General features: G+C 61.4%; 45 protein-coding genes and 5 pseudogenes (1 of these 50 running past the window's edge). 30 read left to right on the top strand and 20 right to left on the bottom strand.

Features of this window, described 5'->3' with window-relative positions; genetic code table 11:
• Positions 1-449: 449 nt before the first annotated feature.
• Complete coding sequence (locus P9217_RS29270; RefSeq protein WP_063169258.1) at positions 450-1589, bottom strand: porin; 1140 nt, start codon at positions 1587-1589, stop codon at positions 450-452.
• Between the two features lie 681 nt (positions 1590-2270).
• Here P9217_RS29270 and P9217_RS29275 point away from each other — a divergent pair.
• Positions 2271-2627 (top strand): hypothetical protein, encoded by a 357-nt coding sequence (locus P9217_RS29275; protein ID WP_024505577.1) that lies wholly within the window; start codon positions 2271-2273, stop codon positions 2625-2627.
• A 464-nt stretch (positions 2628-3091) separates the two neighbouring features.
• Positions 3092-4418 (top strand): annotated as a pseudogene (gene hemN / locus P9217_RS29280) (oxygen-independent coproporphyrinogen III oxidase).
• A 234-nt stretch (positions 4419-4652) separates the two neighbouring features.
• On the opposite strand, the gene P9217_RS29285 reads toward hemN, so the two are convergent.
• The 10 genes from P9217_RS29285 to P9217_RS29330 form a co-directional block, all read right to left on the bottom strand.
• Positions 4653-6296: an MFS transporter gene (locus P9217_RS29285; RefSeq protein WP_063169257.1), complete on the bottom strand. Its 1644-nt coding sequence runs from the start codon at positions 6294-6296 to the stop codon at positions 4653-4655.
• A 173-nt stretch (positions 6297-6469) separates the two neighbouring features.
• Positions 6470-7453 carry a beta-ketoacyl-ACP synthase III gene (locus P9217_RS29290; protein WP_063169256.1) on the bottom strand — a complete coding sequence of 328 codons (984 nt, stop codon included), beginning with the start codon at positions 7451-7453 and terminating at the stop codon, positions 6470-6472.
• Entirely contained in the window at positions 7450-8715 is a 1266-nt protein-coding gene (locus tag P9217_RS29295; RefSeq protein WP_063169255.1) for an adenosylmethionine--8-amino-7-oxononanoate transaminase, read from the bottom strand. The genes P9217_RS29290 and P9217_RS29295 overlap by 4 nt, the downstream gene beginning before the upstream one ends.
• The gene (bioD, locus tag P9217_RS29300; protein WP_063169254.1) at positions 8715-9350 is read right to left on the bottom strand and encodes a dethiobiotin synthase; all 636 of its coding nucleotides are present in this window, start codon (positions 9348-9350) and stop codon (positions 8715-8717) included. Before bioD ends, P9217_RS29295 begins: the two co-directional genes overlap by 1 nt.
• The gene (locus tag P9217_RS29305) at positions 9347-10486 is read right to left on the bottom strand and encodes an 8-amino-7-oxononanoate synthase (RefSeq protein ID WP_024505572.1); all 1140 of its coding nucleotides are present in this window, start codon (positions 10484-10486) and stop codon (positions 9347-9349) included. Before P9217_RS29305 ends, bioD begins: the two co-directional genes overlap by 4 nt.
• The gene (gene bioB / locus P9217_RS29310) at positions 10483-11451 is read right to left on the bottom strand and encodes a biotin synthase BioB (RefSeq protein ID WP_224570943.1); all 969 of its coding nucleotides are present in this window, start codon (positions 11449-11451) and stop codon (positions 10483-10485) included. The genes P9217_RS29305 and bioB overlap by 4 nt, the downstream gene beginning before the upstream one ends.
• Positions 11452-11625: 174 nt before the next feature.
• Positions 11626-12507 (bottom strand): carboxylating nicotinate-nucleotide diphosphorylase, encoded by an 882-nt coding sequence (gene nadC, locus P9217_RS29315; protein ID WP_063169252.1) that lies wholly within the window; start codon positions 12505-12507, stop codon positions 11626-11628.
• Between the two features lies 1 nt (position 12508).
• The gene (locus P9217_RS29320; protein WP_063169251.1) at positions 12509-14050 is read right to left on the bottom strand and encodes an L-aspartate oxidase; all 1542 of its coding nucleotides are present in this window, start codon (positions 14048-14050) and stop codon (positions 12509-12511) included.
• On the bottom strand, positions 14047-15021 hold the full coding sequence (gene nadA / locus P9217_RS29325) for a quinolinate synthase NadA (protein ID WP_063169250.1): 975 nt from the start codon (positions 15019-15021) through the stop codon (positions 14047-14049). Before nadA ends, P9217_RS29320 begins: the two co-directional genes overlap by 4 nt.
• Positions 15022-15083: 62 nt before the next feature.
• On the bottom strand, positions 15084-16046 hold the full coding sequence (locus P9217_RS29330) for a membrane protein (protein ID WP_024505567.1): 963 nt from the start codon (positions 16044-16046) through the stop codon (positions 15084-15086).
• Positions 16047-16217: 171 nt separating this feature from the next.
• Between P9217_RS29330 and panB the strand changes: the two genes are divergently transcribed.
• The 4 genes from panB to P9217_RS29350 all read left to right on the top strand — a co-directional run bounded on the left by panB (position 16218) and on the right by P9217_RS29350 (position 19502).
• Complete coding sequence (panB, locus tag P9217_RS29335) at positions 16218-17054, top strand: 3-methyl-2-oxobutanoate hydroxymethyltransferase (RefSeq protein ID WP_063169249.1); 837 nt, start codon at positions 16218-16220, stop codon at positions 17052-17054.
• The gene (gene panC, locus P9217_RS29340) at positions 17051-17959 is read left to right on the top strand and encodes a pantoate--beta-alanine ligase (protein WP_063169248.1); all 909 of its coding nucleotides are present in this window, start codon (positions 17051-17053) and stop codon (positions 17957-17959) included. The genes panB and panC overlap by 4 nt, the downstream gene beginning before the upstream one ends.
• Before the next feature lie 98 nt (positions 17960-18057).
• Positions 18058-18777, top strand: coding sequence for a LuxR family transcriptional regulator (locus P9217_RS29345; RefSeq protein ID WP_063169247.1), 720 nt, complete (start codon positions 18058-18060; stop codon positions 18775-18777).
• A 92-nt stretch (positions 18778-18869) separates the two neighbouring features.
• Positions 18870-19502 carry an acyl-homoserine-lactone synthase gene (locus tag P9217_RS29350; protein ID WP_063169246.1) on the top strand — a complete coding sequence of 211 codons (633 nt, stop codon included), beginning with the start codon at positions 18870-18872 and terminating at the stop codon, positions 19500-19502.
• A 365-nt stretch (positions 19503-19867) separates the two neighbouring features.
• Here the strand turns inward: P9217_RS29350 and P9217_RS29355 are convergent, their stop codons facing one another.
• Complete coding sequence (locus tag P9217_RS29355) at positions 19868-20116, bottom strand: DUF6074 family protein (RefSeq protein WP_063169245.1); 249 nt, start codon at positions 20114-20116, stop codon at positions 19868-19870.
• A gap of 599 nt (positions 20117-20715) precedes the next feature.
• Here P9217_RS29355 and P9217_RS29360 point away from each other — a divergent pair.
• The 3 genes from P9217_RS29360 to P9217_RS29370 all read left to right on the top strand — a co-directional run bounded on the left by P9217_RS29360 (position 20716) and on the right by P9217_RS29370 (position 21733).
• On the top strand, positions 20716-21186 hold the full coding sequence (locus tag P9217_RS29360; RefSeq protein ID WP_224570941.1) for a hypothetical protein: 471 nt from the start codon (positions 20716-20718) through the stop codon (positions 21184-21186).
• The gene (locus tag P9217_RS29365) at positions 21179-21313 is read left to right on the top strand and encodes a hypothetical protein (protein ID WP_256754986.1); all 135 of its coding nucleotides are present in this window, start codon (positions 21179-21181) and stop codon (positions 21311-21313) included. Before P9217_RS29360 ends, P9217_RS29365 begins: the two co-directional genes overlap by 8 nt.
• A 174-nt stretch (positions 21314-21487) precedes the next feature.
• Complete coding sequence (locus P9217_RS29370; protein WP_063169243.1) at positions 21488-21733, top strand: hypothetical protein; 246 nt, start codon at positions 21488-21490, stop codon at positions 21731-21733.
• A 189-nt stretch (positions 21734-21922) separates the two neighbouring features.
• Here the strand turns inward: P9217_RS29370 and P9217_RS29375 are convergent, their stop codons facing one another.
• Complete coding sequence (locus P9217_RS29375; RefSeq protein ID WP_024505560.1) at positions 21923-22312, bottom strand: hypothetical protein; 390 nt, start codon at positions 22310-22312, stop codon at positions 21923-21925.
• Between the two features lie 706 nt (positions 22313-23018).
• Here P9217_RS29375 and P9217_RS29380 point away from each other — a divergent pair.
• The 3 genes from P9217_RS29380 to P9217_RS29390 all read left to right on the top strand — a co-directional run bounded on the left by P9217_RS29380 (position 23019) and on the right by P9217_RS29390 (position 26423).
• Positions 23019-24233, top strand: coding sequence for a cation:dicarboxylase symporter family transporter (locus P9217_RS29380; RefSeq protein WP_210326676.1), 1215 nt, complete (start codon positions 23019-23021; stop codon positions 24231-24233).
• A 171-nt stretch (positions 24234-24404) separates the two neighbouring features.
• Positions 24405-24689: a thioredoxin domain-containing protein gene (locus P9217_RS29385; protein WP_224570942.1), complete on the top strand. Its 285-nt coding sequence runs from the start codon at positions 24405-24407 to the stop codon at positions 24687-24689.
• Positions 24690-25421: 732 nt separating this feature from the next.
• Positions 25422-26423 carry a zincin-like metallopeptidase domain-containing protein gene (locus tag P9217_RS29390; protein WP_063169241.1) on the top strand — a complete coding sequence of 334 codons (1002 nt, stop codon included), beginning with the start codon at positions 25422-25424 and terminating at the stop codon, positions 26421-26423.
• A 157-nt stretch (positions 26424-26580) separates the two neighbouring features.
• Here the strand turns inward: P9217_RS29390 and groL are convergent, their stop codons facing one another.
• From groL to P9217_RS29405, 3 genes and pseudogenes are all read right to left on the bottom strand, one after another.
• A complete protein-coding gene (gene groL, locus P9217_RS29395) occupies positions 26581-28236 on the bottom strand; it encodes a chaperonin GroEL (RefSeq protein ID WP_063169240.1) in 1656 nt (551 codons plus the stop codon).
• 65 nt (positions 28237-28301) lie between these two features.
• Positions 28302-28595 (bottom strand): annotated as a pseudogene (gene groES / locus P9217_RS29400) (co-chaperone GroES); the annotation flags it as partial.
• Positions 28596-28657: 62 nt separating this feature from the next.
• Positions 28658-29005 carry a hypothetical protein gene (locus P9217_RS29405; protein WP_063169239.1) on the bottom strand — a complete coding sequence of 116 codons (348 nt, stop codon included), beginning with the start codon at positions 29003-29005 and terminating at the stop codon, positions 28658-28660.
• A 1010-nt stretch (positions 29006-30015) separates the two neighbouring features.
• On the opposite strand from P9217_RS29405, the gene P9217_RS29410 reads away from it, so the two are divergent.
• From P9217_RS29410 to P9217_RS29440, 7 genes are all read left to right on the top strand, one after another.
• Positions 30016-30339 carry a DUF736 domain-containing protein gene (locus tag P9217_RS29410; protein ID WP_024505644.1) on the top strand — a complete coding sequence of 108 codons (324 nt, stop codon included), beginning with the start codon at positions 30016-30018 and terminating at the stop codon, positions 30337-30339.
• A 181-nt stretch (positions 30340-30520) separates the two neighbouring features.
• Complete coding sequence (locus P9217_RS29415) at positions 30521-30790, top strand: helix-turn-helix domain-containing protein (protein ID WP_024505645.1); 270 nt, start codon at positions 30521-30523, stop codon at positions 30788-30790.
• Positions 30787-31335: a S26 family signal peptidase gene (locus P9217_RS29420; RefSeq protein WP_024505646.1), complete on the top strand. Its 549-nt coding sequence runs from the start codon at positions 30787-30789 to the stop codon at positions 31333-31335. The genes P9217_RS29415 and P9217_RS29420 overlap by 4 nt, the downstream gene beginning before the upstream one ends.
• Positions 31323-32006, top strand: a complete 684-nt coding sequence (locus tag P9217_RS29425) for a lytic transglycosylase domain-containing protein (RefSeq protein ID WP_024505647.1) — start codon at positions 31323-31325, stop codon at positions 32004-32006. Before P9217_RS29420 ends, P9217_RS29425 begins: the two co-directional genes overlap by 13 nt.
• Before the next feature lie 178 nt (positions 32007-32184).
• Entirely contained in the window at positions 32185-34155 is a 1971-nt protein-coding gene (gene rlxS / locus P9217_RS29430) for a relaxase/mobilization nuclease RlxS (protein ID WP_063169238.1), read from the top strand.
• A gap of 355 nt (positions 34156-34510) precedes the next feature.
• A complete protein-coding gene (locus P9217_RS29435) occupies positions 34511-35497 on the top strand; it encodes an ATP-binding protein (protein ID WP_024505649.1) in 987 nt (328 codons plus the stop codon).
• A 17-nt stretch (positions 35498-35514) separates the two neighbouring features.
• Positions 35515-37983 (top strand): S8 family peptidase, encoded by a 2469-nt coding sequence (locus P9217_RS29440; protein WP_063169237.1) that lies wholly within the window; start codon positions 35515-35517, stop codon positions 37981-37983.
• 206 nt (positions 37984-38189) lie between these two features.
• On the opposite strand, the gene P9217_RS29445 is transcribed toward P9217_RS29440, so the two are convergent.
• The 4 genes from P9217_RS29445 to P9217_RS29460 form a co-directional block, all read right to left on the bottom strand.
• Positions 38190-39749 carry an E2 ligase fold family C protein gene (locus P9217_RS29445; protein WP_024505651.1) on the bottom strand — a complete coding sequence of 520 codons (1560 nt, stop codon included), beginning with the start codon at positions 39747-39749 and terminating at the stop codon, positions 38190-38192.
• A 3-nt stretch (positions 39750-39752) separates the two neighbouring features.
• Positions 39753-40139, bottom strand: a complete 387-nt coding sequence (locus P9217_RS29450; RefSeq protein WP_236383243.1) for a Mov34/MPN/PAD-1 family protein — start codon at positions 40137-40139, stop codon at positions 39753-39755.
• Positions 40140-40237: 98 nt separating this feature from the next.
• Positions 40238-40855: a putative metal-binding protein gene (locus P9217_RS29455; protein WP_024505653.1), complete on the bottom strand. Its 618-nt coding sequence runs from the start codon at positions 40853-40855 to the stop codon at positions 40238-40240.
• Complete coding sequence (locus P9217_RS29460; protein WP_024505654.1) at positions 40848-41144, bottom strand: DUF2604 domain-containing protein; 297 nt, start codon at positions 41142-41144, stop codon at positions 40848-40850. Before P9217_RS29460 ends, P9217_RS29455 begins: the two co-directional genes overlap by 8 nt.
• 902 nt (positions 41145-42046) lie before the next feature.
• On the opposite strand from P9217_RS29460, the pseudogene P9217_RS29465 reads away from it, so the two are divergent.
• The 11 genes and pseudogenes from P9217_RS29465 to trbE form a co-directional block, all read left to right on the top strand.
• A pseudogene (locus tag P9217_RS29465) lies at positions 42047-42940 on the top strand (hypothetical protein); the annotation flags it as partial.
• Positions 42941-43028: 88 nt separating this feature from the next.
• Positions 43029-44073 (top strand): annotated as a pseudogene (gene fni, locus P9217_RS29470) (type 2 isopentenyl-diphosphate Delta-isomerase).
• An 86-nt stretch (positions 44074-44159) separates the two neighbouring features.
• Positions 44160-44391 (top strand): annotated as a pseudogene (locus tag P9217_RS29475) (IS5/IS1182 family transposase); the annotation flags it as partial.
• A gap of 667 nt (positions 44392-45058) precedes the next feature.
• A complete protein-coding gene (locus P9217_RS29480) occupies positions 45059-47365 on the top strand; it encodes a S9 family peptidase (RefSeq protein ID WP_063169235.1) in 2307 nt (768 codons plus the stop codon).
• Between the two features lie 833 nt (positions 47366-48198).
• Positions 48199-51663 (top strand): Ulp1 family isopeptidase, encoded by a 3465-nt coding sequence (locus P9217_RS29485; RefSeq protein ID WP_063169234.1) that lies wholly within the window; start codon positions 48199-48201, stop codon positions 51661-51663.
• A gap of 219 nt (positions 51664-51882) precedes the next feature.
• The gene (locus P9217_RS29490) at positions 51883-53907 is read left to right on the top strand and encodes a conjugal transfer protein TraG (protein WP_063169233.1); all 2025 of its coding nucleotides are present in this window, start codon (positions 51883-51885) and stop codon (positions 53905-53907) included.
• A gap of 116 nt (positions 53908-54023) precedes the next feature.
• On the top strand, positions 54024-54437 hold the full coding sequence (locus P9217_RS29495) for a CopG family transcriptional regulator (RefSeq protein WP_063170364.1): 414 nt from the start codon (positions 54024-54026) through the stop codon (positions 54435-54437).
• Positions 54434-55402 (top strand): P-type conjugative transfer ATPase TrbB, encoded by a 969-nt coding sequence (gene trbB, locus P9217_RS29500; protein WP_024502850.1) that lies wholly within the window; start codon positions 54434-54436, stop codon positions 55400-55402. The genes P9217_RS29495 and trbB overlap by 4 nt, the downstream gene beginning before the upstream one ends.
• 12 nt (positions 55403-55414) lie before the next feature.
• The gene (locus tag P9217_RS29505) at positions 55415-55723 is read left to right on the top strand and encodes a TrbC/VirB2 family protein (RefSeq protein ID WP_024502851.1); all 309 of its coding nucleotides are present in this window, start codon (positions 55415-55417) and stop codon (positions 55721-55723) included.
• Complete coding sequence (locus P9217_RS29510) at positions 55723-55995, top strand: VirB3 family type IV secretion system protein (RefSeq protein ID WP_024502852.1); 273 nt, start codon at positions 55723-55725, stop codon at positions 55993-55995. Before P9217_RS29505 ends, P9217_RS29510 begins: the two co-directional genes overlap by 1 nt.
• Positions 55989-57671 carry the 5' portion of a conjugal transfer protein TrbE gene (gene trbE / locus P9217_RS29515; RefSeq protein ID WP_063169232.1) on the top strand. Its footprint extends 768 nt past the window's final position, so the window shows 1683 of its 2451 coding nt (coding positions 1-1683); its start codon is at positions 55989-55991; the stop codon falls past the right edge of the window. The genes P9217_RS29510 and trbE overlap by 7 nt, the downstream gene beginning before the upstream one ends.

The following is a 57671-nucleotide window of genomic DNA, read 5'->3' on the forward strand; positions in this document are numbered from 1 at the left end:
GATGGATGCTGAAGCGTGGTAACTCCAGTCTCCTCGGTCCGGTCCGAATGGACAACCTCTCGAAAGCTCACACCTAGGATGGGTGCTGCCACGCGGCTCGGACTCAGCGTGCATTATCACGTAAATGTTGAGAGAATGAATGGCGCCGCGAAGGGCAATTCCAGCCGTCCAAAGCGACAGGCGTGTCGCGGCCTCGACATTGCAGTGGCGCTTACCTAACACGGCCTCACACTGCCCTCTAAACGGCCCCGAATTTGAACTGACGGCCCCTGGCCGGTTCATCGGGCAGGTCAAGGGCTAGGTGTAGTACACAGGGCTCATAACTTTCAGTTTCTAGTTGGTACGATGGGCCGTGGACGGTCGATGCAGACTTCAAGATGGCGAACGAAGCTCTCCATGCGTGCGTTGTCGAGGCAAGTGCCTTTGCCATGCTCGCGACTGGAGAGATTTCAAAATGAGCCTTGTAAGCGGAGAATGCCGCCGACGCTGTTCGGCTTGCTCGTGCCCTTGACGGCGGTAGGCTCGGCAGGGCCGAGGCCAGAGTTGCCGTAGTGGTCGTAATCGACCTCGGCTGTGACCGTGAAGCCGGGAACGACCATGTAGGCGACGTTTGCAGCCACACCAGCATCCTTGAGCTGATCACCCGAGACCTGAAGGTTGAACGAAGTTTTCTCGTCAAACTCGTAGGTGGCGCCCGCCCAGAAAGCCCACTGGCCGTTCCAGATTTTGTACGAGCCGCGCCCATGATTGGCAATTGCGCCGTTTGAGTCCTCGTTGAGACTGGCATTGGAACCGTAGCCGAAGAGTCCAAACAGCGACAGCTGGTTTGTGACAGCGACGTCGACGCGGATCTTGCCGGCAAAAGCTTCGTAATTGCTGTCATAAGCCGCGACGCCGATGATCGAGCCCCAGCCTTGCGTGTATTTCAAGCCGGCGACAACGTGCGGAATATAGCTGTCGATAGTACCGGCTGAGCCCGATCCTTGTTCGAGCGAAATCACAGTCGAAATGCCGTTGCCGGCGTCGAAGTGGTACTGAGCCACGTTGGTGTCGAAGCCGGCCGACGGAACGAGCATACTATCGAGAACGTTGCCAGCGTAGCTTGCAAACGTATCGAAGGCCGACCCCTCCTTGCCAACTCGCAGGCCTCCCAGCTCGACCCAGGCAGAAGCCAGTGCGAGGCCGCTGTTGAAATCATAGTTCTGAGGACTGTCATGCGAGTTAGCGCTGTTGCCAAAATTCACCTGGGTTTCGGTATAGGTCGTCAACGCGCCGAGCTCGGTCTGCTGGCCGGTCCAAGTTTTGAACGTGAAGCGTGTGCTGTTTCGCCAAGTGCCTTGGTCCTCGCCAGTTCTCACGTCCGAGGTTCTTGCGCTGTCATACGATCGGACGTCACCCAGGCCGATATCGTAACGGACATAGCCGCCGATGCGCAGGCAGGTCTCGGTGTTGGGAATATAGGAATATCCCGAGCCGAGGACGTCGCAGATCTTGATGTACTCGGCCGGTTCCCGCTCGGCGCCAGCTGCTCGACCGACGGAAATGGTCATCAGAGCAGTTAAGCCGAGAAGAGGACTCTTGATGTACATGTCTAGATCTCCATGAAGGAATAAAAAGGATAGAGGCGAAAGAGCAAGCTTTTCCTCTAAATTTTGTGCGTGTTGTCTCCAATATGTGGACGCCAAAGCGCTTGACACGAGAGGTGAGCCAGCGTAAAAGCCACATGTACTTATAATAGTGTTTTCTGCTAGGAGATTCATTATCGTTTACATGTGAAACACTCCGGTCGGACCGCTGCAGCTCTCCGAATAGAGCAGCAAGCGACATGCCAACCTGAAGCGTAGATGCGGCCGACACCAAAATCGGGCCGACGCGCCTTCGTCTCGCTGGAATCACTTTTTTTGAGGGTCACTGCGAAAAGAAATGTGCGACACGGTTCGCCATGTTCGATATGTGACAGTCTCGTTTAACAGCGACGGCTTCCCGTCTGACCGCAACGGAGGCCGCGCCATCCGCTACCGAGAAGGATCACTGCGCGTACGCTCCGCAAGGGCTGCGCCAGGAACAGAGGGCGTGCACGTCCGAGGCGTCGCATGGTGGCCGCAGCACCTTTTCGCCGCTGTAAGTTCGCCGTGCAGGTACATTGCGCGGCCGGAAGCGAGAGGGAGCGCACCCTGAAACGGCTGCCTACGGCTCGCCTCGAGTAATTGGCGATGAACAGTATTCTCGAGAACTTAGTCTCGACGGAAAGAGCAACGAAAGGAAGCCGCTTGGACGAGCACGATCCGAAGGAAGAACCGATCGAGACCATTTTCCGCAACGGCACAATCACTGCCGTGGGTATCCTGCTTGCCTTTTCCCTCGGCTTCCTCACTCATTGGGCCGCGAACCCCTTGCCATGGCAACTCTACGATCTGTTCGCCGTAGTGCCGATCCTGCTCGGCATCGCACTGCAGATGAGAGCGCTGTCCATGCTGCTCGACATGAGTTCCTTGCGGCGCCCCATCTACGAACGCGCCAATCGCATTTTCATGGTCGGCCTCATCCAGACCGCGTGTGGCGTCGGCATGGCCATCTTGGTCGATCTTTTCGGGATATCGGTAGGGGGCACGCTGCCCGGCGCTTGACGACAAGCCACACCGCTCTTCGCTCGAAGCGACGTCAAGCCGGGGAACCTTGTGCACCCCCTAGCGGCGTCCTCCTTTCATCAAATGAGCCGACGTCAGCTTTAGAGCGTCTCGGTGGCTAAAGCCGGTATGGTTTTTCGGCCGGCAGGGAAGGCCGCTGGCTGGACCTGGATGGCGTCTGAACGAGGCTTGACAGGTCCGTTGCGTCGGACATGAATTTCGCATTGCAAAGTTCTTCCGCAGACGCCTCAAGCACACTGCACTGGCGTCACGTACTCAGACGTTGAATGCGGCACCGCACCATCACCTCAGGCGCAACCATGGCACGCGCGCTCCCCGGCGTGGTTGACCCCATCCTGTCCAAACGAGACTGCGACATAAGCGGGACGCACTGACTTAGGTCAGAGACCAGGACGAGCGCGCAACGAAAGAATGATGGATGAGCGACGTGGGATGACAGCTCCTTGCACACCTCAATCCTGACAAAGTACCGGGACCCCCGGCCGCCTTGGTATACCATCTATCCGACTGTGCCAGACTTCTCTGCGGCAGTTGGTGCTGACGATTATGAGGAATGGCTGGGGGGCCTCCCGGCCGACGAATCGGTGTCGCTCTATTTCCACATTCCGTTTTGCCGATCCATGTGCTGGTATTGCGGCTTCCCTACCGCGGTCATCCGTCGCAACGGCCCGATCCTTAATTATTTAGCGGTGCTGCGTCAGGAGATCAGTTTGGTGTCGGAGCAAGTGCGGCAAGGGCTGCCGGTGAGCGATGTGCATTTCGGCGGCGGAACGCCTCACCTTATCGGGCCAGCCGAGCACTTGGCGCTGATGGAATTTCTACGCCGCCACTTCGCTTTCAGCAAAACTGCTGCGATCGCCGTGGAGATCGATCCCCGAACGTTCACACCGGAAATGGCCGAAGCCCTGGCAGCTAACGGTGTCAACCGCGCGAGCATCGGATGCAGAGCTTTGATCCCGATGTGCAAAGGCGATCAATCGGATCCAGAGTAAGGTGCAGACGGCCGCTGCAGTCCAAAATCTCCGCCGGCATGGCGTTGGCCATATCAACTTCGACCTCATCTTCGGTCTACCGAAACAGACTGTGCAGTCCTGCATCCAGACCGCGATGGCTGCGGTCGCCATGCGCCCCAACCGGCTTGCGGTGTTCGGATACGCGCATATTCCTTCCGTGATAAAGAATCAGCGCCTAATCGAGCAGGCAGGTCTACCGGACGGCGATCTTCGCGCCGAACAGGCTGCAACTGTCGCCGAGACACTGGTTGGCGCTGGCTACCGGGAGATCGGGCTCGATCATTTCGCTCCGCCGGACGACGAACTTGCGCTAGCGCCAGAAGACCGGGCGCCTACGGCGTAATTCGCTGGGATACTCGGCCGATACTTGCAAAACGTGATCGGCTTCGGCGCGTCGGCTATTGGCCGAGTCCGCGAGGGGTATGTTCAGAACGAAGTAACACGGGATTCTTACGCCCGGCACATCGCAAGTGGACGTCTGGCGACATCAAAGGGTCACCGTCTGACCGACGATGACCGGGTGCGCGCAGCGATCATCGAGCGACTGATGTGCGATTTGGAGGCCGACGTGCCGACCATCTGTGCCGCCCACGAAATCGAACCAGCTCGTTTTCTCGATTCAGTTGAGAGTTTGGTGACGCTGGCTGAGGAGGGGATCCTGGACGTCGAAAACGGCTTCATCCGCGTGCGGCCGGAGCACCGCTTTGTTGTTCGCGCCGTTGCTGCTGCATTCGATGCTTTTCTCGCGAATCGATGAGTTGAGGCCACGACGCCGAAAGGCATCAGACCTTGTTTGGCGCTCGTCGGCATGGGCTCTCGCAGAAGACTCCGCAAGCGTATGCAGGGGACTTCCACTTGACGCCGCGTTCACCATCATCTCGCCTGGGTGCGCGCGAAAGCGCACAACCCGGAGCACGCTGCTCTCGGTGTGAGGCTGTGCTCTGCAAAGCACCGGTGATCCACCCTGTCCCTGGACAGCAGCTTGATGGCGTCATCTTGGAGGACGAGAAAAGATTGTCGAGGTACGGGTACGAATTGCCTCGGTCGTCCGTTCAATCGAAAGCACTGTCTGCGGAGGCACCTCTCCTTCATGCAGTGACAGGAGATGCTGGGCGACTTCCTTATCTGCTGCGGTGAGTCGATGATTTAGGCGGAGAAAGTCCATCCAGGTGGGGGTGCGGAATGTCTCCGTCCAAAGTGACGGTGTTTGCAGATTTCGCTGGAGCGTCCAGTTTCGTGCACCGGCACGGCTCTGGACGTGTCGCCGCGTGCGCATGGAGCCCAGAAAGGCCTCGATATTTTCCTCCGATATCAAATACTCGACCTTGGCCACGATAGGGCCACTTCTGGGTTTCAGATCGAGAGCCACGTCCGGCGGATGAAAAACTGAACTTTCTTGATCGGTTTCTTCCCAGGGACGGACCGGCAACACGATCCCCGCTGCTGCAACCAGCAACAGAGCGCCTGCGGCGCCCTCCAATGCTGAGGTCAAGGAATAGTTTTGCGCGACAGAACCCCAGATCCAGCTGCCAGCAGCCATACCGCCTGCGCTCAAGGCGTAGTAAATGGAGAGCGTGCGGCCTACAACCCACCTTGGGCTTGCCAACTGCACCGACACGTCAATGCCCGTCCAGGTGATAAGCCAACCCGCTCCGCCGAGCGCCAGCGAAATGGCCGCCACAGGAAGCGACGATGTAAGGGCAAGGGAGAGGCAACAGACTGCACAAGCCACAGAGGCGAAGGCCACCAGCCTGTTTTGAGACGTGACCTTCCTCAAGAAGCCGTTGCCCATACCCGCGATGAAAGCACCCATGCCGAAGCCGGCCAATAAGATACCGTAGACAATTGGCCCACTCTTCAACTGATCCCGGACGACGAGGGGGAGCAACGCCAGAATGGAGATGCTTGCCAACCCGAAAAGAGCGGCTCGGGCGGTCGCTGCCCTGATCTCCAAAGACATCGCCGTAAAGCGCACTCCGTCATGAATTGCCGTCGTCATTCTCTCACGAGGGAGAGGCGAAGAGCGGACCTCCCATTTGGTGCGCCATATCGCGCTTATGGGCGCCAGATCACTCACCGCAGCCAAGGCGAAAGCGGCCAGCGGCCCAAAGACGGCCAGGATCACGCCCCCCAAGGCTGGACCAACGCTGCGCACAATGTTGTATCCGACGGACATAAGCGTCACTGCGGCCGGAATGTCGCGTTTGTGAAGGATATCGCCGACCGAAGCGTGCCAAGCCGGATCATTCAAGGCAAAGCCGCAGCCGGCCAGGAAACCTAACCCGAGAATCAGCCAAGGACTGACAAATCCCAGACCCACAGAAATCATCAGCGTCGTCGACGCCGATGCTATCAGGCAGTGTCCCGCAAACATCACCCACCGGCGGCTGAAGTTGTCGGCAATGGCTCCGGCGAAAACTGAGAGGAAGAACACCGGCAATGTGGATGCGGCCTGGACGAGTGCCACCATGAGGTCGGACGCTGAAATCGTTGCCATAAGCCAACTGATGGCGACCGTTTGCACTAGCCAACCGAGGCTGGAAATCTGGGTGGCCGCCCAAATTGAGCGAAACACCTTGTTTCGAAATGGGGCGAGCGTCTTTGAAACGGGCGGTTGGGGATTTTCGCTCTGCATGAGGTATTGCTGGCCTTCGATGAGCGCTGCGATTTGAGCAAGCGGGTCGATACTTAGACATCGCGGAGCACCGCACGGACCCCAGCTCTATGGAGCTTGCCGGCGACTATTTGCGTATTGAGCCATTCTCATAGTCTCATTCATGAGCAGTCCTGTGCGCAAGCATTGCTTTGCTAAATTCCCACCACAAGCGCGCCGCCGCTGAGACCCGCACCCGCTGCCGCCAAGAGGACTTTCTCGCCAGGCCGAAACGGCTGCGCCCGATGGGCCAGCGACAATGAGAGCGGGATCGTCGCGGCGGAAGAGTTGCCATATTCGGCGATCGTCTTGACGATCGAGTGATCAGCGATGCCGAGGTTCCTGCCGACCGCGTCGAAAATGCGCGCATTGGCCTGATGCGGCACGAAACGATCGAGGTCTTGCGGCCTCAGTCGGGCAGCAGTGAGCGCATCTCTCGAGCAGGCGGTCATCATCTCCACGGCCTTGCTGAATACTTCACGGCCGTCAGTGATCGTCATCCGTGTCTGCGCGAGGTCGAGGTCGGCATGGAACGGAGTGTTGCTTCCCCCGGCGGGAATCTGGATTAGCCCGTAGCGCGAGCCGTCGGAATCCACCGAAGCGCCGAGAATGCCTCGATCCGGGTCATCGCAAGGACTGATCACCATGGCGCCGGCGGCATCGGCAAACAGCACGGCGCTGGCGCGCTCGGCCAAATTGATGCGGTGGCTGAGGATGTTGGCGGCGATGACAAGGCTCGCTTTGCCGTGCAGGCGGGTGAACCCGTCGGCGAACATCAGCGCATAGATGAAGCCGGCGCAGGCGCCGGTCAGGTCGATCGCTCCGGCGCGGCCTAGCCCCAGCCGATGTGCGACCAGCGGCGCGCTTGGCGGCAGAAGGTGATCGGGCGTCGACGTGGCGAGCAAGAGTAGACCGACGTCGCCGCGGTCGATACCGGCATTGGTCAGCGCCATGTCGCCGGCAGAGGCGGCAAGGCCCGACAGCGTGTCTTCGTCTGTTGCCCAGAAGCGCGAGCGAATTCCGGTGCGCCGCTCGATCCAGCCGGGCTCAAGCCCGAGCCGGTCTTCGATTTCCGGGTTCTCGACCTTGCGCGTCGGCGCATGATGGCCGAAGCCGAGAACGCGCGACGATAGGTTCATGGCCGCGAGCCGAAGCGTTCGCCGGCCTCCTCTATCGCGTCATAGAGCCCGTCCAATTCGTCGCTGGTGATGCAATAGGGCGGCAGAAGATAGAGGACATTGCCGAGCGGGCGCACCAACAGGCCGCGCTCAAGGAAAAAAGCGCGCAGTTTTGGCCCGATCTCGGCCAGATAACCGGCTGAGCCGGTGCGTAGGTCGAGTGCCGCGATGGTGCCGGTTGTCCGGCAGTCGGTGAAATATGGATTGTCCCGGAAGCGTTGCAGCCCCGCGGCCTGCCTCGCGCTCAAGACCGCGATCCGCTCGGCCACCGGCTCGTCACGCCAGATCTCGACATTGGCAAGTGCTGCCGCGCAGGCGATCGGATTGGCGGTGTAGGAGCTCGAATGGAAAAACGTCTTCTTGCGATCCTCCGAAAAGTGAGCGTGGAAGATGGCATCGGTGGCGATCGTGGCGGCCAGCGGGATGGTACCACCGGTCAGACCTTTCGAGGTGCACAAGATGTCGGGCGAGACGGACGCCTGTTCGCAGGCAAACATGGTTCCGGTGCGCCCCCAGCCGGTCATCACTTCATCGGCGATCACGAGCGTGCCGGAGGCTTCGGCGATCCTCTTCAATTCGGCAAGAACCCAGGCCGGATACATCAGCATGCCGCCGGCGCCAAGCACCAGCGGCTCGACGATCAGCGCGGCTGCGCGCCGGTCGCGGCTAACGGCCTCGAACCGATCCAGCGTTTCCTGCTCGCGCCCGGCGGCCGGGAAGGGGATGGTGTCGACCTCGAACAGCAAAGGCTCATAGGCGGCGTTGAAGACGCCACGGGCGCCGACGCTCATCGTGCCGATGGTGTCGCCATGATAGCTGTGCTCCATGACGGCGATGCGCGAACGCGACGCGCCGATGTTACGGAAATAGCCGAGCGCCATCTTCAGCGCGACTTCGACTGAGGTCGAGCCACTGTCGGAATAGAACACCCGGTGGAGGCCGGCGGGTGCGATGCCTACAAGCGCCTCGGCCAGCCGTTCGGCCGGCTCGTGGGTGAAGCCCGCGAAGATGATCTGGTCGAGGCTCGAGGCGGTCGTCTCGATGGCCTTCATGATGCGGGGGTGGCGATGGCCATGGGTGACGACCCACCAGGAAGAAATCGCATCGAGGATGCGGAAGCCGTCGGCCTTGTGGAGATAGGCGCCTTCAGTCAGCACGATTTCAGGGAGCGAGGGCTCTAGCGCGTGCTGCGTGAACGGATGCCAGACTCGAGACTCCGCCATCAGTCGCCTCCGGCAATCATGGCCAGGTCGAAGCCGGAAATCATTGCATCTCTCAACGTTTCACCCGTCAGCGGACCGAGGTGCGGCAGCCTGCCCAGCTGCGGCACGCCGCCGAATTCCACGATTGTCCTTTGTGTATCGGCCACCTCTTCGCCAATGAAGGCAATGCCGATGAGCGGGATGGAGCGGGCTCTCAGGGCCTCGATCGACAACAGCGTATGATTGATGGTGCCAAGCGCGGTGCGGGCGCACAGTATGACCGGCAGCCGCCATTGTTCGAATATGTCAATGAACCTTGTCTGTCGATTGAGCGGCACCATCAGCCCGCCGGCGCCTTCGATGACGAGCGGTGTCGGCAGGACCGGAAATGAAAGATCGTCGGCCTCGATCGCGACGCCGTCGATTTCGGCTGATCGATGCGGCGACAGCGGCATCGTCAGTCGATAGACTTCGGGCAGCACGCGTCCGTCGGGCAAGCCGGAAAGCCGGGCGACGACCTCGCTGTCGGTCTCCTCGTTGAGGCCCGATTGCACCGGCTTCCAGTAGAAGCCGTCGAGCAGCCCGGCAAGTCCGGCCGAAAACACTGTCTTGCCAATTCCAGTGTCTGTTCCGGTGACGACGATGCGTTTGGTCATGCTGTGGCCAACACTCCGACGAGAGCCTCGACCATGGCGGAAATGTCGGCTTCGTCGACGTTGAGAGTCAGCGAAATGCGCAGGCGCGACGTACCCTCAGGCACTGTCGGCGGGCGAATGCCGCGTATGTCGAAGCCGCGTGCCTGCAGTCCTGCCGCCACCGCCATGGTGCGGCTGTTATCGCCGATCACAAGCGGCTGGATCTGCGAGCCGCTGGGCATCACGCCGCAGCGTTCGGCCAATTGCCGGCTCGCGAAAGCGACACGCTCGTGCAACTGAGCACGACGCATAGGCTCGTCAGACAGAATAGTCAGCGCCTCACGTGCCGCGACTGCCATCAGCGGCGATGGTGCGGTCGCATAGATGAATGGCCGGCACCGGTTGATAAGATAGTCGCACAGTGTTCGCGGTCCGGTAACGAGCGCGCCGGATGCGCCAAGCGCCTTGCCGCATGTGTGGAGCGTGACGATGTTGTCGCGGCCTTCATACGCGGCGGCCAGTCCCCGGCCGTCCGGTCCCCAGACGCCGGTGGCATGCGCTTCATCGACGACGATGAATGCCTGGTACCGATCAGCCAGCGCGACCAGGCTCTCCATCGGCGCACGGTCGCCATCCATGCTGTAAAGGCTTTCGAAGGCGATCCACACCCGCCCCATGCCGCCTTCGGCGCGCCAGCGGGTGATTGCGTCCTCGACAGCGTCGACGTCGTTGTGCGCGGCCAGCTTGAACTCAGCGCGCCCGGCCTGGGCACCCTCATGCATGCTGGCATGAGCGAGCTCGTCGAGGACCAGCAGGTCGCCTTTCTGCGGCAGGGCCGTCAGCAGAGCGAAGTTGGCGATATAGCCGCTGCCGAAGAACAGTGCACGCTCGGCTCCGAAAAATGCCGCTGCGTCCGCCTCCAGTTGCTCATGTTCCGGTGCATTGCCGCGCAACAGCCGCGATCCGGTGGCGCCCACTGGCGTGCCCCGCGCAATCGCCGTCGAAACCGCATCGCCCAGTCTTTTGGAGGCGGCAAGTCCGATATAGTCGTTCGACGAGAAGTCGAGCCCGGCGCGCGGTGCGAGCGTCCGCAACCGGTCCTTGCGCCCCAGTCCCCGCAAGGTTGCGTCATAGCGGGCAAGAATTGCCTCCTTCATTGCGTGGCGAGTTCCATAGGCTCAATGCCGAGGCGCCGGAACAGAAGGGTATCCTTGTCCTCGCCGGGATTTCCCGCCGTCAGCAGCGTGTCGCCGACAAAGATCGAATTGGCGCCGGCAAAGAAGCACAGCGCCTGCGTTTCGTCGCTCATCGCCGTCCTGCCGGCGGACAGCCTTACATAGGATTTCGGCATCATCACCCGCGCGAGCGCAACGATGCGGACGAAATCGATCGGATCGATGGCGTCGGCCGCGGCAAGCGGCGTGCCTTCGATGGGAATAAGCATGTTGATCGGCACGCTTTCCGGCGGCTCGGGCAGGTTCGCGAGCGTGACCAGCATGTCGATGCGATCGGTCTTTTCTTCTCCCATCCCGACAATGCCGCCGCAGCAGACTTTCATCCCAACCGCGCGCACGTGCCCAAGCGTTTTCAGCCGGTCGGCAAAAGTCCTGGTTGAAATAACCTCGCCATAGTAGCGCTCAGAGGTATCGATGTTGTGGTTATAGTAGTCGAGACCGGCCTGCTTCAGGCGAGCAGCTTGCTCAAGATCGAGCATGCCGAGCGTCATGCAGGTCTCCATGCCGAGGGCCTTGACGCCCTCAATCATGGCGACCACAACGTCCATGTCGCGCTCCTTGGGACTTCGCCACGCCGCGCCCATGCAATAGCGCGTTGCGCCGCCATCACGCGCCTTGGCCGCTTCGTCGATGACATGCTTGACGTCCACCAGCTTCGACGCCTTCACACCGGTTTCGTAATGCGCAGACTGGCTGCAATAGCCGCAATCTTCGGGGCACCCGCCGGTCTTGATGCTAAGGAGCCGCGACAGCTGCACTCGGTTTCGATCGAAGTTCTGGCGGTGGATCGTCTGAGCCAGGAACAGCAGATCGTTGAATGGCATGCCGTAGATGGCCTCGGCCTCTTTGCGGTTCCATCGCGGAGGCGTTCCGTCGACCGATTGCATGGTCTGGTTCACGTCGAACTCCGAGTTCATTCCAATCGTCATCGTCAAACCTTTGTTTGCTAGTCCGGTACGCCTTCTTGGCTTTGGGGCGCACTCGCTAAAGGCGAGCTGCGGCACGTCTTTCCAGCACCTCCTACGCCTGCCGAGCTGATGTTGCTCCTCACGCCGTAATCCTCAGTTCAAGTGCTTGCAGATGTTCTGGTGGTCCGGCATGTCCAGGCCGATGTCGAGGATCGGGGCGCTGTGCGTCAGCCAACCCATGGAGATGAGATCGACACCGGTCGCCGCAATCGCCGCCGCCGTTTTCGGCATCACCCGACCGGACGCCTCGGTGATCGTACGGCCATCCACTATAGAAACCGCGCGGGCAAGATCCTCGACCGACATATTGTCGAGCAGCACCGCGTCAACACCAATCGCGAGCGCTGCATCGAGCTGCTTCAGCGTGTCGACCTCGACCTCGACCTTCACCATATGCCCTGCTGCGGCGCGCGCCCGCTCTATTGCTGTGCGCATATCGCCGGCGATCGCGATGTGGTTGTCCTTTATGAGCACGCCGTCATCGAGGCCGAACCGGTGATTGGCACCGCCGCCGACGCGCACGGCGTATTTCTCCAATGCCCGCAGCCCGGGCGTCGTCTTTCGCGTCGATACAATCCTCGCCTTGTGACCGCGCACGGCCTCAACCATGGCCGCTGTGGCAGTGGCAATGCCGCTCAGCCGGCATAAGAAATTGAGGGCCGTGCGTTCGGCCGTGAGCAGGCCTCGTGCGGGTCCGGACAATCTTGCAATGGTTTCCCCGGCCCCAACCTCGCTGCCATCAGGGCGCCAGATCTGGATGTTGATCGCCGGTTCCACGAGAAGGAAGGCATACGAGACCAGATCGAGCCCGGCAACGACGCCCGCCTGCCTCGCTTTGAGCACCAACGTGGCAGTGCAATCATACGGGATAACCGCATCGGTGGTCAGGTCGCCGGATCTGCCCAGGTCTTCGAGGAGCGCAACGCGCACAATCGGTTCGATCAGGGTCGCGGGGAGGGGGGAGAATGAAGTCATATCAAGTGCTCCGTATGGTAGCCCGGCAATCGAGTGCGGCCGCGGCCCGCATTGCGCTGTGCAGTGTCAGCCGTGATGGGCGCACGTTGGCATCGTGGAGCGGGAAATCGGACCGACAGTGCGCGCCTCGACTCTCTTCCCGCCTCAGGGCCGCCGCGGCGATCATCAGTGAGACCAAAGCCGGACCAGAGGCAGCGACACTATTGGCTGCGATCGGCAGCAGGGTCGCCACCGCTTCGCGCATTGCCTCGCCGTCGCGGATGATACCCAGGGCGGCGGAGACAATCGGGCGGACCACGGAAGCGTCTGGTCGTGGAGGGACGAATGTGGAGCATCTGCGCGGTCGCCGGGTATACGACGTGCCGGCAACGCTTTCGGCAACCCAGCTCGCGGTGACCGCCGCTTCGGTGAGCGAGTTGCTGGCCAGGCGGTTGGCGCCGTGCAGGCCGGTACAGGCCACCTCACCGCAGGCCCACAATCCCTCGATGGAGCTGCGGCCGGCGCTGTCTACGGCGACGCCGCCCATGTGATAATGTGCCGCCGGGCGCACCGGGATCAGGTCGGTCGCTGGGTCGATTCCTGCGCTCCGGCACAATTCGGCGATGCCTGGAAAACGCTTGCCAAATCTCGGGCCGAGACTTTGCCGTGCGTCCAGGAATACGCGGCGTCCAACGGCAAGCTGGTGCCAAATGGCGCGCGCTACGACGTCGCGAGGCGCAAGTTCACCGCCAGGTGTGTCGGCGAGGAAGCGCTCTCCTCGCTCATCGATGAGCACCGCGCCTTCGCCACGCACGGCTTCGCTCACCAGCGGCATCGGCCGGCGCGGACCGTCGAGCGCAGTTGGATGGAACTGTATGAATTCCAAGTCGGCGAGTTCCGCCCCCGCCCATGCGGCGAGCGCCAGCCCGTGACCCCATGAGCCAGCGGGGTTTGTCGTGTCGCAAAACAGCCCGCCGACGCCGCCGGTCGCCAGCACCGCGCGACGCGTGGGCAGAGCGAGCGCGCCGGCTCGTCCTGCTGCGACCACGGCGATGACCGACCCGTCCTGCACGACCAGCCGGCGGACCTCCACATTTTCGATAATGGTGATCGAGGCTGTACGCCGAACCGCGGCGACGAGCGCGCGCACCAACTCGCGACCGGTGGCGTCGCCGGCTGCATGCACAATCCGCCGTCGCGAGTGTGCCGCCTCGAGCCCAAGTCGCAACGCGCGGTCAGGGTGCTGGTCGAAGTCGACGCCGAACCTTTGGATCGTCCTAATCGCTTCGGGTGCAGCTCGTACCACTCGCCGCACCGTGGCCTCATCGCAGAGTCCGTCGCCGGCAGCTATCGTGTCGCAAAGGTGAAAATCTGGGCCGTCGTCGCCCCCGAGACTTGCCGCAAGACCGCCCTGGGCAAGTTCACTGCAGGCTCCGGTTCCAAGCGGCGCGTTGGTCAAAAGCACGACCGGTTCCGGCGCCAGATGAAGCGCCGTCATCAGGCCGGCAATGCCGCCGCCGATGACGACCGGCGCCCCCGCGATTTCGCGAACCTCCAGACTCATAGGGAAAGCATGCGCTCGACCGCGCGGCGGGCGGGGCCGGCAATTTCGGGATCAATCCGGACCTCATGCCGGTTCTGCTCGAGTGCGGCGCGAATGTTGGCCAGGTTGATGCGCTTCATGTGCGGGCACAGATTGCATGGGCGAACGAACTCGACGTCGGGATGCGCGACCGCGACGTTGTCGCTCATCGAACATTCGGTCAGAAGGACGACACGCTTCGGTTTCTCACGCTCGACATAATCCGACATCGCCGCGGTCGAGCCGGAGAACTCCGCCTCCGCGACAACGTCTGGTGGGCATTCTGGATGGGCCAGCACGATGACGCCTGGATGGGCATCGCGCAGTTCCCGGATGTCTGCTGCGGTGAAGCGCTCATGCACCTCGCAATGGCCTTTCCAGGCGATGATCTCGACGTCTGTATCGGCTGCCACGTTCCTCGCCAGATATTCGTCCGGGAGCATCAGCACACGCGCCACGCCAAGCGATTCCACCACCGCCTTGGCGTTGCCGGACGTGCAGCAGATGTCGGACTCCGCTTTTACGGCGGCGGAAGTGTTGACGTAAGTAACAACGGGGACCCCCGGATACCGCAGCCGCATTAGCCGCACGTCGTTTGCCGTGATCGATTCGGCCAGCGAGCAGCCGGCGCGGAGATCCGGGATGAGCACGGTCTTGTTCGGATTGAGCAGTTTTGCCGTCTCGGCCATGAAATGAACGCCGGCAACCACGATGATGTCGGCGTCGACCGTCACCGCCTTGTGGGCCAACGCCAGGCTGTCGCCGACGATGTCTGCCACGCAATGAAAAATTTCGGGCGTCTGGTAATTGTGCGCCAGCACCACCGCATTGCGCTCACGCTTCAGCGCTAAGATGGCTTCAATATCGCCGGCGAACGCGGGCCATTCAACGGGTGGGATCACCCGCCGGACACGCTCATACAAGGACGCAGCCATAGGTAACGCCCCAGTCATTGGCGCCTCGATTATATTCGGTTTGACAATAAGGGAATATATCTACCTTGACTATAAGTATGTCAAGCCCGCGCCAGCGGTAATTTTGTCCCGGCGATAGCCCTGTCGTCGAGGACGGCATGCCGGAAGCGATAAAGCTTCGCCGGTCGGCCGCCCGTGTCGAGGGAGGTCTCCCCGGTCTCCTCAACAAGTTCCTGCTGCTCGACCAATCTCCGGAAGTTCGGCTTGTTGATCAGCCTGCCAGCCAAAGCTTCCACGGTTCGCTGCAGTTGCAGCAGCGTGAAGGAAGGCCGCATAAGCTCGAACACGACCGGCCGGTATTTGATCTTCGAACGCAGCCGCGCGATCCCGGTTGCCAGAATACGACGGTGGTCAGCGACCATTGGTTTGCCAGCCGCGGCCGCAATCGCGTCCCTGCCGCCACCGGCCTCCTCAATCAGAGCAGCTTCATAGAGCAACTCGTAGCGTTGGAGCGTGAGTTCCTCGTTCCAATGGCGGTCGTCGAAGCCGAAGGCTATCGCAGCGCGCTGCCGGCGCTCGCGTTGAGTGGTCGGCTCGCTGGCGCCGCCGGCCCACTCAATCAGGCGGGGCCGCAATCTATCGAGCAGCACAGGCGGCGTGCCGAAGCGGTGGTCCTCCCAGGGAAAATATTCGTACCAACTTTGCCAGCCGCACGCGGCCGAGTTCGTTGCCTGTTCCTTCCTGGTCAATGCGAGATAGCTGATTGAGATGACGCGCTGGTGGCGCTCAGTGCCGATGCGATCGCGATCGGCGAAGGTGTAGAGTTGCTCGATGTATCCAAGTGCATGGCCGGTCTGCTGCTCCACCCACCCCCTCAAACCCGACTGCAGTGATCGATGCTCAAGGGCAAAAGGTCCAGAAGGGAGGGTGTCCGCATGACCGACTGTGAGGACACAGGGCTCACTGTCGTTTACGGCGACCACGACGGCAGTCAGGTCCACTTTGGCTTCGTCAGCTTTGACGGCGGCTTTGCCTTTCTTGGTTCTTCTTGTCTGAGGATCCATGTTTGCGAAAGCGGGTTGGCCCAACGGAGCGCCTTAATCGATTGAATGTAACCTTGGAAGCCAGCACGTCAACACCGGAGTACTCAAGCGCTGTTTTTAGCTCTTCGCAGTCGCACAAAAATATGCCAAACGCGACACCCGCTGTTGGTAACGTAAGGGAAGGGGCCTCGGTTGAGCGCGGCTGGTGAGATAAAAGGGATGACTCCTCCAGATATTCGATCGCGAAAAGGCCAGACGCCACTTGTATGCTTGACGGCCTACACCACGCCGGTCGCGAGGCTGCTCGATCGCCACTGCGACATCGTTCTTGTCGGCGACAGCGTCGGCATGGTGCTGCACGGCCTGTCGTCGACGCTGGGGGTCACGCTCGACATGATGATCATGCACGGACAGGCCGTTCGCCGCGGCCTTGAACACGCGCTGATGGTCGTCGACCTGCCCTTCGGTTCCTACGAGGAAAGCCCAGAGCACGCTTTCGGCAACGCTGCGCGCGTGATGGGTGAGACCGGTTGTTCAGCGGTAAAGATCGAGGGCGGCGAGACCATCGCGGAAACCATCCGCTTCCTTACCGCGCGCGGCGTACCTGTCATGGCCCATGTGGGCCTGACGCCGCAGGCGGTAAACACGTTTGGAGGCTATCGTGTGCAGGGCCGGGGAGCCGATGCAGAGCGGATCAGGCGCGACGCCAGGGCGGTAACTGAAGCTGGCGCCTTCTCCTTGGTGCTGGAAAAGATACCGGAGCAGCTTGCACGGCAGATAACCGCCGATATCGACATACCCACCATCGGCATCGGTGCCTCGCCAGCTTGCGACGGCCAGATTCTGGTGAGCCACGATATGCTCGGGCTCTTCACCTCATTTCGGCCGAAGTTCGTCAAACGCTATGCCGAGCTCGGTGAGCAGGCTGAGGCGGCAATCGCCGCTTACGCCACCGATATGCGGAACCGGCACTTTCCGGCGGTCGAACATCTCTATGTCAACGCCTTGAAGGCCGGTGACTTCACATGAGCGTGCCGATCGCTCGAACCGTGAGCGAGCTGCGCGGCGTCGTTGCGCAATGGCGTCGCTCGGGTGCCACGATCGGTATTGTGCCGACCATGGGAGCCTTGCACGACGGGCATCTGAGCCTCGTGCGGAAGGCGCTCGAAAGGGCCGAGCGGGTGATCGTGACGCTGTTCGTAAACCCCAAGCAGTTCAACAGCCCCGCCGACCTGATTGCCTACCCTCGGACGGAAAGCGACGATGCTGCCAAGCTCGCTCTGCTGGGCACGCATCTGCTCTATGTGCCGGACACAGAGGAAATGTACCAGGTGGGCTTCGCCACGGCCGTTTCAGTGTCCGGCATCAGCGAATGCCTTTGCGGCGCATTCCGGCTCGGCCATTTCAATGGCGTGGCGACGGTCGTGGCCAAGCTCTTCCTGCAGGCCGGCGCTGACTTCGCCTTTTTTGGCGAAAAGGATTTTCAGCAACTTCAGCTTGTCAGGCGCTTGGTCCGGGATCTCGACATTCCGATCACTATTGTGCCCTGTCCGACAGTCCGCGAAGCCGATGGTCTTGCGCTATCGTCGCGTAACGTGCGGCTCTCCCCAGCCCAACGCGCCATTGCCCCAAAACTAGCATCGGTCCTGCTCGATACGGCCGAGCGGCTTGCACGCGGCTCCCCCATCCTGCCTACGCTTGATGAAGCGCGTGCAGCAATTCTGGCTGCCGGCTATCGCGAGCTCGAATACCTGGAGCTTCGCGGAGAAACAGACCTGCAATCGTTAGCAAGCCTTGACCGACCGGCACGCTTGCTTGCTGCGGCTTGGCTTGGCGACACGCGGCTCATCGATAACGTCGCAATATCACCCATCGGTAGTTGGTCAGGTGGGCGGAGCTCTCTCCAATCGGAAGCAGCACAGCAATTGCGGTGATGACGGCGGCGCGTCGTATGCCCTGCAGGGACAGGCCATCATTTAGAACCACGTCTCCGTCGGCTTCCAGCAACCTCCGCGAGGTACGCTAAGCGCAGATGCATCGCGTATTTGAAACCTTGGTCGAGCAACTCTCTGCAAGCGTCGATGCCGTCGATCTCCATGAGGCAATGGCGTCCGCCGCAGCCGGGTTCGACTTTCCGCTCTTCGCTTATTTCACCTACCCATCCGCTTCCGGCGACAGGCCGCGATTGATCTCGAATTATCCATCATCATGGACATCACATTACCTGCAACAGCGCTACCACAGCGTGGATCCCGTGATCCTGCGGGGACTGCGGGGCTGGGATACCTTCGACTGGGGTGTGGACCGCGATCACCGTTATTTGCCGACCTCTCAGCAGGAAGTCCTGGAAAAAGCAGCTGAGTTCGGCATTCGCGGCGGACTGACCATGTCGATGCATGATCATCGCGGCCGGTTCGCCGCACTGACCTTCGCCTCCAACGAGGCGCATCCGCCATTTCTGAGGTCGCTGACGCGCTACGAAAAAGCAATGCAACTGGTTGCGATCAACGTTCATATCCATGCCCGGCGCAGGCTCGCCGAAGATTGCGTGGTAGATGGCATAATGCTCACCCGGCGGGAGTTCGAGTGCCTGAAATGGGCGGCGTGCGGCAAGTCGGCCTGGGATATCAGCCAGATTCTCGGTGTCTCGAAACGCACCGTGACCTTCCATCAGGAAAACGCCAAGGCGAAGCTTGGCGTGCGAACCATCAACCAGGCCGTAGTGCGGATGGCTGCTCGGGCGAGATCCTGATCCTCTCCAAGTCTAGCTGTAAAGGTCTACAGGCTGCATTCATGACGGCTTTGCCCTTCGATTGCGTGGACACATCCCGCACGGAGACGACAATGATGCAGCTGATAACACCCGACTGCTACGCCGAGTTTGCGAGCGAACTCAAGGAAATGCACGGACTTAGGTATCGGGTTTTCAAGAAGCGGCTCGATTGGGAAGTGCAGACCGAAGGCGAAATGGAAACGGACTCGTTTGACAGCCTGAACCCCGTCTACCTGCTTCTCAAGGGGTCCGATTGGCGAACTTGCGGCTGCGTCCGCCTTTTGCCGACCACCGGACCGACAATGTTGCGCGATACGTTTCCGACGCTGCTGGATGAGATGGTGGTCCCTGCGAGTGCCGATATCTGGGAGAGTAGTCGTTTCGCGCTCGATCTCCCTGCGACAGCGCCGAAGGCAGCTGGCGGCCTGGCCCAAGCAACCTACGAGCTCTTCGCGGGGATCATCGAATTCGGCTTGGCCAACAATCTCTCCGGGATCGTAACGGTGACAGATACGCGCATCGAAAGGATCCTTCGTCTCGCGACCTGGCCGTTGTCACGTATCGGACAGCCCAAGCAGGTCGGCAACACCGAGGCAGTCGCCGGCTTCCTCGATATTTCCTACGCCAGTCTCTTGCGCATCCGCTGGAGGGGACGCCTCAACGGGCCGGTGTTGTGGCAACCAGTTCTCATCCAATCGGCATAGCGCCTGCGGATGCTCAGCCGTGACTTGAGTTAAGTCTGCTCACGGCCGCCACCGCCGCCGTGAGGGTGAGCGGACCCGCCCCACGAGCTTTCGACTGTTCCGGTCGATTGGCTCGCGCGGCCGGACTTTGGATTTCCGTAGGCGCAACCCGCAGTCCAGCGTGAGCACGCCAAAATGGCGCCCCTCCGCTTCGTCCAAAGAAGCCAACGTGGCTTCTGAGGTCGTCTTAGAATATTGGACCGGCCGCCGTGAGCGATCGCAACCTCAAAGCTTTGCCGGTATGCCGGTTTGGCCGGACCGTCGGCCAGTCGGAGCAGTCCCCCGATAAGGACCCGAGCTGACGCGCGGTCCAACAGCGCCCGAGCCTATGCTTTGTGCATTACCGTTCGGTTGGCCATGTCGTCCAAGACCGCATGAAGAAGGCTTCCAACCTCCTGCGCAGCGAGCTCTGGCGCAATTCCTACATCGGACAATTGAATGAGCATTTTCTTGGCGGCACAGCGCCAGAACGCGCTCGCCGCCTCGCCGTTCTTGGTCTCGAGGGCCTGGGCGATACTTTCGACCAATATACGTCGCCGATGCAGCGGAAATACGCAAATGTTTGATTCATGCATCAATCACCTCACAGATTCAGTTCCACAAAGAAAAACACCGGCGTCTTCAAAAGAGCCCCGCTAGCGCGGTGACGGTTCGCGGCGACATGACGAGTTCCACTTCCCCATCGACAAGCCATTGGGAGATGAGCCGCCGGACCGCATATCCGGGACCGCACATAAGGTGAACCACCATTGCTCATCCGGCTGCATTTTCCTGGGCCGTTCGACGAGGCGTTCCAGCCGAATTGACGTCCAATGACTTGATCTCTGAAAGGGCAGGGCGGTACGAATCACCCGACTGTTCCGCTGCTTACATTCCTGCGAGCTTGTGTATGAACGATTAAAGCGTGCCCGAGCCGTTCTTGGTGGCCGCCGCAGAAGGGAATCATGTCATCCGCTGCCTATCGTAGGCGGCGCGACTTCTAGCATGACTGCACTGCCCCGACAGGGCTTTGCAATCGCGCGTTTCGAAGCCTATGCTTTGGCATCGGCCGGCATTTACTTCGGTGCAGCCGACAGTAAGACGTACGCGCTCTTGCCCCGTTGGAAGAGAGCCTTGCCCGATCCCTCTTTCGCGACCAGGTGCTGAAGCCCTCACCCCGCAGGACTTCGCGCTTTTGCGACCATCGCTGCATCACGTCGAACCGGGCATCAAGGACAAGTTGGAGGTCGCGCATCAGCCGATCAAGAACGTATATTTTCCCGAGAGGGGCATCGCGTCGGTGGTCGCCACCATGACCGGCGGGCGGCAAGGTGAAGTCGGCATTGTCGGCTATGACGGGATGAAAGGAATTGCCGTCATTCTCGGAAAGGAAAGCACTACCTGGCGCCTGCCGGTTGAAAACCTTCGCCCTGCGATTAGCCCGTCGCTTCGCACCTCAGTGCTGGACTATGCCCACGCGTTCCTCGTCCAATCATGCCGGACGGCACTGGTCAATGGCCACTCCAAGGTCGAAGAACGGCTGGCCCGCTGGCAGCTGATGGTCCACGACCGTGCGGAAGGAGATAAGATCCTCCCGACGCATGAATTTCTGGCGACCATGCTCGCGCCCACCGCCCGGGGTCACCACGGCCCTGCAAATGCTTGAGTATCGAGGACTGGTGCACGCCAAGCGCGGCGAGATCACGATCATCGACCGTGCCGGATTGATAAAGCTCACACATGGCGCTTATGACAAGGAGGAGCAGCGTTATTTCGGCCTGGCCGCTGCCTGAAGCATGTCGGTTGAAACGGGTTCAGCCGACGTCTCCTTGCCCCTCACCAGGTCGCCCAAAAGCATCAGCGGTTTTGAACGAATCGCAGCGATTGTCCGCAATCGGACATAGGCTTGAAGGCGGTCGAATTCGTGCCATAAGTCGGGTTGGTCAGGGTTCAGGGAGGAATTCGTCATGACCAATTCGTTTCACACCGTCACCGTCGAAAAAGCCGCAGAAGCCTATGTCCTTTCCAGGGGAAGGGTCCGCTTTCTCTCCATGGCGCAGGCGATCCGCGCCATCCGAACACTAATGCCGGCATGCAAGGCCACCGACCGCGAGTTGGAGGAACTGTTGGCGGCCGCTTCCTTCGTTCATGGCGTGCCCGTCGCCTTCGACACAAAAACAGCCGATGGTGTAGAACCACGGCTGCATTCCTAAGAGGGCATGCCGCGCCATGCAGACTGTCAGAGGGCATTCGTCAGATGGTAGTCCGCTAACTTAACTGCAGAGTCTAAAGGACGTGTTCCAGCATTGCGAACTCACCGATCGCTTTGTTGCCAAAGCTGCCAGCAAGCGATCGCCTCATCCAGCCGTTTGCACCATCTCATCACAGACATCATCGCGATGCTACCTGTCCAGCATATGTCCAGCATTTCGCAAGGCGGCCAGAAGGAGCCTCGCATAGCCTGTGACATCGATCTGGGCCTGCATCGAAAGGGGCATGCTGGTCCAGTTCTCCAACGGTGCAATGAAAGGTGAGAAGGTGCCATTGACAAGGCAACAACAGCTAACAAGGCCCTCTCGGTCCAATGCCACCACACCGATCTTGTCGCCTGGATATCCAATGGCTGCGACTCGCTGGACCTCCAGGTCACCGTCCACCCGCACGTCAAAAAGAAGGCTACCACGGCTCCTCGTGGCTATCTCAGCCGCCTTCTCATCAAAGCTTGAAGAGAGCAAGCGGACGCTTTCCACCGCCATCTGGAAAATCACCAAATCCAGTTCATTCACGGCCATATGGGCATTTCCGCGCAACGGGTGGTGATTGCAATGACACATACTGCTTGTTCACAGATGTCGGTCACGAACGATCATTCGTCGGGTTCCGGTTCCGACCAACGGTGTCGCCACCTGATCGTGCTGCGGTTCGAACCTTCCGAACGCGAGCCGAGCGCGCTATGAGGTTGGAGTCTAGGTCTCGGACCCTGCCTCGCGGCCTGCTCATCTTTGGCAGACCCGTTGCAACGCCGCCGCGATGGCGCAAACGCCAGATGACGCTGATCCATCGCTTGATCGTGAACTGAGCTTCTGAACACCATTGGGACAGCAGGGTGGAAGGGCTTGACCAACGCTGCCCCCGTTTTCCAAGAGGACCCGTCCTCGATTGAATCTTTCGAGCCCCGTGCAGCGCGCAGCCAAATGATGACCATCTGGACCCAGCTCGCAGACCGCAAGGCAAAGAGGGAACCTTCCAGGCAGCCAAGCTGCGTCGACGCAAAGAGCGGCCTTTGGAGTTCCCAGAATCGACCCTTCCATAGTTGCGACAGGCAACCACTGCACGAGTGTGGGAGAGCGAATCGCAAGCATTGCGTGAGGTCCTGCGCGTTTTCCCCTCTTGCTATTTGGCACATCGTTTGCGCCGAAGTGGGCGCAGCGTTCGACCGGAGCACTGCATGGGAGAGGGAGGAGCCCCACCCCGATCCGGTCAAGGAGAGAGACGGTGTTGGTTCCAAGAGTTCCCCGCGCGATCTTAGCGCCCCGCAAGCGCCATTTTGCCCGGACCTACGTGCAGGTACTTGCCGCCATAATCCTGGGTGCCGCAATCGGCTATTTCCATTTGGAGACCGGCCACAGCCTGAAGCCGCTCTGCGATGCCTTCGTCGATGTCGTCAAGATAATCACCGTACCTGTCATCTTCCTGACAATGGCGACCGGCATTGCCGGCATGAGCGATCTGCAGAAGGTCGGCCGAGTTGCCGCCAAGGCGATGGTTTATTTCCTTACCTTCTCGACGCTAGCACTCCTTGTCGGGCTGATTGTCGCGAATATCGTTCAGCCTGGCGCCGGCCTCAACATCGATCCGGCCTCGCTCGATGTCGAAGCCGTTAAGGGCTATGTGGCCACGGCTCACGAGCAGTCCGTGACCAGCTTCCTGATGAACATCATCCCGTCAACGATTGCCAGTGCCTTCGCGGAAGGCGACATCCTGCAAGTCTTGTTCCTCTCGGTCCTGTTCCTCTCGATCCTGTTCGGCGCGGTCTGCCGCTACAACGGCCGCTCGCTCTTCTCTCTCGTCCGATACATCAAGGACGAGCTGCTGCTCGCAATGTCCTCCTCAGAGGCCGCGCTGGCCTCGCTCATGGAGAAGATGGAAAAGGCCGGCGCCACGCATTCGGTCGTGGGTCTCATTCCATTCAATCTGGACGGCACGAATATGATGCTCGCCGCCCTTTTCATCGCCCAAGCGACGAAAACTGATCTCCCGATCGGCTGCCGGATCCTCATGCTGTTTGTCGCATTGTTCCCTTCGAACGGAACAACCCGCATTACCGGTGCAGGCCTCGTCACAATGGCTGCAACGCTCTTTCTTGTTCCGGCCGCACCGGTCACCTCCGTGGGGCTTATTCTTGGCGTCGATCAGCTTATGTCCGAATGCCACGCGCTGACGGTTTTTCTCCGCAGCGTAGCGGCAACGCTGGCTGTCACCCGGTCCGGGGCGAGCGGGATAAACGACGATTCGGGGAGCGCCTCACTAGCGGACCGTTCAGCGCTCTGGCGGTGGACGGTCAAGTCGCCCGGCGTGGTGAACACAATTCCCCGTGCGAACGACGCTCAGCTATTGGGGTGGACCCGATGGCGCAAAGCCGTATTTGAGAAACCGCCAGATCGCACCGGCACCTGTGCGCCTGTAGCAACTGCGGGGCACGATCAAAACTGACCCATTTTACACCAAAAAGGCGGCCGTTGCTGCCACGCCGTCCATGGATTGGAGACTCATGTCTAAGCCGACTGCCATCACTGTCGCAGCTCTTCTTTTACTCCTCGCCTTGCTGGCGAGCCAATATAGCGCGAACCTGCACCGGCAGGCGTGGTCGACCGACAGGCAAAAGTGGAGCGGCGCATTCGACAACGATCTCCTTCGCCAATCGCCGGCAACCCGCAAGGCGATGCCGTTCTGGTCATATTCAATGACTACCACAACTGTCCGCATTGCAGACTGGCTGATATCAACTACCAAAAAGCCTTCAAGCATGAGCCCAATCTGAAGCTTGTGATCAAACAGTTCCCGGTCCTGGGACCGGATTCCCAATTCCCAGCCTTCGCCGCACTCGCCTCGAGAAAACAGGGAAAGTTCGACGAATTCCACCGCGCCCTTATGATTTCCCCCAGTTGAAGGGTCACTCTCAAGATCGCAGCGCGTGTAGGCCTTGACGTTGAGCAGCTCAAGCGGGAATGCAAGATCCGGCCATCGCAGATGAAATGCGCGCGTCCGCGCACTCGCGAAAGGTCTGCACTTAGACGGTACGCCCGCGTTGGTGGTCGGCGATATAGTGGTCGCCGACCTTGTGGACATGGCCAGCTTGCAACGCTTGCATCGCCGATGCGCGCTCAAAGCGTGCTGGCTCTCGTGCGGGGCAGCATCTGTAGACCGGCCACGCTGTTGTTGCCGGAGCGTGCCGTTTGTGGCAGCTGGCTTTGCTGTCGCTCCTCGTAATCTTGTTGCGGTCATCCAGCTGCCGTGGGCGCCAACAACAATCCTGAGCGCCCGCGCCTGAAGTCGCTGGCCGGGTGCTCGTGAACCGAGCCCGCTTTTCTTCGGCAAGCTCAGGCGGTCTTGGCCCTGCGGCATCGCCCCCTGGCGCGGGGCAGCCTTCGGCTGCTGACGGTCGCCGGCCTGTCGGCCGGCGTCTTTCTATTGTGGCCTTCCCCCTGGCGCAGGGTGGGCAGCACTCCCTTCTAGGCCCGCCGCGGCGTCCCGCAACCCTTCGCTTGTCGCTTTCGGGTCCTCCACTCCGTTCCGGTCCTGCTGATGCAGTCCGCCTCCGACGGCGGGCCTTTCCGGTCGCTTTTGCCGCCCACCCCGCTTCCGGGGAGGGCGCGCGATTGTAGAGCGGAGGACATCACGATGCGTGCAAACAACAAACGTTGCGGCAGCCGACAGGCTGGCGCAGACAGCGGCGGGCGCACCGGCGCCAGCCTTTATCAGGAAATCACCGACCGCATCATTGCCGAACTGGAGCGCGGCACCGTGCCATGGGTCAAGCCGTGGGGCAGGGCAAGGACAGGCCTCGGCCTGCCGCGGAATGCGGCCACCCAGCGCCGATATTCCGGCATCAATATCCTGATCCTGTGGGGCGCGGTCATCGAGCGCGGTTTCCCCAGCCAGAACTGGCTCACCTTCCGGCAGGCGCTTTCGCTTGGCGGCAATGTCAGGAAGGGCGAGCACGGCACCACCATCGTTCACGCTGACCGCTTTGTTCCCAAGAACGAAAAGCAACGCGCCGACACCGATGGCGACGAACCGCAGGCGGTGCCCTTCCTGAAGCGCTTCACCGTCTTCAATGTCGCGCAGTGCGATAATCTGCCCGAACATCTTTACGCCGCCGGCGAGCCTCTGCCTGAGCGCGAGATGGTCCCGCAGGCCGAGGCGCTCATTCATGCAACCGGCGCTGATTTTCGCGTCGGCGGCGAGCGCGCCTTCTACATGCCCGGCAGCGACACCATACAGGTGCCGCCGCAGCCGGCTTTCTTCCACCAGATCGACTATTACCGGACCTGCTTTCACGAGCTTGGCCACTGGACCGGCCACCCGAGGCGACTCGCGCGCGACCTGTCCGGCTCCTTCGGGTCCAACACCTATGCGCGCGAGGAACTGGTCGCCGAAATCGCATCAGCCTTCATCTGCAGCAGTCTCGGCATCGAGCCGACCGTGCGCCATGCCGACTACATCGGCTCATGGCTGACGGTTTTGCGCGAGGACAACCGCGCCATCTTCCGCGCCGCAAGCCATGCCTCGAAAGCCGCCGATTTCCTGCTTGGCCGCAATGTCGATGTCGAAGGCGAGGCACATGCCGAAACCGCCTATGGGAGCGCGCAATCCTCACACGCGACCGCCTTGCGCCTCTGATGACGCAAAGCCGCGCGCAACCAACTCGACAGTTCTTTTGAGGTTGCCCTAACGCCGATGGCCGGCGTTGGCGTCGATCGTTCATCGGACCGAGGTTCGCAAAAAAAGAGGGCGGCATTGATGCCGCCCTCTCGTTGCGAAAGCTGCCAGAGCTGGATTAGAAATCCATGCCGCCCATGCCGCCCATGCCGCCGCCGCCCATGCCGCCAGGCATGCCGCCGCCAGCCGACTCCTTCTTCGGAGCCTCCGCGATCATGGCTTCGGTGGTGACCAGCAGGCCGGCGACCGAGGCCGCGTCCTGAAGAGCCGTACGGACAACCTTGACCGGATCGACGATACCCATGGCGATCATGTCGCCATACTCGCCGGTCTGGGCGTTGTAGCCGAAGGTCGCGCCCTTGTTCTCAAGGATCTTGCCGGCAACGATCGATGCTTCCGCACCGGCGTTGGCCGCGATCTGGCGGGCCGGAGCCTGCAGCGCACGACGCACGATGTTGATGCCGGCGGCCTGGTCGGCATTGACGCCGGTGGCCTTGATGTTGGCCGAAGCGCGCAGCAGCGCGACGCCACCACCAGCAACGATGCCTTCTTCGACGGCCGCGCGGGTCGCGTTGAGGGCGTCATCGACGCGGTCCTTCTTTTCCTTGACTTCGACTTCCGTCGCACCGCCGACGCGGATCACCGCAACGCCGCCGGCGAGCTTCGCCAGACGTTCCTGCAGCTTCTCCTTGTCGTAGTCCGAAGTGGTCTTTTCGATCTGCTGCTTGATCTGGGCAACGCGGCCCTGGATCTCGGCCTTCTTGCCGGCGCCGTCGACGATGGTGGTGTTCTCCTTGGAGATCGACACCTTCTTGGCGCGGCCGAGCATGTTGAGGCCGACGTTCTCGAGCTTGATGCCGAGGTCTTCCGAGATGACCTGGCCACCGGTGAGGATGGCGATGTCTTCCAGCATGGCCTTGCGGCGATCACCGAAGCCCGGCGCCTTGACGGCGGCGATCTTCAGGCCGCCACGCAGCTTGTTGACGACCAGCGTGGCCAGAGCCTCGCCTTCGACGTCTTCCGAGATGATGAGCAGCGGCTTCGAGGTCTGCACGACGGCTTCGAGAACCGGCAGCATGGCCTGGAGGTTGGACAGCTTCTTCTCGTGCAGGAGGATGTAGACGTCCTCGAGTTCGGCAACCATCTTGTCGGCGTTGGTGACGAAGTAGGGCGAGAGGTAGCCGCGGTCGAACTGCATGCCTTCGACGACTTCGAGTTCGGTCTCGGCGGTCTTGGCTTCCTCAACCGTGATGACGCCTTCGTTGCCGACCTTCTGCATCGCTTCGGCGATCATCTTGCCGACCGAAGCATCGCCGTTGCCGGCGATGGTGCCGACCTGGGCAACCTCTTCGGAGGTCTTGATCTTCTTGGCGTTCTTGATCAGGGTCGCAACGACGTCGGTTACCGCGAGGTCGATGCCGCGCTTCAGGTCCATCGGGTTCATGCCGGCGGCAACGGCCTTGTGGCCTTCCTGGACGATCGACTGCGCCAGAACGGTCGCGGTCGTGGTGCCGTCGCCAGCGATGTCGTTGGTCTTCGAAGCAACTTCGCGGACCATCTGCGCGCCCATGTTTTCGAACTTGTCCTCAAGCTCGATTTCCTTGGCGACGGTGACGCCGTCCTTGGTGATGCGCGGGGCGCCGAACGACTTGTCGATGACCACGTTGCGGCCCTTGGGGCCGAGCGTGACCTTCACCGCGTCAGCGAGGATGTTGACACCGCGCAGCATGCGCTCGCGGGCATCGCGGGAGAATTTTACGTCTTTGGCAGCCATTTTTAGCTCCTGGCAGGGGCTTCAATCGAGCCCGGGAATTCAGTTGACGAAAGGGCCTGATATGAGCCGATGATGCCCATGATGTCGGATTCCTTCATGATCAGAAGGTCTTCGCCATTGAGCTTGACTTCCGTGCCCGACCACTTGCTGAACAGGATGCGGTCGCCGGCCTTGACGTCCAGCGGGACCAGCTTGCCAGCTTCGTCACGAGCGCCGAAGCCGACAGCGATGATCTCGCCTTCCTGCGGCTTTTCCTTTGCCGTGTCGGGGATGATGATCCCGCCAGCGGTCTTGGATTCGGATTCGACCCGGCGAACGACCACGCGGTCATGCAGCGGGCGGAACTTCGACTTTGCCATTTTCGGATTTTTCCCTGGTGCGCTGTTGAGGGGTTTTTGTTAGCACTCGCGATGGACGAGTGCTAACGCGATAGTGAGGTAGGCTGTAAGCGGGCACTCGTCAAGACGGACGAGGGCAGGCGAGGAGCTCTGGCCCCCTCCCCGGTGGAACCCAACGCATACGCGGCATCCGCGTTGATGGCTGCGAGCCCCACATTTCCATTGAATTCGGCGTCATGACGCCAACTTGCTCGCGCCGCTTCCAAGTCGTCAGTCGTGCTGCCGTCAGCACGAACATAGGGCTGCGCTTCACTTCCCGTCGAAGCCGCGGCAAGCAGCGTCGCCGTCAGCACGCTCCTTTGCAGATGCTTGCCAAAGGTGGACAGTGAGCGCACCTGCGCCGGGCTGTTGGTGCGAACGTAAGACGTCATTGACAACTCCTTTTTGCAAGTCGAGCCCCTTCTCCACCTTCGGCCGCCGTCGACGCGAAGAAGTCCGCATCGCGTTGAAGACGAGCTGCGAAAAAGAGAAAGATGTGTTTGATGGCTGCGGCCCCAACGGTGCCTTCAGATTTGAGATCACTTCCGCCGCGAGCGGCTGAAGCTCCTCGCAACGTCAAATCGAATCTGCTGCCAAGCCTCCAGGAAAGGAGAGCATTGCTCATCTCGCGCTTGTGCATGCAGTCAACCTTCGATCCGTGTTGCCACATCAAGAGCAAATGCCGTGCCAAAGCTCACTGGGAAGTGAACGCATGGCTCTCCCTGAAAACCTCACAAATCCAGCATGGTCAATTGTGCGGAACCCGACATGCGTCTTCTGCCACTGTCAGCTTTCGGACAGGCATGACGCGTTTCGCGCCGACCACCGGTCGATCGGTTTTGGGGCCGGTCTGTTCGCCTCATAAGAGCGCGTTACATTGCGTAGCGGTTTCCCGAGCGCCGCCACATGACACTGGACCTGCAGGTAGCACCGGCTTCTCATCCAGCCTTACTTTGGCCCCCTCGCGTATCAAATTCCCGCTGGCGAGCCCTGCTTTCATAGATCGCACCATGCCGGATGTCTGCTCTGGCGCCCGACCCGCTGGCACGATCTCGATCCGGCATAAGGGCGCAGCATCTTTGCAGGCCGTTTCATCCCGGCGTCCTGCTTGGCTGACAGACCGCACTTGGCGAGCGGTCTCCATGCTCTCTCCAAGGACCATCCCTGCGGCTGGCTTGTCGACCTATGGGCGGGTCCGGCCGCCCGAAACCCTCGCGCCATCAGCTTTTTTCCCCGCCGCCTGCGGCGGCTTCCTCGCGCCGCTTCGCTCACAAAAAAGCTGCCCGCTCGGGTCCTTCACTGTCGCTGCGGCCCTGTCGGATTCAGGCGGTCCTGACGCGCCCATTACGGTGCGCCATCGCAGGGGATGGTCCCCGGCGAAACCACAAAAGGAGACTTCGAAATGACCGCGATCGGTTACGTCAACAAGCAGGAAAACGGCGCCTACAAGGGCCAGTTCAAGACGCTCAGCGTCCGCGCCGACATCGATATCGTCCCCAACCAGGCCAAGAGCGCCGATAACCATCCCGACTTCCGGGTGCTTACGCAAGGGGTCGAAGTCGGCGCTGGCTGGATCCGCACCGGCGAGACTTCCGGCAAGGATTATGTGAGCCTGTCGATTGCAGCGCCGGAGTTCGGACCGCGCAAGCTCTACGCCAATCTCGGCCGAGCCGCCGGCCAGGACGATCACGACACCTACGCCATCATCTGGAACCCGGCCGACTGACCGGCCGAGATAAGAGCCTCGCGCCGCAGCCCCGGCGCGGGGCTCATTCCCAGGAGTTCCACCCAAACCCCGTCCGCCCTAAAGGGCGGCGAAAACTCTCCCCCGACTCTTCGCCCGTCCCCGAGACGATCTCCCTCGCCCATCCTCGCCCTCGCTTGTCCGAAGCGAAACGAGGATCATCATGGACGACGAAAACGAACGCGCGGCCCGCGCGAAAAAGGGCAGCCCGTTTCTCAGCACAGCCCAAGCCGCCTTCTATATCGGGCTCTCCCAGCGCACGCTCGAAAAGATGCGGCTCAAGGGCGGCGGCCCGAAATTCCGCAAGCACGGCCGCTATGTCCGCTATCACATCGACGAACTCGACCATTGGTCGAAAGGACACCCGCAGCACTCCATCGCCGGCGATGGCAAGGCCGGTTCCGGCCAGGGCGGCACGGGAGGCCGTTCATGAGGCGGCGCCCTTCCATCCATCTGATCGGCAGCCGCCTGAGGCGTGTTCGAGCCCGTAAGACGGTCGCCTTGGCCGCGGCCGGTCTCGGTCTTTTGGGCTTCACGGCGCTGGGAAAGCCCGCCCCTTGGCTGGTCTGGAACGCCTCGGCCAGCGCGCCGATCGGCCTTTACCGCATCGCTGCGGGAGCGCTGGCGCGTGGCGATCTCGTGCTCGTGCGCCCGCCTGAATACGCGGCGTATCTCGCCGCCGAGCGCAGCTATCTGCCTCGCAATGTGCCGCTGGCAAAACGTCTTGCAGCGCTGCCGGACGATAATGTCTGCGCCTTCAATGACGCCATCATCATCGGCGGCGACATCGTCGCGCGCCGGCTCAAAATCGACGCCGAAGGCCGACCTTTGCCATGGTGGAACGGCTGCCGAGCGCTCGGGGATAACGAGGTTTTCCTGCTCGGCAGCGACAAAAACCGCTCCTTCGACAGCCGCTATTTCGGGCCTGTTCCCACTCAAAATGTCATCGGGAGGCTCGTACCACTATGGACCGAGTGACCCTCCTCTTGTTGGGCATGATCGCCATTGCGCCATGCGCCTGTTCCGCCTCGACCGGCGCTGAGCCGGTCGCCATCTCCCAAAGTCCGCAGCTGCGAAAGTGGCAGACGTTGGTATCGGAAGCAAGCCGGCGCTTCCATATTCCCCAAGCCTGGATCTATGCCGTCATGGCTGCCGAAAGCGGCGGCAAGACAATGCGCGGCGGCCGCCCCATCACCTCCCCCGCTGGCGCCATGGGCCTCATGCAGGTGATGCCCGGCACCTATGAAGAGATGCGGGTCGAACACGGCCTTGGGCCTAACCCCCACGATCCGCGCGACAATATCCTGGCCGGCACGGCCTATCTCAGTGCCATGTATGACCGCTTCGGATTTCCTGGCCTGTTTGGCGCCTACAATGCCGGTCCCGAGCGCTACGACGAGCATTTGAAGCGTGGCAAACCGCTGCCAGAAGAGACCGTCGAGTACCTCGACCAACTCAAGGCGGCCGGAGTTTCGGCGGCCGACATCGAGGCGTTCGAAAGCCAATCTGTCGCTCCAAAGGCGCAAATCGCTCCTCTCGGACGGTCGCTGTTCTTCATTCATGACGGTGTTCACTCAGGCGTGCGAAACGGCGATCTCTTCGTGCCGCTCGGCAAGGACGGCGCGCAGCCGAAGGAGCCGGTGCGTTAGCCATGGCGGACGGGGGCGCGTCTGGCGGGGCTGGGCGCGGAAGGCAAGATAAAGGTACCGCCTCCAGGAGGCGGTTAAATCTTTGTCTGCACATCGTTTTTCCGGGAGGCTGCCGCCGGTGCCAAGAGGGTTTGACGTGTAAGTGTCTGATTTTGCTTGATATGTCTGGGAGGCTCGCATTAAGGATGACGAGTTCAGGCCGAAGCTCGGCAAAATCGGGTCGCGCGGCTCGAAGGCCGGCAAACGCTATGCCGGCCAGGTTCGTGCGGCGATCAACCGGGCTGGCGGCCGGCCGCAACGCGGTGGTCGCTTCACAGGAAGCCGGACAGGGCGCGGCGGGGCGGCCGCCGCACTGCTGAAATCGCGCGACCGGTATGCCGCCTTCCGCCAGCGCCGGGTGATCGTCAAGGCGCGGGTCGTCAAGCTCGCCGGCAAGGGCGCGGACGGGGCGCGTGCCCATCTACGCTATCTTCAGCGCGACGGGGTCACCCGCGAAGGTGAACCTGGCGAGCTCTACGGCGCCGACAGCGGCCGCGTCGACGGCAAGGCGTTCATCGATCGCGCGGACGGCGACCGCCATCAGTTCCGCTTCATCGTCGCTGCCGAAGACGGCATCGAGTACGACGACCTCAAGGCGCTGACGCGGCGGCTCATGGCGCAGATGCAGGAAGACCTCGGCACGAAGCTCGACTGGGTCGCGGTCGATCATTTCAACACCGGCCACCCGCACAGCCACATCATCGTCCGTGGCAGGGACGACCGTGGCGAGAACCTGGTCATCGCGCGCGAATATATCTCATCTGGCATCCGCGAGCGGGCGGCCGAGCTGGTCAGCCTCGATCTCGGTCCGCGAACCGACCGCGAGATTGAGCTTCGCCTGCGCCGGGAAATGGAGCAGGAACGCTTCACCAGCATCGACCGTCGGCTGCTCAGCATGCGTGATGATGACGGCCTGGTCTCGCCGGGCGGTCCCGACGCCATTCGCCAGACGCTGCACCAGGGACGGCTGCGCAAGCTCGAGCGGATGGGTCTGGCCGCGGAGGTCGGCGCTGGCTCCTGGCGCCTCGACGATGAGCTCGAAGCCACGCTGCGCCGCACCGGCGAACGCGGCGACATCATCAAGACCATGCACCGCGAACTGACCGGCAAGGGGCTTGCCCGCAGGGCCGCCGACTGGGTGATCCACGATCGATCCGGCGAGCCCGTCCAGTCTCTCGTCGGTCGCGTTGTCGCGCGTGGACTGGCCGACGAGATCAATGACCGCCATTACATGATCGTCGACGCCGTCGACGGTAAGAGCCATTGGATCAACATCGGTAGAGGCGAGGCGATGGAAACGATGCCTAATGGCTGCATCGTGCGTGTCGCGCCAAGGAACACCGAGCCGAGGCAGGTCGATCGTACCATCGCCGAAATCGCCGCCGCGCATGGCGGCCGTTACGACGTCGATATGCACCTGAAGCATGACCCATCCGCCACCGAGAGCTTTGCGCGAACGCATGTGCGGCGGCTGGAGGCGATCCGCCGCGCGACCGGCGGCGTTGAGCGAGAGCCGAACGGCACCTGGCTCATCGCGCCGGACCATCTCGATCGCGTCGCGAATTATGAGGGCCAGCGGGCCAGGGCCGAGCCTGTCGTTGCCGACAAGCTCTCCTCAATGGCGCTGGAGCGACAGGTCAGCTTCAACGGCGCCACCTGGCTCGACCGGGAGCTGGTTGCCGATAGACCCGAGCCTTTGCACGGATCCGGCTTCGGCCGCGACGTGAGAGAGGCGCAAGCTCGCCGGCGGCAGTGGCTGATCGCGCAAGGCCTCGCGCATAAAGAACAGGATGGGATCGTCTATCGAGCCAACATGCTTTCGATCCTGCGCCAGCGAGAACTGAACCGTGTTGCTGGCCAACTGTCGGAGGAACTTGGCCTGCCCTATGCCGAAGCGCGATTCGGAGGACGAGTAGAGGGTACGCTCCGCCGCTCCGTCGAGCTTGCCAGCGGAAAATATGCCGTCGTTGAAAAGTCGCGCGAGTTCACGCTGGTGCCATGGCGGCCGGTGCTTGAGCGCCATGTGGGCAAGGAGGTCTCCGGTGTCGTGAGTGGGGAGGGGATTTCATGGACCGTCGGCCGGCAAAGGAGCGGACCTGGTGTTTCGTGAGATGGTGTACAGCTTTTTAGCCAGCGGCGCGGGCAGCCATGCGAGCCCGCGTAGACCTTATGGCCGCACGCCCGCAATCGGTCGCATGGACCTGCCAGGCGGGGCGGCTTTGGAGCGTTCGGACCCGACACGCTGCGTGAGTGGCCAGACTTCGAGCGCTCGAAGATGCGGACTGTTGTCTGCTGGCCGGCGTTATTCCGGCTGGCCTATGACCGCGGCGCAACAGTTCACCGCTGAAGTTGCCACGGGCGAACATCGACAAGAGAAAAAACACCATTGCGCGTTACAAATCGCCGTTGAAAGCGTTTAGGTTGCATGCGCTTCGCCAAGTAAACGGATACCCCAGAAGAGAGCCATGACCACGGCCCGCCATATCGTGACGCTGCTTAAAAGCCACATTGCCGGCGACGAGGATCGTTTCCTCTCTATCGCGATGCAGCTTGCTGCGCATGAGGCACGTCAAGGCCATGGCAAGCTTGCTCAGGAGCTCAAGGATCTGGTCGACGCAGCCAAGAGCAGGGACGCCCGGATTGCCAAGAGCAGTCGGCCGGTTCCCCTTTTTCAGCCAAAGGGCGAACTCGCAGGCCTCCTGCATGTGCGCTATCCGGACCTGCGACTGACGGACATGATTTTGCCGGACAGTCTGCGCTCGCGCCTGCACCGCGTGCTGGGAGAGCAGCGCCAACAAGCAAGCTTGCGCGAGCACGGGCTTGTTCCCCGTCGCAAACTGCTTCTGGTCGGCCCGCCAGGATCAGGCAAGACGATGACCGCATCGGCATTGGCCGGGGAGCTTCATCTGCCCCTTTTCATGATCGTCCTCGATGGTTTGATCACCAAGTTCATGGGAGAGACTGCCGGAAAGCTGCGGCTTGTTTTTGATGCAATGCAGGCGACGCGGGGCGTCTACTTCTTTGACGAATTCGATGCCATCGGCGCGCGTCGAGGCGAACGCCAGGATGTTGGCGAGATTCGGCGCGTGCTGAATTCGTTTCTGCAGTTTCTCGAGCAAGACGACAGCCACAGCCTGATTATTGCGGCAACAAATCATCCCGAGCTGCTCGACAGAGCTTTGTTCCGCCGTTTCGACGATGTCATCGAATACGCCGTGCCCGATCGGCCGATTATCGAGGCGCTGCTTCGGGCTCGACTCGACCGCTTCGACACCAGAGGGCTTGCCTGGAACGAGGCGATCTCTCAGGCAGAGAGACTGTCGCAGGCCGAGATCACCCGCGCGGCCGACGACGCTGCAAAAACCATCATATTGCGGGGGGGGAAGCGGATCACCTCGGAAGCGCTCATCGACGCTCTGAAGGAACGCCGGCAGGCTTCGCTGTCTGAGTAGCGACAGCACAGATCATAATGGCAGACGATTTTCCGCGCGACCGCGCCCATATCCACCTTCGCAACAACGGCATTCGGGAAGCCTATCGGCGGCCCAACCAACTTATACATGCACCGCCGCTGCCGGCGCGTGATCGGGCGTCGCATGCTGCGGCCTTGACGCAATCCATCGAACAAGCGGTCGAAAGTGCACGCCAGCAGATTGCGGCGCGTGACCCCCAGCTGTCGGTCGGCACGCCTGGCTTTTACCTCGAGATCGATCTGCCCATGTCCGGACGGGCGGCCCTCGACCAGTTGGCCGATCGTCGCCAGCACATGGAGCTGGTCGCCGTCCATGAGCCAACTCAACCCGGTGCTCCCATCACAGCGTCGGTGTTCCTGCCGCAAAGCGCGCAAGCCTATTATTTGCGGAAAGTCGAGGCGTATCGAGACGTTGACACTGACCGCGGCAGACCGCGCAACGAGCCGCTCGTCTCCCGCATGGAGACAGTCAGGCTGGCGACTGCACGATCGTTGTTTACCGACCACGACGACCTCTTCCCCCAGGCCGCTGACGAGCAGGTGTGGTGGGAAGTCTGGCTGCGCGACGGTCGCCGCGAGAACTTCGAGCACATTGCCGAAGCCCTGAACATCACTTTGCGCACGCATGCGGTCAGGTTTCCGGAGCGGGTGGTCATGCTGGCACTCGCCAGCACGGCAATGCTCGACCGCATGATTGCGCACAGCGATGTCGTCGCCGAGCTGCGGCGCGCGAAGGATACGCCGTCCTTCTTCATGGGCCTTGGCGGCGCGGAGCAAAGGGACTGGAGCGACGAGCTTCTCGGGCGCGTCAGACCGCCTCAATCCGATATTGCGGTCTGCATTCTCGACAGCGGCGTACGTCGCACCCACCCGTTGATCGAACCCGCACTTGCCGTTGAAGACTGGCACACCGTCAAACCGGCATGGGGCAGCGACGACACACCTGCGTGGAGCGGCCACGGGACGCGAATGGCAGGTGTCGGCCTGTACGGTGATCTGGTCCCGCTCCTGGTCGGAGGCGATCCAGTTCCATTGCCCTTTCGGCTGGAGAGTGTCCGTATCCTTCCGCCAGAAGACGAGGCAAACGATCCAGAACTCTATGGCTCGATCACCGCGGAAGCGATCGCCCGCGCCGAGGTGCAGGCGCCGGAGCGCCGCCGCGCGATCGCAATGGCTGTGACAAGCGCCAGTCCGGCGCGTGGAAGGCCCACATCGTGGTCTGCCGCTATCGACCAACTCTGTTTCGAAGAGGAGCAGCGACGCTTGATCGTTCTCTCTGCCGGCAACATCGGCGATGACCTCATGCCGGCCGAGCATTTGACGCGCAACGATCTGGAAGCAGTCGATGATCCTTCTCAGGCCTGGAATGCGCTGACGGTCGGCGCTTTCACAGAAAAGGTCGATATCATTGACACCGACTTTGCGGGCTACGCTCCGATCGCGCCGGTCGGCGAGCTCTCGCCGCGCAGTCGCACTTCGGTCGTTTGGGACAGGCAGTGGCCGGTGAAGCCCGAGGTCGTCTTCGAAGGCGGCAATCTCGCCCATGACGGTGTGTTGCCTGGCGAGCCGATCGACGATCTGCAGATATTGACCACTTTCTATCGACCCGAACTGCGCCACTTCACCACCCTCGGAGATACGAGCGCGGCAACGGCCCATGCCGCACGGATGGCGGGACTAATTCTATCAGCGCGCCCCGAGCTGTGGCCTGAAACGGTTCGCGCCCTGATCGTCCACTCGGCCGAATGGACTCCGGCGATGCGCGCACGCATCGATGCGTGCAACGGAGCGAAGGGCGAGATCCAGGCGCTCGTGCGGCGCTATGGTTACGGCGTGCCAGATCTTGGGCGCGCGCTTCTGTCAACGGTGAACGACCTCACGCTTATCGTTGAAGATGAGCTTCAGCCTTTCCAGCGCGAGGGCGGCGCGGCTGCCAAAACGCGTGACATGAAGCTGCATCGCCTGCCTTGGCCGAAGGAGCAGCTCGCGGCGCTCGGCGCTGCCCAGGTCGAGCTCCGCGTCACGCTGTCCTATTTCATCGAACCCAACCCCGGTGAACGCGGATGGACCCGCCGGCATCGTTACGCGTCCCATGGTCTTCGGTTCAGAGTAAAGTCAGCGACCGAGACAGTCGACGAATTCCGAGCCCGCATCAATCAGGCCGCTCGGGACGAGGAGGAAGGGGCGCCTGCTGGAGGCGGAGAAGAGTGGCTGCTCGGCACCTTCCGCGATCGCGGCTCGTTGCACGCCGATTTCTGGTCGGGCAGCGCCGCCGATCTCGCCGAGCGTGATGCGATCGGCGTGTTCCCGGTCGGGGGCTGGTGGAAGGAGAAGCCTTACCTGGAACGCGTCGACGCTCTGGCTCGGTACGCCCTGATTGTGACGATGCGGGCGCCTGGGGTCGATGTTGACATCTTCACACCCGTCGAAGCAGCCCTGACTGTCGAGACGTCGGTCGAGACCTGATGCAGCACTGTCCAAATCGGCCAACAACGGAGGTTTGACCAGCCTCTGGTGCCATGGCGGCTGGTGCTGGATCATCACGTCGGCAACAGGGATCATGCGCGGAGGACGATAGGCCGGCAAAGGAGCGGGCCAAGCGTGTGATAATGGCGCCCATGGTCACGCCCACAAGCCGCGCCCCCTGCGTCTACGGAGAGGTGCGCGTCTGTTTAGGCGGCCGAGACATCGCTTACCTGATCAACGCGCTCGCCGTATTTGCGCCTGTAAGCGGCAATGAAATCGTCGTCGCTACAGATGCAGCGGCCGCTGGAGTCCTTGGCCTTCGGATCGTGCAAGTGAGAGCCAAGGGGGCGCAGAAGATTCACCCGAGTGCTCGTCGTCGGGCTCATGGGAAACCCCGCACTATGTTTGACCAAATCCGCGGCAAGCATAATCCCGGCAAGCACCGACTGAAAGGCCATCGGAACCACAGTTCGAACGCGGCGACTTCCTTCGCTAAGCTGGAACACCAGACCGCCGCAGATAGCCTGCTGATAAAAGGAGCGCAGGGGCTGGCCGACAAACGGGGCTAGCGGTTCAAACGGCACAGCCATCGCTGTAGCCACGCGAACTACAAAGTCGTTGGGAACTCCGGCATTGGTCTGCAGGAGCGTTTTCACCTGCTCGTGTGCTTCCGGTATTCCGAGTTCCTCGGCAATCAGCTGGTGCTCGTCCTTGGATTTTCCGGATGGCAGGTACATGCAACAAAGGCAAGCCTGGCCGTCATCGAAACCATGCCGGGAGATACCGAGATCGTGCTCCTGCGTCCAAGCGTTTGCGATCCATCGCGGCAGTGCACCTTGGACAGCCAGACGGTCGGCGGCGGTGTCAAGCGCCACACCCACTTGGTCGAAGACCCAATTGCCCCGGCGCGCAACATATTCTGCCCACGTCAGAGGGTGCGCCTCGACCTCAAGGGCAGTCGATCTAAGGGCGGTGGCTGCAAGAACCGCTTTGGACATACCAATCTCCGCCTGGCCAGCCAATGCGTAGCGCTGCAGGTTTGAGAGTTCGATCGCTTCGTGATCGATTACATGCAGACGACCTTTGAGATCGGGTTGTCTCGCTAGCGCCCAAAGCGAGCCATGGCCTATCGCACCGAGCCCAACGAGGTGGGTTTCGCCAAGGTCGACTGGGAAGTCGATCGGGCCAGGCTCTCCGGCTTTGGTCTTGTCGTAGCTGCATAGCGAGAGGTCGATGGTTTCGTCCAACTCGGCGCCGGTCAACTGGGCAGCGAAGATAGTTCGAAAGACGTTGGCGGCGCCGAAGCAACTGGCGGCGCCAGCTCCATAAGGCAGCAGACTTGGGCCAGAGCCCACCGGGTCCGTACGCGACAGCTTTGCCGCCCAACCGTCCGATCCCACGAAAAAGATCGGGCACCGGAGTGATGGGCGCGTTACCCCTGCAACGACGCAGACGGTGGCAGACTTGCCGGAACGCCGGATGCCGACTTTTGGATTGATCGACTTTGCCAAGCGCTCCAGCGCTTGGGCTTGAGAGCTCGCCGCGCTGTCCAGCGGGAGTATCGCCAGAACCGGGTAGAGCCTAGCGAGCAATCTCACCGCAAGATCTAGTGTCGCCTGGCCTTCGGCGCAGGAAGCGGCCTGATGGTCGAAGGCGACTGCCACGACCTGCTTTTCAAGAGCTGCTTTGAAGTCTCCCAGATGAAAATCGGCCAGGACCTGAGATGCCGCCGTGGCGGCGCGATCGATGAAGTTAGCGAATGCCATTGTTCAACTCGATATCATGATCATTCGCGACAGTGCCGCGGGAGGGAGCGCATTCCATTTGGCCTTTTCGTCAAGCCGATAGGCGGCGACCCGAGCAAAATCGAAAGGCTCGCGGGCGAAATTCGGCACTACCAGCGACAGACACCCAACCGTGGTAGCAACCGCATAAGCGTCGTCCGTCGTCGAATGGTAGGCGCGGCCCGGATGGCTGTGAATCTGGGCCAAGAGTTTCAGGCCGCTTTTGTAGAGCCAGACATTGAGCCGGTGCAGTTCTTCGGCCGCAACGATCACGCAAACGCCATCGTTTGTCCGAATGTGACGCTGCGCCGGGATAACCGTCTCTGTTACGGCAAAGTGCCGCTCTTGCTGAACGCCGACCCAGAGCGCCATCCCCTCATTGCCCTCGCGACCAACTGAGCGCAGATGCCCATGCGTGGTCGAGATGCAGCCGCGCGGGAGAGTCACGATCGTTACATCTCTCAAACCAGTCATTCTTGTATCGCCTGAGGGGATACCACCATTCCTACGATTGTCGGTTGGAGTTGAATCTGCAACTGCTCTATAGGAACGATTCCGTACTTGATGATCTTGTCCAGGATGAAGGCCAAACAGCCTTCGCCAGAACCCCGATGAAGCAGCCATGGATCACCTGAATGGGCTGGATTGTCGTGGTATTCCCGGACGCCCGCCATGCACAGGAATGGTTCGTCCTCGGGACTGTTGGCCTGGATGAAGTCCGTCAGCGGCACGGCGTTCTGCTGGATGAGAGCTCCTATCATCTCCGGCGGCGTTCCGGGCAGCGGCGGACGTCTAAGCATTTTCAGGTATAGATCTTTCCGGGCAATCGGATGACGCGTAAACGGATCGACGAAGACCACGGACGGTGGTCTTAAGTCGTAGTCGGTGAAGTCGACCTCGCTCGCTGCGCTGACCACCCGTGGCTTTAACTTGGGGCTGGCGAAAATGAAGAAAGCGCGCGGAAAGGTCGCCTCGATCAAGAAGCAGCCCTGAGCCCGATAGACATCAGCATATGGCCGGAACCGGCCGATCTCCCGATCAAACTTCGCTCGGGAGACCTCCGGATCCACACTTTGGTGTTTAGGCACCTGCGACGCCCGCCTTCAGGCTGAGGAACAGGGTCACAGTATTCGGGAAACCGAAGTCGCCAAGCTTCTTGTCGACATCGAGCAAGTTGCCGGCCTCATCCTTGAATTCCCAATTCTCGGCTGGTTGGGCGACATTCTGCGTGTTCTCAAGGGCTTTGGTACGAATGACGTGAAGCGGCTGGTTGGGATTGGCTTCGACCTGCGTGGGCTGGCCGTTCACCACCACCGTGATCTCGATCTTGCCCGGTCCGCCGCCGTGATTATCGCCCTTACCCGAATCCTTCGACATTGTCCTACTCCTGTGGCTTGCCAACCGCCCCACGCCCTGGCGCCCACCTGCGAGTGAGACCGGCGGTCTTCAATCGTTCACCCGGCGCCACGGCCGCGAGTACGCGAAAGACAGGGGATAAGCTACCGAATCGGTGCTTGCCTTCTTTTATGGGTGACTTGAGCCGCAAGTAAATGGTCTCAAATTGCTCCTCACAACTATAATCGATTAGAGCAATGCAAAAATATTGGCGACACGCCTATTCATCTGCTCTCTCACTCGCCTGCTCCGTGCTTGGCAAGGGGAGCTTTGACTGCGTCACGCGTCCCCCAAGCAGCCGATTGCGCCGGCAGCGCCGTAGGAACCGTCGTTCAGAGTCTTCACCACTCAAGCAGCCGCATGGATGCAGCCGACGCTCGTCTCCACAAACAGCGCAAGTGGTGCCTTGTTGGATAAGGTCGCCTCGTCCCTGGTGCAGCATCTGTCGGAACGGGTCCGCTGCGAGACCATGCCTCATCATCGCGCATGCGCAGCAGCCGGCGGTCGATGCTCGTAAGGCGTTCTGCTCATTTCGTGGCGAAGGCGCTGCTCGACTCGCGGACATATGCGGGCACCGAGGCGGAGGCTGACCAGTCGGCGCCGCGTTCGCGGATGTCGCTTGCAATGTGCTCGCGTGCGTTTGCCGCCGGCGACCTTGCCGTCCTCGCCTGCTATGGCGAGCCGGCGCAAGCGGATTGCTCGATACTGCCGGCGAGGCTGCGGGCCGGTCCTAACGGCCGTTCACAAGAGCTTGCATCAGCAACTGGCAATCGGATCGATAACTTCGCGATCGCCGTTATGGCGCGGAGATGCGGTCTCGCCGGGTTGTGGCTGGCGCTTCGTTGTGGGCGGCGCGTCGTAGCCGAGGGAGCAGGGGCGGCGCCATGATCCAGACCGAACGCGCGCTGCAGCAGGTGCTTGAGTGGGGGCGTGCCCTGACCGGTTTCGCGGATGAGCATGCTGAGGAAGCGGTAAGGGGCGGCCAGTATATCCTGCAACGCATTCACCCGAGCCTGCGCGACACCAGCGCCCGCACCGGCCGCGATCCGCAGGACGAAACGCTGATCGTGGCGTTCTATCGCGAACTGGCGCTGCTGTTCTGGCTAGACGATTGCAACGACGTTGGCCTGATCGCGCCGGAGCAGCTCGCCGCCCTGGAGCAGGCGCTGGGGCACGGCGTACCGTGCGTGCTCTCCGGATTCGAGGGCTGCGCTCAGCTGCGCGCTTCGCTGGCTGCGCTCGCTTACGATCGTCACGACTATGCTCGGCTTCTCGACTATACCCGGTGCTACTGCGCGGCGCTGCGCGCCGGACACGCGCAGGCGGCAGGGGCGCGACGCTGGTCTTACGCCGAGTACCTGCACAACGGCATCGATTCGATCGCTTACGGGACCGTGTTCTGTTGCCTGTCGCTGCTGTGGGGGCTGGACATGGCGACCTTGCGCGCGCGTCCAGCGTTTCGCCAGGTCCTGCGGCTCATCTCAGTGATAGGGCGCCTGCAGAACGATCTGCATGGACGCGACAAGGACAGGTCGGCCGGCGATAACGCGGCGATCCTGCTTCTGCAGCGCTATCCGGCTATGCCTGTGGTTGAGTTCCTCAACGACGAGTTGGCCGGCCATACGCGCATGCTGCACCGGGTGATGGCGGAAGAATGCTTTCCCGCGCCGTGGGGACCGTTGATCGAGGCGATGGCGGCGATCCGCGCGCAGTACTACCAGACTTCGACCAGCCGCTATCGCAGCGACGCTGCAGGGGGAGGCCAGCGTGCGTCGGCCTGGACGCGCCGGAGGCGGCGGCTTGGGCGCGCTGCCGTCGGTTCGATCCGACGCAACGCCGTCGCCCGCTGCTACGGATGGAGCGAGCATGAGCGACACCGCCCTGAGCCGGGGAAGGACGAACATCTGGACATCGTGCTGGATCGGCGAACGGCGCCGGCCACGGTGGCCGCTGGCTGGGAGTACATCCATCTCGAACACTGCGCACTGCCCGAGTTGGACCTGACGCAGATCGACCTGCGCGCCTCGCTGCTGGGCAAGGCTATGCGCGCGCCGCTGCTGATCAGCTCTATGGCCGGCGGCATGCCACGGGCCGAGGCCATCAACCGGCATTTGAGCGAGGCAGCGCAAGCCTTGGGGATCGCCATGTGCGGTTCGCAGCGTGTGAGCCTGCAATCCCGCAACTCCCAGGGGCTAACGCGCGCGCTGCGCCGCCTGGCGCCAGACATTCCCTTGCTGGCCAATATCGGCGCCGCGCAACTGCGGGAGGCCGACGGCCTGGACCTGGCGCGTCGCGCGGTGGACGCGCTGGAGGCCGATGGGCTCATCGTCCATCTCAATCCGCTGCAGGAAGCGGTACAGCCGGAGGGCGACCGCGAACTGGCGCGGCGTCCTGGCGCTGATCGCTGGCGCCGCGCGCATCGTGGGCGTGCCGATGGTGGCCAAGGAAGTGGGGGCGGGCCTGTCCGCCTCGGTGCCTGTGCGCTCGTCGAGGCGGGCGTGGCGGTAATCGATGTCGCCGGCGCCGGCGGCACCAGTTGGGCCGCAGTGGAGGGCGAGCGCGCCCGCAATGCCGCCGACCGTGCAGTGGCGATGTCATTCGCCGATTGGGGGATTCCACCCTGACCAGCGTGCAGGCGGTGCGTCGGGCGCTGCCAACGGTGAAGCTGATCGCGTCGGGCGGGATCCGCGATGGCGTCGACGTGGCCAAGGCCATCCGCCTGGGCGCGGACATCGCCGGGCAGGCGGCCAGCGTGCTGGGCGCGGCGACAGTGTCCACCGGGGCCGTTGTCGCGCATTTCGAGATCGTCATCCGCCAGTTGGCCGTCGCCTGCTTCTGCACGGGCTCGGCTGATCTGGCGGCGTTGCGTCAGGCGCGCTTGTTGCCCTCGTCGCATTTGTCCGCCGGTTGATGTCGGCGTCGTCCGCACGCTAACAGCAGGCTGCTGAAATACCTACGCCAAAGACAGACTATTGATCCCCCTGGCGAGACGGCTCGATTGACGGGAGCGATGTGTTCATGGAGCAGCTGTTCACGATGAAGCGGTTGGAAGATTTCGTTCCAGCCGGTCATCCTGGTGCCCGCACCGGCTGATGATCAATGGAGCGCTGGTGCGGCTAGACGGCATCCTTTCCGGCATGTACGCCTGCAGTGCCAAAGGCGGTCGCCCCAGCGTTGCGCCGGAGAAATTGCTGCGGGCCGTGTGTTGCAGGTGTTCTACAGCGTCCGTCGGAATTGATGCAGCAGGTGCTGCTGTGGCAAGGCCAAGACCCGGGAATGCCGTCAGCTTTGATCAGGCGCTTCGGGCCGTCGGAAACGCGCGAAGAGTCCGGCTTTCGAAAAAGGCCGAACGCCTCAGATAAAGCCAGAACTCCTTGGGTCACCATCAAACCAATTTGACGCCCCGGGACAATTTCGTCCGGCATTGTCCGGTGTGCGACGATGTTGGGGATGCGACATAGGCGGATTGCCGTGTATTTAAACCGCTTTTCCTTTGGCACGCATATTGCGCCCTATCGGTAAACCTCGTCATGGGCCGGCGGCAATCGCTCGGAGATTGTCGAAATAGCACAATGATTTCTGCCGGGGTGACATCCGGCCCGACTAGAGCAGGACCTTTCAGATGATGCAGAAAAGCAAGCGGCCATACTCGCGGGGAAATAGTCGCGTCAGGGCTGCATGGACGCTCTTTCCTGGTTGTTTCGGCGGCGGACGCCAACTCTTCAATCGGCACCCGAACCAGTGCCTGGATGTCCAAGGAGCGCCCCTGTTGCGCGTGCCTGGCTGCACCCGCGTGCTGGCTCTCCTCCAAGGCGACGCTTCGGCGCTGCTGCAGACCGGCGACGAGAACCCAACTTCAAAATTAGCATTCCGAAAACCGAAAGAAGTGAACAGGTATGTCCAGGATCGGCGCTTTGACGCGCGCCGCATGGCGATCGGCAACTCAGACGCTGGCCAAGGGTTCGAAAAGTTTACACCCGACGCTAGCGCCGGCCGATTTCAAGCGCGCACTTACGATCAACGATCGATATGGCGGGCTCACTGTCAATGTCCCCAAAATGCCTTTCTGGCTGACCGGGGGTGAAGCCTTCGTCTACCGCCGGACTAGCCACGGCGAGCAGCAGTTCATGCAGGTCGATGCTGCCACGGGTTTCAAGCGGCCCGCTTTCGATCAGGCGCGTCTGGCGGCAGCGCTAAACAAGGTGAGCCATGAGAGCTATCAAGCCGGCAATCTTCCGTTCGACCGTTTCGAACTGAGTGAGGATGGTCGCAGGCTCGACTTCCAGATTGAAGACACCCGGTGGAGCTGCGACCTTGCAAGCTATGACTGTACCAGCACCACATTCGATGCAAGGAAAGGGGACCGTAGGGAGCTCAGCCACCGCTACACGCCGCCAGCGGAGAACAACCCCGACAAGAGCAACGCGTCGCCCGACGGCAAATGGATCGCCTATATCAAGAACTGCAACGTTTTCCTGCGCAGCGAGGACGGATTGCAGGATGTTCCTCTGAGCCGGGACGGAGCCGAAGGCAATTGCTACGTCTTTTCGACGCTGAGCTGGTCGCCGGACTCGCGCCACCTCGCCGCTTACCTTGTTCGCCCCGGCTATAGGCGAGAGGTCCGCTACCTCAATTCTTCGACGGACCAGTTGGAGCGGGAATATTCAACAAAATTCTATCCCAGGCCGGGCGATGTCCTTCCGCTGCCCCAGCCAGTCCTGTTCGACATTGCCGGCCGGCGCCAGATCGTGATTGACGGTGCCCTCTTCTCGAACGTCTTCGAACTTTCCCCTCTCCGGTGGTGGGCGGACAGCCGCGGCTTCACTTTCGAATATAACCAGCGCGGGCATCAGCTTTATCGCCTGGTCGAGGTAGACGCCGCCTCGGGCCGCGGGCGCTCCCTGATCGATGAGACCAGCGAGACATTCGTTGATTATTTGCCGCTGGGGCATGGCCAGGAGGATGCCGGAAAAATCTTCCGTTACGATGTCGATGACGGGAAGGAGATCATCTGGGCATCAGAGCGCGACGGGTATGAGCATTTGTATCTTTTCAACGGCCGGACAGGCGCGCTCGAAAACCAGATCACGCGAGGTGAGTGGGTCGTCCGGAGGGTCAACCATGTCGATCCGGTCAAGCGTCAGATCTGGTTCGAGGCGAGCGGGATGAACTCGCAGGAGGACCCCTATTGGGTCCATGCTTACCGCATCGGCTTTGACGGCAAGGGACTGACTGCACTGACGCCCGAACCGGCCAACCACCATATCGAGTTCTCGCCTGACAGGCGCTATTATGTCGATCTCTGGTCACGCATCGATCTGCCCCCGCGCATGGCACTCTACCGCGCCAGCGACAATGCCAAGCTCCAGCAGATCGAGACGGCCGACATTTCTGAGCTCGTCGCCGCAGGCTGGCAGCCGCCGCTCAGTTTCCATTCCAAGGGGCGCGACGGCAAAACTGACATCTGGGGCGTGCTCCACCTGCCAGCCAACTTCGACCCGACGAAGAAATACCCGGTTGTGGAGAATATCTATGCTGGACCCCACGGCTCCTTCGTCCCAAAATCCTTCTCGCGGTGGACAGAGCCGCTCACGCAGCTGGGCTTCGTCGTTGCTCAGATCGACGGCATGGGCACCAACAACCGCTCCCGCGCCTTCCATGATGTTGCTTGGAAGAATCTGAAGGACGCAGGATTTCCCGATCGCATTCTGTGGCACAAGGCGGCGGCCGCGCAATATCCATGGTACGACATATCCAACGTCGGCATTTTTGGCGCATCCGCCGGCGGCCAGAGTGCAGTCAGCGCGCTGCTCTTTCACCCCGATTTCTACAAGGTCGCCGTCGCCAAAAACGGCTGCTTCGACAACAGGATAGACAAGACCTGGTGGAACGAACTTTGGATGGGGTGGCCGGTCGGCATTGAATATTCGCAATCCTCCGCCGTTGACAATGCTCACAGGCTGCAGGGCAAGCTGATGATCGCGGTCGGCGAAATGGATGATAATGTCGATCCGTTTTGCTCGTTCCAGCTTGCCGATCGACTCATCAAGGCAGGAAAAGATTTTGACATGGTCTACGTTCCTGGTGCCAATCACCATACTCTAGGCACCTACACCGAGCGCAAACTCCTAGACTTCTTCGTTCGCAACATTCTCGGTCAGACCCCGCCCGACTGGAACACCAAACCGATCGAGCTGGAATAGCTTGTGGCTCTTGCAATTGTTAGCTCGCCTTATCAGCTGTAATCAGGGCGAGGCGCGAGCAAATCTGCACCGAAGGACGATCGTGGAGTCTAGGACTTGCGCTGCGTATTGAGGATCGGCTCGCCGCGACGTTGGTCTGAGCAAACTGCTTGATAGGCACGCCTGCAGACCGCGTGTGTGCGATTGCAAGATCCCCTATCAGCCTGGTGTGAAGCGTTCAGGGGAAAAGCCGCACCCAACGCCGCTTCCGCTCGCCGTAACGCTACGGCGGTGCGGCCCACCGATCCGCTCGACGAGCATTGGAACACATAGGTCCCCGAACGGACGATTGCCTTGGCAATAGAAGACCCTCGTCGGTCATCGCCGCTGTGGGTGGCAGCCCGTCGGTCTGGAGCTGCCACGATTCTCATCCTCGCGTCACATATGAGCTGAAGCTTTCCGGATCGGGTATCCAATCGGCATCCAGTTGCTCGGCGATATGGTTGAATTCTGCCCTCAGGACAAGAGTGAGTAGAGCAGCCCCGCTACGAAAATCCCATCCTGGTTCGTTTGACGCATCGACTATTCAGATTGATTGGCGTGATACCCGGCGCGGCCGCAACACGCGAGGCCGTCAACCGCTGAGCAGAAAACCAGCCTTCGCCTTCCGCGGCGGCGGACCTCGTCAGCCTCTCGAAAGCTTGCCTGAGTAGGTTGCTCATGTGATCTGTGGAAGTGAGGATAGCGTGCACCCGTACAAACTAGACATTCATCGTGGCAGCTTGGCTGCAGGTGCAGCACGCCGTACCGCACGAGCAAGCGGACAGGCCGGCCAAGCCGGTTTTGAGCAGCACTTGGGCGAACTGCAGGCGGCGGACGAGTTGATGGGTGCGCTAGGCGAGGAGGTCCTCGTCAATGGCTCGCATGGTAAAGGTGAGTTGAGACCAACGAAGAGGCAGAGGATCCAAAGCAATCTGCAGCATGCTGTCACTGAGCGGCAACCAGGTGAGGTTGGCAACTCAGGCGCTCGCGTGATGATGCAACTCCCCACCGATCAGGTGGGTACATCGGAACGGGAGGCGCAACTTGTGATGCAGGGGGACGAGCACGAATACACCCCAGCACCGCATCTCGACGGGTCGATGCCCTCGACAGTGCAGCCGGATCGTCCAATTGTGGTCCCCGACGGTGCCGACAAGCGTCCTGTTTATTCCAACGATGCCACCGCCATCGAAGGGCTGAAGTCAGCACTCCTTGCGGGTAAAGCCAGGCCGGACACGGTCACTCGCAGCACAAATTCTCTTTTCGGCTTTAGTCGTTGGCTCTTTCAAAACAACAAGCCAGGGCTTGCTGCTCGGCTTTACCATCCGTCGCTGAGCCAGGATCTCGAGGAGTACGAGAGTAGGGGTGGTTCCTCCACCGTGGCTGGCGCACTGCGTCAATTGATGAAGTCGATGGGCGGAGCCGGCCCGATTGTGGGTCGCGCTGTCCTGAACCCCCATCCTGACGACGCCGCGCTCACCAGACATTTCAGATCCGCGAGCGGCTACGCAACTGCTCTTAACCATTTCAGTCATTACCTACGTCAAAATGACAAGCTCGGAATTGCGGGTCGCATTTACGATAAATCGCTGGATAAAGATGTTGAGAGCTACAAGGCCGCCTCCTCTAATGGTGGAGCTCCGATCGAATCTGCGCTGGTTTATCTCCGCAAGAACCCGCCGCGCGTTATACTCGGGAATCATCTGGAAAACGCGGTCAGCATGGAGGCTCGTCCCCGTGGCGACGCTGCTCAGCATACCGCACCACAGCAGGGATTCGATTGGCCAGAGGAGCTCCTGCCGGTAGGTTATAAGGAGGGCACCGATCTACCATTGTCTCTCGCCCCAACCGCGCACCAACACCAAGCGCCCGACTTTGGAGAGGCCGTCCCTCACTTGAACTGGCGCCACGGCGACCAGGGCGCCCCGGAGGAGCTGGTAGCTGCACGGGACAGGAGCAGCCCGCTGCCAAGCGAGGCGGTGCCACATAAATCTGGACGGGGACTCGCTACGCAGCCCAGATTGTGGGCGGAGAAATCCGCCTCGCCAGAGCTCTTTCGACGGCGGGCGGAGCAGGCTCTGCCGGCGTCCGCCAGAGGTGTGGAGACATCCTCCGCGGTTGATGAAGCCGCGCAGGCCGCTCGCCAAGCTTTGGCTTGGTTGCAGCAGGAGATGGAGGGGATCGAACCGATGCAGGATCCTCATGAGGTGGCTACACCGGAATGTGAGGCGCAGCTCGTCAGGCAGAGGGATGAGCACGAATCCACCCCAGCACCGCATCCCGGAGGTGGTGGGTCGATGCCCTCGACAGTGCAGCCGGATCGTCCAATTGTAGTCCCCGACGGTGCCGACAAGCGTCCTGTCTATTCCAACGATGCGACCGCTATCGAAGGGCTGAGGGCAGCATTCCACGCGGGTAAGGCCAAAGCGAACACGGTCACTTACAATGTAAATTCTCTTTTCGGCTTTAGTCGGTGGCTCCTTCAAAACAACAAGCCAGGGTTTGCTGCTCGGCTTTACCATTCGTCGCTGGATCAGGATCTCAAGGAGTACGAGAGTACGGGTGGTTCCTCCACCGTGGCTGGCGCACTGCGTTACCTCAAGAAGTCGACAGGCGGAGCCCCGATTATGGCTCGCCCTGTCGTGATCCCCTATCCTGACGATGCCGAGCTCATTAGAAATTACAGAGCCGCTTCGACCAAGGAGTACCTGGCAGCGCCTGCGACCGGACGGAATCCAGATACCGTGGGCGGCTATACAAATTTTCTTAGACATTTTAGTCAGTACCTGCGTCAAAATAACAAGCTTGGGATTGCGGCTCGGATTCACGACAAATCGCTGGATAAAGATGTTGAGAGCTTCAAGGCTGTCTCCTATGGTAATAGGCTAAGTATCAGTTCTGCATTGGCTCACCTCCGGGATATCCTGCCGCGCATTGTGCTCGGGCGCGAAACTGTCCTTTCTGCTCATCCGGCAGACGCAGTCACCAGGCGCGTTGGGGCCGCTGCTGAAGCTGGGCCAGCGGCACCGGCAAGAGCTCCCCAACCCGCCTCGCCAGCAACCGCTAGGCTGCCAGGCACCTACCGCGGCCTTCCACTGGTTGATGTGACCACACTGACTACCAGTTCCTCTGGGGCTCAGATCGGGGCGCTCGATCCGACAGCCCCGTCCAACGTTGCAACGGGGCGGGTGCTCGGCGCCGCCGAATGGCTGAGCGACGCCCATATCCAGAGAGATTACAATTTGCTGGAGGGGCAACTGCAGGGGATCAATCCGGCGCTCGCTGCCCGGACTCGGCTGGTGGATCCTTCCGTATCCCATCTACTGCGACACACGTCGCCGCAAGACGCTCGAGGCATATTGCAGTCCATCTATAATCAAAACAACGCCACAGCCGACTTCCTGTTCTTGCCAGTGAATAATGGCACGGCTACTAGCCCCGGCACCCATTGGTCGCTGCTGCTCGTTGATCGCCGCGACCCGGAAAGGCGGTTCGCCTATCACTACGACTCCCTCCAGCGAGAGGGATATAACGACGTGCCTGCAAAACAGCTCGCAGGACTGCTGAATGCCACCTTGGCGCCAGCCCCCATGGCCAGACAGACGAACCATTATGATTGCGGCGTATTTGTCCTGGAGGGCACGTGGGCGCTGGTTGAACGATTGGTGAAAGGGCAGCGGCCAGACCACGAGCCGCTGCCCCTCGACAACCTCGTTGCCGATCGGCAGGCGCTGCAAGACCGGCTAAGGAGGCGCTTGCCGCACGAGGAAGAGCCGCGGCAGCTGCTGGAGGATGAACCCGCCTCCCCACCGATGATGGCATTCGAGCCAGGGGAACTGCGGCAACTGTTGGAAGACGAGCCTGCCTCCCCACCAATGATGGCGTTCGAGCCAGGGGAACTGCGGCAACTGTTGGAGGACGAACCTGCCTCCCCACCAATGATGGCGTTCGAGCCAGGGGAACTGCGGCAACTGTTGGAGGACGAGCCTGCCTCCCCACCAATGATGGCGTTCGAGCCAGGGGAACTGCGGCAGCTGTTGGAGGATGAACCCGCTTCCCCACCGATGATGGCGTTCGAGCCAGGGGAACTGCGGCAACTGTTGGAGGATGAACCCGCTTCCCCACCGATGATGGCGTTCGAGCCAGGGGAACTGCGGCAACTGTTGGAAGACGAGCCTGCCTCCACTTGGGCACAAATCAATTCGACCCCACATGCGCGAGCGGACGGTGTTCATCAGCCAGCCCAGGCGCCGTGGCTCCCTGAACGCAGAAGATAACTTTGCGGAGGAGCGGTCACGCAACTGTCGGCGGCGCCGGGCCTCAGGGTGAATGGAAAGGATGGAGTGGCGGATGGTGTCGCGTGAAGGCGCAACACGCGTGCTGACCGACCTGCATACGTAGGAAGTCGTTCATTGCTCCCAAATCGTATGTGAGGAACATTCCTGTCCCGGCTGCGCCGCGCGATGCTAGGTCGCGTTGTTCAGCGGGCCAAGCCGATGACACCTACGAAGCTACTGATCGGGCAGATCGCCGTTGTGTGCGCAATTGTCATTATCGGCGTATGGACGGCAACCCAATGGTGCGCTCAAATGCTGACCTACCAGACGCCTCTCGGCGCACCATGGTTTCTCTTCGCCGGCTGGCCAATCTACAAGCCGTGGAAGCTGTTTGAATGGTGGTTCCACTTCGATGCTTATGCGCCGGAGGTCTTCGACAAAGCCGGTACGCTTGCAGGCGCCAGCGGATTCCTGGGTTGTGCCGCCGCAATCGCTGGCTCGCTTTTGCGCGCGCGACAGCGCGGGTCGGTTACGACCTATGGGTCTTCACGGTGGGCCACGACTCATGAGGTCGAGACGGCAGGGTTGTTACGGCCGGCGGGCGTTTTCCTCGGTAGGCTGAACGATCGCTATCTGCGCCATGACGGCCCGGAGCACGTCATGGCATTTGCGCCGACGCGTTCGGGCAAGGGCGTGGGGCTGGTTGTTCCAACGCTACTTTCCTGGACCGGGTCTGCCATCATTCATGATATAAAAGGCGAAAATTGGCAGTTGACCTCCGGCTGGCGGTCGAAATTCTCGTACTGCCTTCTGTTCAATCCGACCGACCCGAGATCGGCACGCTACAACCCGCTGCTGGAGGTGCGCAAAGGCCCAGATGAGATCCGGGACGTTCAAAACATCGCCGACATCCTCGTCGATCCCGAGGGCGCGCTGGAGCGACGGAACCACTGGGAGAAGACCAGCCATTCACTCCTAGTTGGCGCCATTTTGCACGTGCTCTACGCTGAAGAGGACAAGACGCTGGCCCGCGTCGCCACCTTCCTGTCGGACCCGCAACGCTCGTTTGCCGCAACGCTACGGCGGATGATGACGACAAACCATCTCGGGACGGGGCATAACCCTCAGGTCCATCCCGTAGTGGCCTCGGCGGCTCGCGAACTCCTGAACAAGTCGGAAAACGAGCGCTCAGGCGTCCTCTCGACCGCCATGTCCTTTCTCGGGCTTTATCGTGATCCAACGGTCGCGGCGGCCACTTCGTCCTGCGACTGGCGCATCGCTGACCTAGTGGATGGAGAGCGACCGCTGTCGCTCTATCTGGTCGTGCCGCCTTCGGATATCTCGCGCACCAAGCCTTTTGTGCGACTGATCTTGAACCAGATCGGCAGGCGGTTGACGGAGCGTCTGGAGGGGGACCCGAAGAAGAGCCGTAAGCATCAGCTGCTCATGATGCTGGACGAGTTTCCGGCGCTCGGTCGCCTCGACTTCTTCGAAACGGCGCTCGCCTTCATGGCAGGTTATGGCATTCGCTCCTATCTGATCGCACAATCTTTGAACCAGGTTTCAAAGGCCTATGGCGAGAACAATGCTATTCTCGACAATTGCCACGTGCGAATTGCCTTTTCCTCCAATGACGAACGCACGGCCAAGCGCATCTCGGATGCCCTCGGCACCGCAACCGAACTTAGGTCGATGCGCAACTATGCGGGCCATCGGCTTGCGCCCTGGCTTTCACATGTCATGGTGAGCCGCCAGGAAACCGCGCGCCCGCTCCTGACGCCAGGCGAGGTGATGCAATTGCCGCCGTCAGACGAATTGGTCCTGGTTTCTGGGTTGCCGCCGATCCGCGCCAAGAAGCTGCGCTATTATCAGGATCAGAATTTCACAGATCGGGTGCTGCCTGCGCCGGTGCTGCACGACGGACCCTATGCGGACTGCCCTGCATCACGCCCGGACGGCTGGACTGGACAAGTGTGCAGCGTCGATAGCCGACTTGCTGCGGACGAGGAAAGCGCCGACGCGCCAGTTGAAGACGAGGGAGGCGTTCAGCAGCAACGCCATCCAAGCCTGCCCGAAGAAGACGTTGTTGTCTCTCAAGAGCCCGATCAGGCCGATCTGTACAAGCCCGCAGACGATGACAGCGAAGCGCTCGCGGACAAGCGTGTCATGGATCGGATTTCCACTGCGGCCCGCGTCTACGGTATCAACGAGGGCAGGGGCGACGATGTCATTCCCGGCTTCTGAAGTCCGCTGAGTTGCAGAGCGCACCTCAGCGTAGATAACGGCCATAAGCAATTTTGAGCGTCTGGCCGATGCTTCTCCCGTCGCCGGCGCAACGCCGGGCCGTCGGAACGATCCGCATGAAGCCGCACCGCATTCGCCATCAGTTTCTGCTTGAGCCGGAGCTCAGCGAGAAACTGGACAACCTCAGTCGCGATCCGTCAACGACCAAATCAGCGATCGTGGGGAAGGCGATCGAGGCGTTCATCGAGCGGCGTGGCGAGAGCGAGTTCGATCGGCGCTACGGCGTAAGGCTTGACCGGCTCTCCCGCGATCTTGCCCACGTCAGGCGCGATTCCGAGGTGATCCTGGAGAGCCTGGCGCTCTTCATCCGCTTTTCGATCACCCTTCACGCCCACACGCCGGTCCCGGATCGGGCAACGCAGGCTATTGCCCAAGAGCGTTTCGAGAAATTCGTTGAGAAGGTCGGCCGCCAGATCGCTTCCGGCAAAAAGTCGCTTAGCAAAGACAATGGTGGGGGAGGGGAAGGATGAGCTCTCATCCCGAGGCCGACCACCGGCGGCGTGTCATGCTGCGCACCGCCATGGGTCCGGCAATCACCGAAGCCCTGGCCGATCCGTCCGTCATCGAGGTGATGGTCAATCCCGACGGCGCGCTGCGACTCGACCGGTTAGGCGAAGGTCGGGTCGATACCGACGTTCACATGCACCCGTCCGAGGCAGAACGTATCATCCGCCTGGTTGCTTCGCACGTGCGCGCCGAGGCGCACGCCGACAACCCGATCGTCAGTGCCGAATTGCCGTCTGGCGAACGCTTCGAAGGCCTGCTGCCACCTGTGGTGTTGGCGCCATGTTTTGCCATCCGCAAGCCCGCCGCGAAAGTCTACACCCTGGCCGACTATGTTGCCGAACGCATCATGCTGCCGCTGCAGGCCGATGCGCTGAAAAAGGCCGTCCGCGAGCGGCGCAACATGCTGATCGCCGGCGGCACTTCCTCGGGGAAGACAACACTCGCCAACGCTCTGCTGGCTGAAGTCGCCGAATGCGACGATCGGGTGATCCTGATCGAGGACACACGCGAACTGCAGTGCGCGGCCAGGGACTGCGTTGCCCTGAGAACAAGGCGGGGCTCGGTCACCCTTGCCGATCTCGTGCGCTCGACGCTGAGGCTCAGGCCGGACCGCATCATCGTGGGCGAGGTGAGGGGCGCGGAAGCGCTCGACATGCTGAAGGCATGGAACACCGGGCACCCAGGCGGCATCGCTACCGTACACGCCAATTCCGCGCGCTCGGCTCTCTATCGCATTGAGCAACTCGCCCAGGAAGCGGTGGTCACCGTTCCCCGCCGGCTCATCGCTGAGGCGATAGATCTGATCGTCTTCATAGCGGGACGCGGCTCGTCGCGCCACATCGACGCAATCGCCGAGGTCACCGGTCTCGACGGCAGCGGCGATTACGCCGTTGCCCCGCTCACGCTTTCGCAACTCCAGCAGCTTTGAAAGGCCTTCCTCATGCGCAAGAAGCTTCGCTTTCTTTCGTCCACAGCGCTCGCGTTTCTTATCACGGCCCCGGTTTATGCCGCCGGCTCCGGCATGCCGTGGGAGCAGCCGCTGCAGCAGATCCTGGAGTCCGTGCAGGGACCGGTCGCCAAGATCGTTGCGGTGATCATCATTATCACCACCGGCCTGACGCTTGCCTTCGGCGACACCGCCGGTGGTTTTCGGCGCCTGATTCAGATCGTCTTCGGTCTGTCGATCGCCTTCGCGGCATCGAGCTTCTTCCTCTCCTTCTTCTCCTTCGGTGGTGGGGCGCTCGTCTGATGGCCGCCGGGGAGCAGCATATCGAGGGCTTCGCAGTACCGGTCCACCGGGCGCTGACCGAGCCGATCCTGCTCGGCGGGGCTCCGCGCGCGGTGGCGATCCTCAACGGTACAGTGGCCGCGGCCATTGGCTTCGGCTTGCAGCAATGGATTGCTGGTCTGGTGCTTTGGATCGCAGGCCACTCGTTAGCGGTGTTTGCCGCAAGACGCGATCCGGACTTCGCCAGCGTGCTTGTGCGCCACCTACGTCTGAAGGGGTGGCTTGCATGCTGAACCTTTCGGAATATCGAAGCAAAGCCGACCGGCTTGCCGACCATCTACCCTGGGCTGCCTTGGTGGCGCCCGGCATCGTGCTCAACAAGGACGGCAGCTTTCAGCGGACGTTGCGGTTCCGCGGCCCGGATCTCGAAAGTGCGACGGAGGCTGAACTCGTCGGCATTTGCGCCCGGGCGAACAATGCTCTCAGACGCCTTGGCTCTGGCTGGGCATTGTTCTTTGAGGCCGAGCGCACAGAAGCGCTGGGCTATCCGAACTCGCATTTTCCTGACGCCGCGTCGTGGCTGGTCGACGAAGAACGCCGCGCTGCTTTCGAGGGGAAGGTAGCGCACTACGAGAGCCGCTATCATCTGACCTTGGTGTTTATGCCACCGCCGGACGCCCAGGCGCGCGCAGAAAGCACGCTCGTCGACTCTCATTATTCCCGAGGAGAAAGAGACTGGCGCCAGGATCTGGCGAGGTTCCGTGACGAGACCAACCGCGTGCTCGATCTCTTCTCGGGTTTCATGTCCGAAGTACGCGTCCTCGATGATGCTCAGACGTTGACCTACCTCCACGGCACGATTTCGCCTCGTCGCCATCCTATCATGGCCCCGGAAACGCCGATATATCTGGATGCAATCCTGGTCGATGCGCCGCTTACCGGTGGCCTGGAGCCGATGCTGGGTGAGCAGCATCTTCGCACACTGACCATCCTCGGCTTTCCGAACCTCACCCGGCCCGGAATCCTCGATACCCTCAATCATCAGGATTTCGCCTATCGCTGGATGACGCGCTTCATTCCGCTCGAGAAAACGGAAGCCACGAAGACGCTGACGCGATTGCGCCGGCAGTGGTTTGCCAAGCGCAAATCGATCGTGGCAATCCTACGCGAGGTCATTACCAACGAGCCGGTCCCGCTTGTCGATAGCGATGCCGACAACAAGGCGCTCGATGCCGACGAAGCCCTTCAGGCATTGGGCGGTGATCATGTGAGTTTCGGCTATCTCACCACCACCGTGACGGTGTGGGGCGAGGATCGCCAAGCCGCTGCAGAGAAGCTTCGCGCGGTCGAGCGCATCATCAATGGGCTCGGCTTCACCACGATCCGAGAAGGCGTCAATGCGGTCGAGGCTTGGCTCGGCTCATTGCCTGGCCATGTCTACGCTAACGTTCGCCAACCGCTCGTTCATACATTGAACCTTGCCCATCTCATGCCGCTGTCGTCGGTTTGGGCCGGTCCTGCGACAAACGAGCATCTCGCGAAAGTCACCCAAACCGAAGCGCCACCGCTTTTCGTTGCCGAGACCAGTGGGTCGACACCGTTTCGGCTTTCCACCCACGTCGAAGATGTCGGCCACATGCTGGTTGTTGGTCCGACCGGCGCCGGCAAGTCGGTTCTGCTTGCTCTGATTGCTCTGCAGTTCAGGCGCTACGCCGGCGCCCAGGTTTATGTCTTCGACAAAGGCAATTCGGCCCGTGCTGCAACACTTGCCATGGGTGGAGAACACCACGCGCTAGGAGCGGACGGTTCCCTTGCCTTTCAGCCACTGCGCAGCATCAACGACCAGGCTAGCCGAAGCTGGGCGGCCGAATGGATCGCCAGCCTTGTTGCCCACGAGAACGTCACCGTCACGCCGGAGGTGAAGGAGGCTATTTGGTCAGCGCTGGCCAGCCTTGCCACCGCGCCGGCG

The sequence above is a fragment of the Mesorhizobium sp. WSM4989 genome (assembly GCF_029625795.1).
In the GTDB taxonomy this organism is placed as follows: Bacteria; Pseudomonadota; Alphaproteobacteria; order Rhizobiales; family Rhizobiaceae; genus Mesorhizobium.

Excerpts from the sequence above, each read along its gene's own strand:
- P9217_RS29495 (WP_063170364.1), top strand. The coding sequence starts at position 54,024 with ATGAAGCCGCACCGCATTCGCCATCAGTTTCTGCTTGAGCCGGAGCTC.
- P9217_RS29410 (WP_024505644.1), top strand. The coding sequence starts at position 30,016 with ATGACCGCGATCGGTTACGTCAACAAGCAGGAAAACGGCGCCTACAAG.
- P9217_RS29375 (WP_024505560.1), bottom strand. The coding sequence starts at position 22,312 with ATGGCCGTGAATGAACTGGATTTGGTGATTTTCCAGATGGCGGTGGAA.
- nadA (WP_063169250.1), bottom strand. The coding sequence starts at position 15,021 with ATGACTGGGGCGTTACCTATGGCTGCGTCCTTGTATGAGCGTGTCCGG.
- P9217_RS29420 (WP_024505646.1), top strand. The coding sequence starts at position 30,787 with ATGAGGCGGCGCCCTTCCATCCATCTGATCGGCAGCCGCCTGAGGCGT.
- bioB (WP_224570943.1), bottom strand. The coding sequence starts at position 11,451 with ATGCAATCGGTCGACGGAACGCCTCCGCGATGGAACCGCAAAGAGGCC.
- panC (WP_063169248.1), top strand. The coding sequence starts at position 17,051 with ATGAGCGTGCCGATCGCTCGAACCGTGAGCGAGCTGCGCGGCGTCGTT.
- nadC (WP_063169252.1), bottom strand. The coding sequence starts at position 12,507 with ATGACTTCATTCTCCCCCCTCCCCGCGACCCTGATCGAACCGATTGTG.
- P9217_RS29510 (WP_024502852.1), top strand. The coding sequence starts at position 55,723 with ATGGCCGCCGGGGAGCAGCATATCGAGGGCTTCGCAGTACCGGTCCAC.
- P9217_RS29355 (WP_063169245.1), bottom strand. The coding sequence starts at position 20,116 with ATGCATGAATCAAACATTTGCGTATTTCCGCTGCATCGGCGACGTATA.
- P9217_RS29345 (WP_063169247.1), top strand. The coding sequence starts at position 18,058 with ATGCATCGCGTATTTGAAACCTTGGTCGAGCAACTCTCTGCAAGCGTC.
- P9217_RS29350 (WP_063169246.1), top strand. The coding sequence starts at position 18,870 with ATGATGCAGCTGATAACACCCGACTGCTACGCCGAGTTTGCGAGCGAA.
- P9217_RS29285 (WP_063169257.1), bottom strand. The coding sequence starts at position 6,296 with ATGCAGAGCGAAAATCCCCAACCGCCCGTTTCAAAGACGCTCGCCCCA.
- P9217_RS29460 (WP_024505654.1), bottom strand. The coding sequence starts at position 41,144 with ATGTCGAAGGATTCGGGTAAGGGCGATAATCACGGCGGCGGACCGGGC.
- P9217_RS29270 (WP_063169258.1), bottom strand. The coding sequence starts at position 1,589 with ATGTACATCAAGAGTCCTCTTCTCGGCTTAACTGCTCTGATGACCATT.
- P9217_RS29435 (WP_024505649.1), top strand. The coding sequence starts at position 34,511 with ATGACCACGGCCCGCCATATCGTGACGCTGCTTAAAAGCCACATTGCC.
- P9217_RS29450 (WP_236383243.1), bottom strand. The coding sequence starts at position 40,139 with ATGGCGCTCTGGGTCGGCGTTCAGCAAGAGCGGCACTTTGCCGTAACA.
- bioD (WP_063169254.1), bottom strand. The coding sequence starts at position 9,350 with ATGACCAAACGCATCGTCGTCACCGGAACAGACACTGGAATTGGCAAG.
- trbB (WP_024502850.1), top strand. The coding sequence starts at position 54,434 with ATGAGCTCTCATCCCGAGGCCGACCACCGGCGGCGTGTCATGCTGCGC.
- P9217_RS29330 (WP_024505567.1), bottom strand. The coding sequence starts at position 16,046 with ATGGATCCTCAGACAAGAAGAACCAAGAAAGGCAAAGCCGCCGTCAAA.
- P9217_RS29305 (WP_024505572.1), bottom strand. The coding sequence starts at position 10,486 with ATGAAGGAGGCAATTCTTGCCCGCTATGACGCAACCTTGCGGGGACTG.
- P9217_RS29295 (WP_063169255.1), bottom strand. The coding sequence starts at position 8,715 with ATGGCGGAGTCTCGAGTCTGGCATCCGTTCACGCAGCACGCGCTAGAG.
- P9217_RS29320 (WP_063169251.1), bottom strand. The coding sequence starts at position 14,050 with ATGAGTCTGGAGGTTCGCGAAATCGCGGGGGCGCCGGTCGTCATCGGC.
- P9217_RS29405 (WP_063169239.1), bottom strand. The coding sequence starts at position 29,005 with ATGACGTCTTACGTTCGCACCAACAGCCCGGCGCAGGTGCGCTCACTG.
- P9217_RS29425 (WP_024505647.1), top strand. The coding sequence starts at position 31,323 with ATGGACCGAGTGACCCTCCTCTTGTTGGGCATGATCGCCATTGCGCCA.
- P9217_RS29390 (WP_063169241.1), top strand. The coding sequence starts at position 25,422 with ATGCGTGCAAACAACAAACGTTGCGGCAGCCGACAGGCTGGCGCAGAC.
- P9217_RS29480 (WP_063169235.1), top strand. The coding sequence starts at position 45,059 with ATGTCCAGGATCGGCGCTTTGACGCGCGCCGCATGGCGATCGGCAACT.
- P9217_RS29415 (WP_024505645.1), top strand. The coding sequence starts at position 30,521 with ATGGACGACGAAAACGAACGCGCGGCCCGCGCGAAAAAGGGCAGCCCG.
- groL (WP_063169240.1), bottom strand. The coding sequence starts at position 28,236 with ATGGCTGCCAAAGACGTAAAATTCTCCCGCGATGCCCGCGAGCGCATG.
- P9217_RS29440 (WP_063169237.1), top strand. The coding sequence starts at position 35,515 with ATGGCAGACGATTTTCCGCGCGACCGCGCCCATATCCACCTTCGCAAC.
- P9217_RS29370 (WP_063169243.1), top strand. The coding sequence starts at position 21,488 with ATGACCAATTCGTTTCACACCGTCACCGTCGAAAAAGCCGCAGAAGCC.
- P9217_RS29490 (WP_063169233.1), top strand. The coding sequence starts at position 51,883 with ATGACACCTACGAAGCTACTGATCGGGCAGATCGCCGTTGTGTGCGCA.
- P9217_RS29365 (WP_256754986.1), top strand. The coding sequence starts at position 21,179 with ATGCTTGAGTATCGAGGACTGGTGCACGCCAAGCGCGGCGAGATCACG.
- P9217_RS29445 (WP_024505651.1), bottom strand. The coding sequence starts at position 39,749 with ATGGCATTCGCTAACTTCATCGATCGCGCCGCCACGGCGGCATCTCAG.
- P9217_RS29505 (WP_024502851.1), top strand. The coding sequence starts at position 55,415 with ATGCGCAAGAAGCTTCGCTTTCTTTCGTCCACAGCGCTCGCGTTTCTT.
- P9217_RS29290 (WP_063169256.1), bottom strand. The coding sequence starts at position 7,453 with ATGAACCTATCGTCGCGCGTTCTCGGCTTCGGCCATCATGCGCCGACG.